We start from the raw sequence: 53,626 nt of genomic DNA, 5'->3' as shown, positions 1-53,626 counted from the left end.
CCGTCCGACGCCCCGAAGTCCTTCACGACGTTGTGGACCAACGACCTCTGCCGCCGGCTGACGCGGGGCGGCTACGCCGGACGCCCGCTCCGCGTCCTGTTCGGCGGTCCGCACCAGTCCCTGCCCAGCTTCCGGCTCGCGGGCGTACGGCCGGGCGACCGCGTCTTCCCGCTGCGCGTGCACCGGACCAGGCTCCATGTGCTGGGCCGCCTGGAGGTGGCGCGGATCGTCCCGTACGAGGAGGCCGCGGACGAGCTGGCGAAGCTGCCCGACTGGACGCCGCTGGAGGGCGGTTGCGTGTCCGAGGTGCTGGTCGGCCCGCCCGGCACCCCGCTCGACTTCGGCACCACCGTCCCCGGCGAGCTGCTGGAACGGCTCACCTACCGCTCGCGCCGCGCCGAACGCCGGCTGCGGTTCGTCGAGGACGGCGCTCTGACGCGGTCGGTCGGCCTCCAGGGCGTCTACCGGCTCGCACCCGGGTCGGCCGCCGAACTCGACCGCCTCGTGGACGCGGCCGCCGCACCCGCCGCCGGTCCCGCCGCCGGCCTGGCCGAGGCGGCCGTCAGCCCCGGATGACCCCCGCCGCCCGCGCCGCCGCCAGCCACTGCGGGAACTCCTCCATCAGCGCCGCGTACAGCTCGGCGTCCGACGCCGCCGCGGGCTCCTCCCCGGCGGCGTGGAAACCGGCGTTGTCCACCACCCGCTTGGCGGGCACCGGGAGTTCGTCCAGCTTGCGCAGGAAGTCGAAGTCCTTGCCCGCCGGGTCCCCGAAGCCGACGAACTGCCAGAAGAGCGGCAACCCGGCCGCGGAGCAGAGCAGCCGCTCGGCGGCCGTGCGTGAGGAAGGGCCGCCGTCCGTCTGGAAGATGACGAACGCGGGCTGCGTCGCGCCGGACGCCCGGTAGTGGTCGATCACCGCCTGCATCGCCAGGTGGTAGTTGGTGCGGCCCATGTGGCCGTAGCTGTCGTGGAGCGCGTTGATCCGCCCCTCGTAGCCGTCGAGGCCGATCTCGGCGACGCCGTCCACCTCGGTGGAGAAGAAGACCACCGGCACGACCCCGTCGTCGTCGAGGTTCGCCGCGAGCCCCAGGGCCTGCTCGGCCAGCCGCTGCACCGTGCCGTCCCGGTAGTGCCGCCGCATGCTGCCGGACCGGTCCAGCACCAGGTACACCGCGGCCCGTTCCCCCGCGACCCCGGCCTTCTCCAGCGACACCCGGGCGCCCTTGTACAGGCTCACCAGCCCGGGCGCCGCCGCCTGTACCTTCTCCAGACTGATGGCCATCGTGCCCCGCCCCCTCACGCTCGCGCTTCCGCCCCGATCGTGCCACCTCCACCCGCCCGGGGTCACCGGTCAGGTGACGCTCCACAGCCGCCGGTAGAAGGCGGTCCGTTCCGGGTCGGGGGCGATGCCGTACGCGTCCAGTAGCGTGCCCTCCCAGCCGGGGCCGTAGTTCCACTCGGTGCTCCAGGTGGCGACGGCCAGATCGGCCCAGCGGTCGGCCACCCCGAGGGCGCCCATGTCGACGTGGCCCGACCAGGTGCCGTCGTCCCCCAGCAGCGTGTTGGGCGCGCAGGGGTCGCCGTGGCACACCACGAGCCGCTCGACGGGCGGCGCCGGCGGCAGGTCCCCCGGCACGTCCCTGCCCGACCGCCGGGCGCGTTCCAGCCGGGTGCCGACGGACCAGTCGTACGGGCAGCGGTCCACGGGCAGCCGCTCGTGCAGCGCGCGCAGCCCGGCGCCCAGCGCGCGCACCGCGGTGGCGGGATCCGCCGTCCAGCGCGGGCTGACGGCACTCTCCCCGGGCAGCCCGCGCGTCACCAGCCAGGCCCCGTCCCCGTCCGCCCCGTGCTCCAGGACGGGCGGCACGGGCGTGAAGCGGCCCGCCCACTCCAGGCGCTCCGCCTCGGCCCGCAGATCCAGCCCCGAGCCCGCCGGCGCCCACTTGGCGAACCGCCGGTCCTCCCCCGCCCCCAGCCGGAACGTCACCCCGCCCGCCTCGTTCCGCCACACGGGCAGCGGCGTCCGCTCCCCCGCCAGCGCCCCGATCGGCGCGGGCACCTCCACCTCGCCGTCCGGCGGCCCCGAAATCCCCACCGCCGCATGCTCCCCCCGAACCCCTCCGAAGGCCAGCCCATTTCCCGCGGCCGGGCGTCCGGCAGGAGTGCCCTACGCGGCCCGGCGCGTGGTCGTGGGTCTCGACGAGGTGGCCAGTGCCGCCAGGCAGGCGGCCACCACCGGCACCGCGACGAGCAAGGCGGCCAGCAGCCCCCAGGGGACCACGATGAGCACGTGCTCGGTGATCCGGGGCGCGGTGCCCTCGTCGAGCTGCCGTTGGTGGAAGGCGAGCGTGATGCGCCGGTCGACCAGGCGGAGGCCGATGGCCGGGACGATCCCGGTCACGGCGCCCAGCACCACGCCTGTGGCGGCCACGACGGCGCATTGGAAGGCGCTGAGCAGTCGGCGGATCCCGGGCGGCGCGCCGACCGCGGCGAGCGTGGCCAGGTCGGTCTCGGCATCGGCGCGTGCCAGGCCGGTCGCGGTTCCGGCGGCGCCGAGTGTGATGACCGCGGCGAAGATGCCCAGCGCCAGCGGCACGACGTCGGCCGGCTCGTCGGGGCCCTCCTCCAGATGGAACCGGACGTCGGCTCCGGTGTCGTCGAGGGCCTGCTGCGTCGTCTGCCGCTGCGTGTCGGTCGGCGGGTGCGTGGTGGTGAAGTAGGCGCCGAACGGCACCGTCCCGACATGCGCCGACCTGGCCGCCGCCCGGGGTACGACCACGTCCACGCCGTAGTTGCGCGGGCTGCCGGGAACTTGGTGGACGGGGAACTCGACGACCCTGCCCGGCGGCTCCTTCCCCCGTGCTTCGGCGGCGTTCGCCGCCAGGTCGTCGGTGACCAGCCGGACGGCGACCCGGCCGTGGGCGTCGACGTTGCGGCGGTCGAGGGAGACGGCCCGCCCGTGCGCCAGGGCCGCCACGGCCCCGGGGTCGTCGACGCCGAGCACCGTCAGCAGTTTCGCGTCGCCGACCAGGACACCGCTGGAAGTCGTCATGCCCACGCTGTTGTACGTGCAGCGCCAGTCATAGGCCAGCGCCCTGAGCCGGGCACGGGGCAGGGAGGACAACGGGTTCGAGGGGCCCATGTCGTACAGCGGGCACTCCTTGGCGGGAGGCCTCAGGACGTCCACGTAACCGCACATCCCGTCCTCGTCGCAGCCGGCACGGCCGGTGAACAACTGGTCCACGTCCGCCTCGACGCCGACGGGCAGGTGCCGGGCGACGGCGCTCCTGGCAGCCGGGGCGGCGCGTCCGCGGTCCTCGTCCACCATCACCGAGACGGCTCCGGTGGGCAGCCAGGCCTCGTACTCCGCGCGCTCCTGGGCGGCCGTGCTGCCGGTGTAGGCCGCGACGGTCACGGTGCCGGCGACGGCGGCGAGCACAGCCGCGACGGCGGGGGCGGTGCGCCCGCGATTGCGTGCGGCGTCCCGCAGCGCCAGGCGCGGCGACAGGCCCCATCGGCGCCCGAGCCGGCCGGCGACGCCCATGAACGTCGGGGTCATCGCGACGACGCCGGTCTCGGCGATGACGCTGCCCACCGCGACGACGACCTTCCACTCGGTCTTCATCGCCCCGAACAGCGCGATCGCGGTCCCGAACAGGAACGCGGCCAGTCCCGCGACGAGGAGCCGCCGTCCGGAGCGCCGTACCCCCTTGCGACCGGTGAGCGCGGCCAGGACCGGCTGCCGCGCCGCCGCGGCCGCGGGCACGGCCGCGGCCACCAGACCCGCCAGCACGGCCAGGAGCGCGATGCCGAGCAGGTCGAGCGGGCGCAAGCCGAGACCTCCGAACCGCGCGCCGCTCCACTCCTCGAGCACGGGGCGCAGGGCCGCGGCCAGGCCGAGACCGAGGACGCTTCCCACCGCGGCCGCGACCACCCCGGCGACCAGACCGCCGCCGAGGACGACGGCCCTGATGTCCCTGGCCTCGCCGCCGCCCGCGCCGACGAGACCGAACTGCCGGCGTGAACGCTGGGCGCCGACGGCGAACGCGGCCCCGGTGAGCAGGCAGACCTCCGCGAGCGCCAGAGCGACGGCGGTCGCCGCCTGGGTGGCCCGCGGGGACACCGGCCGGGGCCTGGGCAGCTCCGGGTGCTCCCGGTACAGCGGCACGTCGGCGCGGGCCGGCGGATGCAGGGTGACGTCCCGCGAGAGCACCGTCACGCCCCGGGTGTTCGCCTCCTTCACCATGGCCCAGCCGTACCCGCCGGGCACCGCCACCAGGAGGGTCCCGGTCGGCGGTTCGAGCGGCGGCGTGCCGGCCGCCGCGAGCACCCGGCCGTAGGGCGCGAGCAGCGTTCCTGGCAGGGCGTTGACCTCGTCCGCGGTCAGGTCCCCGGGACGTTCGTAGGCGCCGACGATGCGGTAGGGGCGGGTGAGGTCCCGCACGGTGAGCCGTGAACCCACCCGCAGGCCGCTCACCTCCAGCAAGTGGGCGGTCACCGCGACCTCGTCGGGGCGGACCGGGTGGCGGCCCTGCTTCAGCGTGATGATGCCGCGGGTCATCGGGTCGGCGGTCCTGAGCTCGAGGACGTCCGCGTTCAACACGCCGTGCCCCGTCCGCACCTTGGCGACGCCGGTGATCTCTTCGAGCGTACGGGCGTGCGGCGGCACGGCCCGCGCGAGGACGGGCGCGGCGGCGGCCGGGGACGGTGAGCCGGCCGGCTCGTCGGCCGCGCCGCCCGCCACCCCCTCGACGGGCGTGCGGTCCACAGCGACGTCGCCGGGGTCGGGCCCTTGGAGGACGGGGCCGAAGCGCGGGTAGCGGAGTTCGGCGTCCGCCTGTCCGAGGGTGCGGTCCAGTTGCTGCTCCGGCGAGAGCTGCGAGCCGCGCAGCGTCACGTCGGCGGCGGACGCCCCCAGGACGGGCACGGCGAGCATGACGACGACGAGCAGGGTGCGGCCCGGGGACCGCCGGGCGTCCCGGCCGGCGATCCGCAGCGCCGCCCGCCAGGCGTGGACTCGGGCGGTCACCGGCCTGCCGTCCCCTCCGTGAGCAGCGCCTCCGCATGCGTCCTCCTGGTCTCGTCGACGACGGTGCCGTCCCGCAGGAAGACCATCCGGTCCGCCCAGGCGGCGAGCCGCGGCTCGTGGGTCACCAGCACGCCGGCCGCTCCGGCGTCGCACCTCCTGCGGAGCAGGGCGAGCACGGAGTCGCCCGTCTCCGAGTCCAGCGCGCCCGTCGGCTCGTCGGCGAGCAGCAGACGGCGCTCCCCGACGAGCGCCCGGGCGATGGCGACGCGCTGCTGCTGGCCGCCGGACATCTCGTCCGGGAAGCGGTCCGCCAGGTGCTCCAGCCCGACGTCGCGCAAGGCGGCGACGGCCTCCTTGCGCGCCCGGCGCACCGGGACGCCGTCCAGTTCGCGGGGGAGGGCGATGTTCTCGGCGGCCGTGAGGGCGGGGATGAGGTTGTAGTCCTGGAAGACGTAGCCGATACGGCGTCGGCGCAGTGCAGCGAGCTCCCTGGGGCCTGCGGTGGTGAGCTCGGTGTCCTCCACCGTCACGCTGCCGGACGTCGGTGCGTCCAGACCGCCCGCGATCGCGAGCAGGGTGGACTTGCCGGAGCCGGACGGTCCCATGACGGCGACGAGTTCGCCCGCGTGGACGTCGAGGTCGACGCCGCGCAGGGCGTGCACCTCGGTGGCTCCGCTGCCGTGCGTCCGTGTCAGGTCGCGTATGCGCAGGAGGGGTTCGGTGGCGAGCAGGGACAAGGCGGTCCTCTTCGAAGGGCGTACGGGGGCCTCGGCAGGCCGTGGGGGGCACATCCGGGGCGCGGTGGTCGGCGGCGGGGCTAGGGACGCGATGCGCGGCGGCGGCCGCCCCGGGGGGTGCCGCCGTCCGCGGCCTCCCGCCCGGGATCCGCATCCGCCTGCCGGGCCCGGGCGGCCGCCGCCACCCTGACCAGCCGCGCCTCGCAGTGGTCGAGCCAGCGCGCCTCGGCCTCGGTCTGGAAGATGAGCTGCTCCAGGACGAGCGCCCAGGCCACTTCCTCCGGCCGGTCCGACGGCGGCTCCGGGGTCCGGGCCTTGAGCCGGGTGTAGTCCTGCATCGCCCGCAGGGTGTGGTGCCTCTGCAGCTGGATGACGTCCCGGACGTCGACCCCCGGCGCGCTCACCGCCATGGCGAGTTTGATCGCGAGTTCGTCGCGGGGCGGGTTGCTGCGGTCGACGGGGCTGCGGTACCAGGAGCCGAGCTCCGCGTGTCCCGCGTCGGTGATGCGGTAGAGCGCGTGGCCCGAGCCGTCCTCACCGTCCTGCGCGACCAGCCCGTCGCGCTCCAGCCGGTTCAGGGTCGTGTAGACCTGGCCGACGTTGAGGGACCAGGTCGCACCGGTGCGACTCTCGAACTCGGCGCGCAGCCGGGCCCCGTAGCGAGGCCCGTGCTCCAGCAGGGCGAGCAGCCCGTGGCGAATCGACATACCGAGTATATATACCAAGTATGTCGGCCCCGCCAACGCCCGTCGCGAGCGCCTGGCCCTGCGAAGGCGCGCTCCATGAAAGGCCGTTCGGGACCCTCGGCCCGGGCTCCTCACCGCCGGAAACCACACGGCGCGCGAAGACACCTGCGCCGACGCAGGCGTATTCGCTGGCGGAGGCAGCGCATCATCGGGTAAGCAAGGAGCGGCGGCCCGGAATCGAGGGTCCGCCGGCGCGCCCCGGGCGCGCCGCAGCAGCAGCATGCGAAGGACGAACACCGTGGCATCTGGCGTCGTGAAGTGGTTCAACGCGGAGAAGGGCTTCGGCTTCATCGAACAGGACGGGGGAGGGCCGGACGTGTTCGCCCACTACTCGAACATCGCCGGCAACGGCTACCGCGAGCTCGCGGAGGGTGAGCACGTCACCTTCGACGTGACGCAGGGGCAGAAGGGCCCGCAGGCGGAGAACATCGTCCGCGGCTGACGGGCTCCCGCCCCGCGCACTGAGTCACGCCGCCCGCGGTGGTGCTGACGTCAGGCGCGGCGGCCCGGCAGACCGCGCGCGGTCTGCCGGGCCGTGTCCCGCGGCCGGGCTGCTGGTCGAGCGGGAAACCCCCACGCTGTCCGCGGCCCGAACGCCGAGATCCCGACCCGACGGTGACCGTCGGATCGGGATCTCGTGTGTTGTGGACCTGAGGGGATTCGAACCCCTGACCCCCTCGATGCGAACGAGGTGCGCTACCGGACTGCGCCACAGGCCCTTGCAACGAGGAAAACTCTAGCATCCCGGCGGGGGTGCTCCGCGCCCCCGGCGCCGGGAGGTCATTCGTTGGCGGCGCGGGGGCGGTCGCGGTCGGCGTGCTGGTCGAACAGGGGGGTGCGGGAGCGGTCGCGGGAGCGGCGCGGGGTGACCGGGGCGGTGGAGAAGGTCGGCCGCGGGGCCGGGACTTCCCAGGTGTCCTCGGTGGGGACGCGCTGCTGGTCGACCCACTCGGCGTGGTCGGTCTGCTCCACGAGGGCGCGCCGGTCGGCCGTCGCGGGCTCCTCGGCGGGCGGTGCGGGCTCGACCACCTCGTGCGCGTCGAGGGGGGCGGGCTCGCGGGTCGTACGGGCCTCACGCAGCCGCTTGGCGGCGTCGGCGGCGCGGCGCTGGTCGAGCTTGACCACGAAGCGGCGGCGTTCCTGGGCGCGCAGGTAGGCGATGTAGAACGTGAGCAGCACGGCGGGCGCGGCCGGGGCCCAGAGGAAGGCGACGCCGCCGACGGCGGCGACGATCATGCACGCGGTGAAGCCCAGGAAGAGCAGCGTGATGGTGCGGCGGCGGGCGGCCAGCACCTTGGCCCGCGGATTGGGCTTCTTGGACTTCCCGGGCTTCGCCTGACCGCCCTGCTTCGCCGGCTTCCCCGACACGCCCGCCTGCCCGCTCTGCCGGGCCTTCGGCTTCACTTCCGTCGCGGGCACGGCAAGGGCCCGGACGTCGACCGCGGGCTCCGCCTCGGCCTCCGATTCCGGGTCCTCCGTCTTGGCGTACCTGCGCTCCAGCGCCGCACGTCCGGACAACAGCCGGATGGCGGTGCTGAAGCGTTCCGTCGGGCGCGCTTCGTTGAGCTCGTCCTGCCTACGGAGCCACATCGGCACCAAGTAGGCAGCCCAGGCCCCGACGATGACTGCGTAGATGAGGCCGCTGCTGCTCACGCATCACACGGTAGGGGGGTTCGCGACAGGGCATACGCAATTTGGCGCGGTGTGTCGCACGATCTGGCTGATACTCCGAAATTTTTTTCTGATTGCGTTCAAGTCGGAGTCGGATCCGGGGCTATTTTCGAACAGATATTTTATTTGTGAGCCGTGCCAGGTCGGGCCTGGTGCCAGCGGTGGAGCATTCCCTCCGGCACCTCCTCCGCCGTCAACGCGAAGACCAGATGGTCACGCCAGGCTCCGTCGATATGGAGATAGCGGGGACGCAGTCCTTCTTCGCGGAAGCCGAGTTTCTCCACCACCCGCCGGCTCGGCATGTTCTCCGGCCGGATGCAGACCTCGACGCGGTGCAGTCCCACCGCGCGGAAGCAGTGGTCGACGGCGAGCGCGACCGCGGTGGGCATGACCCCGCGGCCGGCCACGGCCTCGTCGACCCAGTAGCCGACGTGGGCGCTGCACATGGAGCCCCAGGTGATGCCGGCGACGGTGAGCTGTCCGGCGAGCCGTCCCTGGTACTCGATGACGAACGGCATCATGCGGCCCGCGGCGGCCTCGTGGCGCAGATGGCGGACCATCTGCCGGTAGGTGGGCCGCTGGGTGAGGTGGCCGGGAGGCGCCGGGGGCACGGTGGCCTCCCATGGGCGCAGCCATTCGCGGTTGCGCCGGTTCACCTCGCGCCAGGCCCGCTGGTCGCGCATCCTTATCGGGCGGAGGAGGACGTCCCCGTCCGCCAGCTCGGCCGGCCAGGACCCGTTCAGCTCGGTCTCCCAGACGTAGGGTGGTCGCCGCCGTGGATCTGCTCGACGGCATGGACGAGGATCGGGGCCAGGACGGCCAGGCCGTCCTTGACGCCACCGGTCGACCCGGGGAGGTTCACCACCAGGGTGCGCCCGGCGACACCGCAGACGCCACGGGACAGGGCGGCGGTGGGCACCTTCTCGCGGCCCGCGGCCCGGATCGCCTCGGCGACGCCGGGGACCTCGTAGTCCAGGACGGCGCGGGTGACCTCCGGGGTGCGGTCGGTGGGCGAGATGCCGGTGCCGCCGGTGGTGACGACGACGTCGTACCCCCCGGCCACGGCTTCCCGCAGCGCGCTGCCGACCGGCTCGCCGTCCGGGACGACGCGCGGGCCGTCGACCGTGAAGCCCATGTCCCGCAGCCCGGCGACGATCAGCGGGCCGCCCCGGTCCTCGTAGACCCCGGCTGCCGCGCGGTTGGACGCGGTGATCGCGAGCGCCCTCATCGGCTGCGGCTCCAGTCCCCGGACTTGCCGCCGGTCTTCTCCTCGACCCGTACGTCCGTGATGACCGCGGCCTTGTCGACGGCCTTGACCATGTCGACGACCGTGAGCGCGGCGACGCTCACCGCCGTGAGGGCCTCCATCTCGACACCCGTGCGGTCGGTCGTCCTCACGGTGGCCGTGATGTCCACGGAGGAGTCGCCCACGACCAGGTCGACCTTCACCCCGGAGACCGCCAGCGGGTGGCAGAGCGGGATGAGGTCGGGGGTGCGCTTGGCGCCCATGATCCCGGCGATGCGCGCGGTGGCGAGGGCGTCGCCCTTGGGCACCCCCTCGCCGCGCAGCAGCTCGATGACGCGAGGCGACACCAGGACCCGGCCGGTGGCGCGGGCGGTACGCGCGGTGACGTCCTTCTCCGAGACGTCGACCATGCGGGCCGCCCCCGCCTCGTCGATGTGCGTCAGATGCTGCTGTTCTGTCATCGGTACGGCACTCCCACTGCTCGCCGCGTGCTCGCGTGGGCAGTAACGGTACCCGCTCAGTCGAGCAGCACGACCTCGACCTCCGAGCCCGCCGCGACCTCCGTCGTGTCCTCGGGCACCACGATCAGCGCGTTCGCGTGGGCGAGCGCCTTGACCAGGTGCGATCCGGCCCCGCCCACAGGGGTGACCCGGCCTGTGGAGGGGTGGTAGCGGCCGCGCAGGAACTGCCGCCGTCCCTTGGGCGAGGAGGTCAGTCCGCCCTCGCAGACGGCCTGCACGGTCGTCCGGAAGACCGGCTCCACGCCCATGAGGGTGCGGATCGCGGGCCGGACGAACAGCTCGAAGGAGACGTAGGCGCTGACCGGGTTGCCGGGCAGGGCGAGCAGCGGGGTGCGCTCGGGCTCCGGCGGCGCGGCGTCCGCGTCCCCACCGCCGCCCTCCGCCTCGCTGCGCGCGCCGACGTCGATGAAGCCGAAGCCCTGCGGCTTGCCGGGCTGCATCGCCAGCTTGCGGAACTCGATCTCCTCGCCGAGGGCCTCCTTCACCACGTCGTACGCGCCGACGCTGACGCCTCCGCTGGTGACCACGAGGTCCGCCCGGATCAGCTGGTCCTCGACGGTGGCCCGGAAGGTCTCGGCGTCGTCCGCCACCGCGCCCACGCGGTACGACTGGGCGCCGGCCTCGCGGGCGGCGGCCGTGAGCATGTAGCTGTTGGAGTCGTGGATACGGCCCGGGCCGAGCTCCTCGCCGGGCGGGACCAGCTCACTGCCGGTGGAGACCACGACCACCCGCGGCCGGGGCCGCACCCGTACGGTGGCCCGGCCGACGGCGGCGAGCAGGGCGATCTGCGGCGGGCCCAGCACCGTGCCGGCGCTCAGCGCCAGCTCACCCGCGGCGACGTCGCTGCCCCGGGCGCGGACGTGGTCGCCCGGCCCCACCGGCCGGTAGACCCTGACCTCGCCGCCCACGGCGTCGGGGCTCCGGCTCGCGGCCGGCATGCCGAGGACCGGGGCACCGCCGGTGCCGCCGTCGGTCCACTCGACGGGGACGACGGCCTCGGCACCGGGGGGCAGCGGGGCGCCGGTCATGATCCGGGCGGTCTGCCCGGGCCCCACCGTGGGCAGTTCGCCGCTGCCGGCCGCCACGTCACCGATGACGGTGAGCACGGCCGGATGGGATGCGTCGGCGCCCTGGGTGTCGGTGGTGCGGACCGCGTAGCCGTCCATCGAGCTGTTCGCGAAGGGCGGCAACGCGACCGGCACCATCACGTCCTCGACGAGGACGCACCCCTGTGCGTCGAGGAGTTGCAGCTCGATGGGTTCCAGCGGCTTCAGCTGCCGCAGGATGTTGTCGAGGTGCTCCGAGACGGACCAGACGCGGTCGGCCGTGCCACTGCTCAAGCTTGCATCTCCTCGCTGACATACGTGCGCAGCCAGGACCGGAAGTCCGGGCCCAGGTCATCACGTTCGCATGCCAGTCGGACAATCGCACGCAGGTAGTCGCCACGGTCTCCGGTGTCGTAGCGCCGGCCGGTGAAGATGACACCGTGCACGGGGCCGTCCGGGCCGTCCTGCTGGGCCAGTTCGCGCAGCGCGTCGGTCAGCTGGATCTCGCCGCCGCGGCCCGGCTGGGTCTTGCCGAGCACCGCGAAGACCGACGGGTCCAGCACGTAGCGCCCGATGACGGCGTAGGCGGAGGGGGCCTCGCCCGGCGCGGGCTTCTCGACGAGGTCGGTCACGCGGACCACGTCGTCGTCAGCGGTGGGGACTATGGCGGCGGAGCCGTAGAGGTGGATCTGGCTCGGGTCGACCTCCATCAGCGCGACGACGCTGCCGCCGTACTGCTCCTGCACCTCGATCATGCGGCCGAGCAGCGGGTCGCGGGGGTCGATCAGGTCGTCGCCGAGCAGCACCGCGAAGGGCTGGTCGCCGACGTGCGGCTCGGCGCAGAGCACGGCGTGGCCGAGGCCGCGCGGGTCACCCTGGCGGACGTAGTGCATGGTGGCGAGGTCGCTGGACTCCTGGACCCTCGCCAGGCGGGCCTCGTCGCCCTTGGCGGTCAGCGCCGACTCGAGCTCGTAGTTGCGGTCGAAGTGGTCCTCGAGCGGCCGCTTGTTCCGGCCTGTGATCATGAGGACGTCGGAGAGGTTCGCGGCGACGGCCTCCTCCACGACGTACTGGATGGCGGGCTTGTCGACCACCGGCAGCATTTCCTTGGGAGTCGCCTTCGTGGCGGGCAGGAAACGGGTGCCGAGGCCGGCGGCGGGGATCACAGCCTTGCTGATCCGGGTACGTGCGTGCGTCATGAGGCAACGATAACCGCTGTATATGAGGTGAAGATGAAGTTCCGGTTGCTTGATGGGGATAGGCGGCGGTTGCGCGTCAAATGAGTGACAAAAACGTTAACAAGAGGGAGTTGCGGGAGCACCTCCTCCAGGTGAGGCGCAGGTTGACGGCTCATGACCGCGCGGTGGCCGAGCGGGCGATCGCGCAACACGCCCTGGATCTGAACGAATTGTCCGGTGCCCGAACGGTGGCGGCCTACGTGTCGATGGGCGGCGAGCCCGGCACCCGCGCGCTGCTCGACGTGCTGCGCGAGCGCGGGGAGCGGGTGCTGCTACCGGTCCTGCTGCCGGACAACGACCTCGACTGGGCCCCGTACGAGGGCTCCGGCGGCCTGGTGCGGACCGCCCGCGGCCTGTACGAGCCCACCGGCCCCCGGCTCGGCCCGGCAGCGGTGACCGGGGCGGACGCGGTCCTGCTCCCGGGGCTGGCCGTCGACGGCCGGGGCCTGCGGCTGGGCCGCGGCGGGGGCTCGTACGACCGGGTCCTGGCCCGGCTGGACACGGCGGGGGTGACGCCCGCTCTGGTGGTGCTGCTGTACGCGCACGAGGTGCTGGACCGGGTGCCCGACGAGCCGCACGACCGGCCGGTCGACGCGGTGGTCACCCCGGAGGGCGTACGGCGCTTCGGGGACGGCTGAGGGGGGCGGGCCCGACGGCCCGCCCCCCTCTCGTGCTCTGTCGTCGCACGCCGCCCGTGCGGGCTACGGGGTCAGCGCGAGGGTGTCCTCCGTGGCCCCGTCGACCGGCTGCTTGGTGAAGACCCACGGCAGCAGCTCGCCCTTGGCCCACTTGGTGGTCTGGTCGGTGTAGTGCGAGCTGTAGGCGTGGCCCGAGGCTCCGGTCAGGTTGATCCACCGGGACTTGTCGAAGTCGTCGAGCGAGACCACCATCCGCATCGACGGCACCCAGACGACCTCGTAGCCGCCGGCCGCGTTCCAGCCGGTCGCGTTGACCGCGGCCTCACCGCCGCCGAGCTGCCACGGGCCGCGGTTGAGCAGCCACCGGACGACCGCGGGACCGCCGGTGCCCAGGGTCTGGTTGCGCAGGTCCAGCGTGTGGAGGCGGCCCCAGCTCCAGGTGTCGATGTTCTTGCCGAGCTTCGCGGTCAGCTCGTAGCGGGCGTCCTTCATGGCCTGGGCGAGCAGCTCGTCGCGGGTGGTGCGGGTCCGGCCGCTGTCCTTGTCGTAGAAGGCCGTGGGGGAGGTCGTCCACCACGGGTTGTCCTCGTCGTCCAGGATCGAGCGCACGACCTCGAACCAGCGGTCGCCGCCGTCCGGCTGCGCCTGGTCCGCGGCGCGCCGGCCGCACTCGCGCACCAGCTTGGACGTGCCGTCGAGGTCGTCGACCGGGCCTGAGCGGTCGGCGGCCGGGACGGTCAGGCACTGGCCCTCGGGGCGCAGCTCCTTGGGCAGCTTGTTGCCGAAGGCCAGCTTGAGGACGTTGCGCCAGACGGCGTTGAAGTAGGCCGCGGGGGCGGAGTCGGAGTCCTGGTTGTAGTCCCAGCCCTCCAGCAGCTTCTGGGCGTTGCGGACGTAGTCGTCCTTGTCGTCCTTGATGTCGATCTTCAGCAGGTACGGCACCAGGAGCTTGGCGATCTCGCTGCTGTTGTCGCCCTGCATCTCCTGCATGTCGTCCATGGAGACCAGGCCGCCGTCCTTGATCTTGGACTGGACCAGGTCGTTTATCCGCTGGCTGCGGGTGCCGTAGCCCCAGTCCCGGGTGAGCAGGTAGGGGTACTCGTCCTGGTCGACCACGGCTTGGTTGGCGGTGACGATGTAGCCGCGCTCCGGGTCGTGCTCGTACGGCATCGCGGAGAAGGGGATCCACTTCTTCCACTGGTACCGCGGGTCCCAGCCCGGGGCCGGGTAGGTGCCGTCGTAGCCCGCGGCGCGGACCGGGATCCGGCCGGGGGCCTGGTAGCCGATGTGGCCCTTGGCGCCCTTGTTGTCGGCGTAGATCAGGTTCTGGGACGGGACGGCGAAGTCGCGGGCGGCGGCCCGGAACTGGTCCCAGTCGGTCGCGGTGTCGAGCTCGAAGACCGCGTCCATGGTGTTGGACGGGTCCAGCGCGGTCCACCGCAGGGAGACCGCGTAACCCTCGCCGCGGTCGGGTGCGGAGTTCGGCACCGGTGCGCGGTTGCCGACGGTCCGCAGCTCGGCGCTGCGGTCGGAGATCACCGGGCCGTTCCTGGTGCTGCGCACCGTGATCGTGCGGTCGTCACCGCCGGCGACCTTGATGGTCTCCTTGCGGGTCGTGAAGGACTCCTGCTTGCCGTCGTAGAGGTACGTGTCGGCGGTGACCTTCTCCAGGTAGAGGTCGGTCACGTCGGCACCGAGGTTGGTCATGCCCCAGGCGATCGACTGGTTGTGGCCGATGATCACACCGGGCATGCCGGAGAACGTGTAGCCGGCCACGTCGAAGGGGCAGGCCTTGCCGACACTGTTGCAGTGCAGGCCCATCTGGTACCAGAGCGAGGGCATCTGCGGGGCCAGGTGGGGATCGTTGGCCAGCAGCGGTTTGCCGGTGGTGGTGTGGTAGCCGGAGACCACCCAGGAGTTGGAGCCGATGCCGTTGCCGTTGGGGCCCAGCAGCGCGGGGATCTGGTCGAGGGTGTCGGAGAGCGAGGCCAGCTGGGACGTGACGTTCTGCGTCGCGTCGGAGGTGGAGGCGGCGTCGGTGCCGGTGCCGTCGCCTGAACCCGTGCCGTCGCCCGAACCCGTGCCGTTGCCGGTGCCGGTGCCGGTTTCCGTACCGGTTCCGGAGTTCGTGCCCGATTCCGTGGTGGTTACGGGCGGTTCGTACTCGTCCGTGAGGTCGTTGACCTTCCCGCCCTCGACGATCGGCTTGTTCCGCTCGTACGGGTAGTCGGGGTAGAGCTGTTCGATCTGCTTGCGGCTCAGCCGGCTCGACAGCAGCGAGCGGTCGATCTCGTCCTGCATGTTGCCGCGCAGGTCCCAGGCCATCGCCTTGAGCCAGGCGACCGAGTCGACCGGGGTCCACTTCTGCGGCACGTAGTCGTTGCTGAACTCCAGCGCCGCGTACTCGACGGACAGGTCGGCGCCGGAGTGGCCGTCCAAGTAGGCGTTGACCCCGTCGGAGTACGCCTGGAGGTACGTCTTCGTGGTGGCCGACAATTTCTTGTCGTACTCCTGCTGCGCGACCCGGCGCCAGCCGAGCGTGCGCAGGAAGGCGTCGGTCTCGACCTGGCCGCTGCCGAACATCTCCGACAGCCGGCCGGCGGTCAGGTGCCGGCGCACGTCCATCTCGTAGAAGCGGTCCTGGGCCTGGACGTAGCCCTGGGCGCGGAACAGGTCCTCGGCCGTGTCGGCGTAGATCTGCGGGATGCCATTGCCGTCCCGCTTCACTTGGACGGCGCCGGTCAGGCCCTTGAGCTGCAGGGTTCCGGTGGTCTGCGGGAGGGAGGCGCGGACGGTCGCGACACTCCAGTACGACCCGTAGACGATGCCCGCCACGAGCACGAGCACGACCCCGATCACGATGAGGCGCGTGCGGCGGGACTTCTTCTTGGCGGGCATCGATGTCCTTCGAACGGCAGGGTGGACCGATTGCTAGGGGCCACCTTAGGCGTACCGGCCCGTAGCTCCCCAGGCGGTGTCCTTACCTGTGGACGGAGATCGCCACAACGCCAAGCACAGGTAAAATATTAGGTAAGGCAATGAACTTCGTTGGAAGGACCGGCTCCTGACTGTCGACCGCCTCAATGAACTCCTGCTGGTGTGCGCCCTCGTGCTGCTCATAGCGGTGGTTGCCGTGCGCCTCTCCTCGCGCAGCGGCCTGCCCAGCCTGCTCCTCTACCTGGGCATTGGGGTCGCGATAGGACAGGACGGACTGGGAGTCGCCTTCGACAACGCCGAATTGACGCAAGTGTTGGGATATGCCGCACTTGTGGTGATTCTGGCCGAGGGTGGTCTCGGCACCCAGTGGCGGGAGATCAAACCGGCGGTCCCGGCGGCGGCGGTCCTGGCGACCTTCGGCATCGCGGTCAGCGTCGGCATCACGGCCTCGGCGGGGCACTACCTCGTCGGGTTGGACTGGCGGCATGCGCTCCTCATCGGCGCGGTCGTCTCGTCCACCGACGCGGCGGCCGTCTTCTCGGTGCTGCGCAGGGTGCCGCTGCCGAGCCGGGTGACCGGCGTGCTCGAGGCGGAGTCCGGTTTCAACGACGCCCCGGTGGTCATCTTGGTGGTCGCCTTCTCCGAGCACTGGCCGGTGCACAACTGGGGACTGCTGCTGGGCGAGATCACCCTGGAACTGGCGATCGGCGCCGCGGTCGGCCTGGCCGTCGGCATGCTCGGCGCGTTCGCGATGCGCCACGTCGCGCTGCCCGCCTCCGGCCTCTACCCGATCGCGGTCCTGGCGATCGCCGTCCTCGCCTACGCGGGCGGGGCGCTCGCGCACGGCTCGGGCTTCCTCGCCGTGTACGTCGCCTCCGTCGTGCTGGGCAACGCCAAGCTCCCGCACCGCCCGGCCACCCGGGGCTTCGCGGAGGGGCTGGCCTGGCTGGCGCAGATCGGCCTGTTCGTGCTGCTGGGCCTGCTGGTGACCCCGCACGAACTCGGCGACGACATCGTGCCGGCGCTGGTGGTCGGCCTGGTCCTGACGGTGGTGGCGCGGCCGGTGTCGGTGACGGCGAGCCTGCTGCCGTTCCGCACGCCCTTCCGCGACCAGGTGCTGCTGTCCTGGGCCGGGCTGCGCGGGGCGGTGCCCATCGTCCTGGCGACGATCCCGATGGTGGCGGGCGTCCGGCAGAGCGAGCGCATCTTCAACATCGTCTTCGTCCTGGTGATCGTCTACACCCTCGTGCAGGGTCCGACCCTGCCGTGGGTCGCCCGCAGGCTCCGGCTCGGGGACCCGGGGGCCGCGGAGGACCTGGGGATCGAGTCGGCGCCCCTGGAGCGGCTGCGCGGACACCTGCTGTCGGTGCGGATCCCGGAGCACTCGCGCATGCACGGCGTGGAGGTCAGCGAACTGCGGCTGCCCCCGGGCGCGGCGGTCACCCTGGTCGTCCGCGAGGACAGGAGCTTCGTCCCGCTGCCGACGACGGTGCTGCGGCATGGTGACGAACTTCTCGTCGTCGCCACCGACCCGGTGCGGGACAAGGCGGAGGCCCGGCTGCGGGCGGTGGGACGCGGCGGCAAGCTGGCCGGATGGCTGGAATCGGGCGGTGGGCCCGGCCGTTAACATGGCTGTCGACAGTCACCACCAACTCTGCCTGACGCAGAGCTGGCGCGACCGCCCGGCGGCCGGAGAGACCCGGTATCTACCTCGGTCATGCGCGAGAGGACAGCTCTCGGCGCACAGGAACGCGACCAGGCGTCCAGGGTGCGCTACCAGGCGGCGGAAAGGCCCGGCCGTGGCATCCACGGTCACTCGTACGTCCCGTTCGTCCCGATCGTCCCGTCCTTCGGGTTCCTCCCATCCGTCGGGCTCTTCCCGTCCTTCCCGTACCGCGGCGCGCCCGGGATACGGGCAGCTGCTGCGCACGCCGGGTGCGTGGGCCTTCCTGCTGCCCGGGTTCGCCGCGCGCCAGCCCTTCGCGATGCTCACCATCGGCATCGTGCTGCTGGTGCAGCACACCACCGGCTCCTACGGCACCGCCGGTGCGGTCTCGGCCGTCACCGGCGTCGCCATGGCGCTGTTCGCCCCGCTGAGCGGCAAGTTCTCCGACCGCTTCGGCCAGGGAGCCGTGCTGCTGCCCGGGGTGCTCGTCCACGCGGCGTCCGGGACGCTGCTCGCCGTGCTCGCGCTGGCGCACGCGCCGCTGTGGGCGCTGCTGGCGGTTGCGGTGCCCACCGGCGCCTCGGTGCCGCAGGTCGGCCCCATGGTGCGGGCCCGCTGGGCGGCCACGCTGCCGGCCGGGTCGCCGCTGCTGCAGACGGCGGCGGCCTTCGAGTCGGTCACGGACGAGTTCACCTTCGTCATCGGGCCGGTGCTGGCCACGGCGCTGGCCACCGGGGTGCACCCGGCGGCCGGGCTGCTGTCCGAGGCCGTGCTGACGCTGGCCGGCGGACTGCTCTTCGCCGCGCAGCGGCGGACCGCGCCCGCACCGTCCCGGTCCGTCCCCGGGGCCCGGAAGCGGGAGGCCTCGGCGCTGACCGTTCCCGGTGTGCGGGTGCTGGCCGTGGCCTTCCTCGGGATCGGCGCCGTCTTCGGCGGCATGCAGGTCTCCATGACGGCTTTCACCGAGGAGATCGGGCGGCCCGGCATCAACGGCCTGCTCTACGGGACGTTCGCGGCCGGCAACATGCTCGCGGGCATCGCGTGCGGCGCCGTCGCCTGGAAGTCCGGACCCAAGCGGCGCATGGTGGCCGGCTACACGGCACTGACCCTGGCCACCTCGATGCTGTGGGCGGCGCACGCCGTGCCGCTGCTGGGCGGGCTCGGGCTGCTGGTCGGGCTCACCATCGCCCCGGCCCTGATCACCGGCTACACCCTGGTCGACGCGCTGGTGCCGGCGGGGATCCGTACGGAGGCCTTCACCTGGCTGACCGGCGCGGTGGCGCTGGGCCAGGCGGCGGCCGCCACCGCCGCCGGACGGCTGGCCGACGGGCTCGGGGCGAGCGCCGGGTTCACCGTGCCGCTGGTGGGCACCGGCCTGGCCCTCGTCACGCTGCTCGTACTGCGTGACCGGCTCGCGCCGAGGCAGTCCGAAGTGGTCGCGGCACGCGGCGCCGGAACCGGCCACGGCAGTGGCATCGGTCACCGAGACCCGGTCACGGTGGACTGAGGCCGCGGAATGCTGCACTATTGACCGTCGTTAGCACTCAATGAGTCAGAGTGCCAGGAGGAGCAAGTGCCGACGTACCAGTACCAGTGCACCGCCTGCGGCGAGGGCCTCGAGGCGGTGCAGAAGTTCACCGACGACCCGCTGACCGAGTGCCCGGCGTGCAACGGCCGGCTGCGCAAGGTCTTCTCCGCGGTCGGCGTCGTCTTCAAGGGATCCGGCTTCTACCGGACCGACAGCCGCGGATCGTCGTCCAGCAGCACGCCGGCCGCCAAGAGCAGCGGCTCGGAGTCGAAGTCCTCTTCGGACTCCAAGAGCAGCGGCTCGGCCGGCTCCACCGGCTCTTCCAGCGGCTCCACCAGCTCGGCGAGCACCTCGGCCGCCTGAGCGGAGTCCACGGCACCCTCGCCTGGTGAAGGCCCCCGTCGCGGGCGACGGGGGCCTTCGGCGTGCCCGCACGAGCGCTTTCGTGCTGCAGCGCCGAGGCCTCCGGTCGCAGACTGGAGACATGCTGAGTGGTTGGGTCGTCGACCGGCCCGGGCCCATGGTCACGGAGCCGCTGGTACGCGTCGGACGCCCCAAGCCGGTGCCCGGACCGCGTGAACTGCTGCTGCGCGTGGAGGCGTGCGGCGTGTGCCGCACCGACCTGCACCTGGCGGAGGGGGACCTGCCGCCGCACCGCCGGGAGACCGTCCCCGGACACGAGGTGGTGGGGCGGGTCATCGGCACCGGCGAGTCGGCCGGCCGCTTCGCCGAGGGCGACCGGGTGGGTGTCGCCTGGCTCCGCGGCACGTGCGGGAACTGCGCCTACTGCCTGACCGGCCGCGAGAACCTGTGCCCGTACTCGCTCTACACCGGCTGGGACGCCGACGGCGGCTTCGCCGACTTCACCACCGTGCCCGAGGACTACGCCTACGCGCTGCCCGAGGACGCCGACGGCCGTGACGCCGTGCACCTGGCGCCCCTGCTGTGCGCGGGCATCATCGGCTACCGCGCCCTGCGCCGCAGCGACCTGCCGGCCGGCGGGCGGCTGGGCATCTACGGCTTCGGCGCGTCCGCGCACATCGCCGCCCAGGTCGCGCTGGCCGAGGGGGCGACCGTGCACGTACTGACCCGCTCGGAGCGGGCGCGGGAGCTCGCGCTGGAGCTCGGTGCCGCTTCCGCGGGGGCGGCGGCGGACCGGCCGCCGGAGCCGTTGGACGCGGCCATCCTCTTCGCCCCGGTCGGCGACCTGGTGCCGACCGCCCTGGAGGCCCTGGACCGGGGCGGCACGCTGGCGATCGCGGGCATCCACCTCAGCGACATCCCGGCACTGAACTACCAGCGGCATCTGTTCCAGGAACGCGGTCTGCGCAGTGTCACCTCCAACACACGACAGGACGGACAGGAGTTCCTGGCCCTGGCCGCCAGGATCGGGATCCGGGTGACCGCCACTCCCTATTCCCTGGACCACGCGGACCGGGCGCTGTCCGACCTGGCCGCCGACCGCGTCAACGGTGCGGCGGTCCTGGTGCCGGGCTGAGAGGTGGGCCGGCCCGTGGGCGGCGCCGTGGGCAGCGCCGAACGGGATGAGTGGGGGACGGGACGGGACAGGACGGGGTGGGGACGGAGCCGAGCGACAGCGAGAAGGAGGCACCGCCATGGACACCACCCACGGACCGGTCGTGGTCGGCACGGACGGCTCGCCCCGCGCCACCGCTGCGGTGATGTGGGCCGCCGGTGAGGCCGTGCTGCGCGATCGCCCGCTGCACATCCTGCACGCGGCCGGCATCGCGACCCGTTCCGGCAGGAACCTGTCCCCCGAGACCGCACAGCTGGTCCTCGACGGCGGCCGCGCCCTGCTGGACGAAGCGGCGGCTTCGGCCACCGGCCGCTATCCGGACCTGGCGGTCTCCACCTCACTCGGCAAGGGCAAGCCCGCCGACAGTCTGCTGGCCCAGTCCCTGGCGGAGGGCCTGACCGTCGTCGGCTGCCGTGGACGCGGTGGCTTCCACGCGCTGCTGCTGGGCTCGGTCGGGCTACGGGTGGCGACCCAGGCGCGCGGGCCCGTGGTCGTCGTGCGGGGCACCGAGCAGCCGTCCACCGGTGTCGTCCTGGTCGGGATCCGGGACGACACCGATCTGGCCACCGTGCGCTTCGCCGCCGACGAGGCCCGGCTGCGGAAGGCCACCCTGCGCCTCCTGACCGCGTGGAGCCTGCTCGGGGCCGTGGGCGAGATGGTGCCGGGGCTGGACGACGCCACCTCGGTCGGTGACCGGGAGGCAGCAGCGGAGCAGCATGTCGCCGACACGATCCGCGAGGAGTATCCGGACCTCACCGTGACCGTGGACCTGGTCAAGGCCTCCTCCGCGAGCGGTGCCCTGGTGGATGCCTCGGCCCATGCCGATCTGCTCGTCGCGGGTGCCCGGCGGCATCAGCGCTCCAGCGGCCGGCTGGCCCATGTGACCCACGCCGTGCTGCACCACGCACACTGCCCCGTGGCCGTCTTCCACCACGCCTGACCCCGATCCCCCGCGAGCCGCAAAGGCCCTCTCCGCGCGCTACACGGTGCGTATGAGGCTGCCCGTGATGTGGGTGGGGACGATGCGTATCCACAGATCGTCCTCACCCCCGGACCACGGGCCGGGGTGGGCCTCCAGGACGCGAGCGTCCTCAGGATCGACGACGTGCTCGGCGACCCCCAGGACGAGCACGCTCCATCCCGCGCTGAGGCAGGCGTCGAGCTGATCGACCTCGAAGGCGACCTCGCTGCCCCGGGCGAGGGACGGGGGTGCGCCAGCGGCCGTGCGGTAGACGATGGCCCCGTCGACGACCACGTAGTTCACCGGGACGACCGCGGGGTGGCCGCCGGTGGTGAGAGCGATCCTGCCGACGTCATGGCCGGACAGCCGGGTCCAGCACTCCTGCGACAGCAGTTCCTCCATCACCGGCGGGCCGGCGGCCTCGGTCTCCCCGGGGACCTGCTCGGCGTCGCCCCCCAGGAGGTGGCTGGCGGTGGTCCGCAGCGCCCCCGCGAGCCGGAGCAGGGCGTTGGTCCCGATGGTGTGATGGCACTGCTCCTCCACGTACCGCACGTAGCTCGGCGTCATGCCGGCCTTGGCGGCCACTTCCTCGCGGCTGAGCCCCAGTTGTTCCCGCCGCTGCGCGACGCGACGGCTGACGTCCCCCGGATGGGCTCTCGACCTCTCGGACGGGCCGTCGCGCAATGACTGCCTGGGCACGTCGACCACCTCCCGCTCTCGGGCTCGGACGCTTCGGTTCGCTACCAGCAAGCACACCACCGCGGGCGCCGCGCCGCCAGACCCGCCCGGCCCATCCCCTCGAACGGGTGACCGAGTTATCCACAACCGGCCGGTACTCCACAGGCCGCCGGGGGGGGCCGCGCCGCGATGCGTCATGGTGGTCCTGCCAGGCCGGATGCGCCGGTGGACGAGGGCCCGATGACGGGGGTGGTCGAGATGGTGGACAGCGGTGGATGCGCGCTGTGGAGGGACGGCGGTGACGTGCCGGTGCCGCCGGCGGGCGCGGGAGCGGGCGCGCCCGCCCCGTGCGTGGTTCCGTTGTTCGCACCGATCAGGGCGGGTGGCGGGCGGCACCGGTTGCGGCGTGCGCTGCGCCGACGGCGGCGGATGGTGGCCGCGGGCCTGGCGATGACCGCGGCCGCGCTGGCCGCCGCGGCGCCCCGTACGGATCCGCAGCCCGGCCGGGCAGGGCGGGAGGGCCCCGCTCCGGCGCCCGCCCCGGCGGCACGGGACATGGTGCGGGCGCCGGTGCGCATCGCGGACGCGGCGGCGGCCGGGCTGGTGCGGCCCGGTGACCGGGTGGACATCCTCGCGGCCGCGCGCGTGGTGGCCCGCGGGGCGCCCGTGGTGGCCGTGCCCTCCCCCGCCGACGGCGCCCCGGGTGGCGGGGCGACCGGCGTGGACGGGGGCGGGTTCGGGGGCGGTGCGCTCATCGTGCTGTCGGTCCCGCGCCGGACGGCGGCCGCGCTGTCTGGTGCCGGAGCCACCTCGCCCCTGGCGGTGGCGCTGCGCTAGCCGCACTCCGTGAGAAAGGCAACCGGCGGGGAGGCGCGCGGCGCCACCCCTTACCCTCGGAGGCCGAACCGCTCACCCACCTCCGTCACCGCCGGCCCCCACGCCGGCGGCGCCCGGCGGACACCACCAGGCCCCACGGGTCCCCCGGGCCGAACTGCACGGTCGTTCTTCGAAAGGAAATCGTCCCTTGAAGGGCTTCAAAGCCTTCCTGCTGCGTGGCAACGTCGTCGAGCTCGCTGTGGCGGTCGTCGTCGGCGCCGCGTTCAGCAAGATCGTCGACGCGTTCGTGAAGGGCCTCATCAATCCGGTGATCGGTGCCATCGGCACCAAGAACCTCGACGGCTACACCCTCTGCATCGAGCCGCCCTGCACCGTCGTCAACGGCGAGCTCACGAAGGGCGTGGGCCTCCTCTGGGGCGCGGTCGCCGGCGCGGCGCTGACGTTCCTCATCACGGCCGCGGTCGTGTACTTCCTGCTGATCCTGCCGATGAACAAGCTCAACGAGCGGCGCAAGGAGGGCAAGGAAACGGCGGTGGCCGGCCCGACGGAGCTGGAGCTGCTGACCGAGATACGCGACCTGCTCGCCCGCCAGCAGCAGGGCCACGGCGGCGCTCCCGGCATCCCCTCCCCCTACGGCCACAGCGGTACCAACCGGACGTATCCGTAGCGGCCGTCCGCCTCAGATGTGGTGCGGGGGCTTCTCGTCGAGGAAGCGCGCGAGATCTCCCGCACCACCCTGGCCGGGGCGCTCGCCCCACCCTGTGTCGGTGTCGTCGGACGACTGCCGGTCCAGCGGGTCGTCGAAGACCAGCGCCGGCACGTGCTCGCGCGGCGCTTGCGGGGCCGGGGCCGCGGCGGGCCCCGTAGCGGGGTCGGGGGTGCTGCTCATGCCGTCCAGGGTACGGGGCCGTCCACCCGCCCGGCCGCGACGAAGGCCCGGCCGTACGCACGCGGGCGACGCACGACCGGGCCGGCCGGGGAAAGGGTCGAACCCCGGTACAGGGGGGTGGCACCGGGGCTCGAGTCTGTGGTGGCGCGGGCGCCTGCAGCGGCGCCCGCCTGACGTCAGGCCGCCTCGATGGACAGCCCGGTTGCGCGCGCCATGCGCTTGAGGTCCGCCAGCGCGTGCTTCTCGATCTGCCGGATCCGCTCACGCGTCAGCCCGTGCTGCTTGCCGACCTCGGTCAGCGTGCGCTCGCGGCCGTCCACGATCCCGTACCGCGCCCGGATGATGGACGCCGTCCGGTCGTCGAGCCGGTCGATCAGATCCTCCAGTTCCTCACGCCGCAGCATGACGAGTACGGAGTCCTCCGGCGAGGCCGCCGACGTGTCCTCGACGAGATCGCCGAACTGGGTCTCGCCCTCGTCATCAACCGACATGTTCAGGCTCACGGGGTCGCGCGCCCAGTCCAGGACGTCGGAGATCCGTTCCGGGGTGGAGCCGAGCTCGGCCGCGATCTCCGCGGGCTCCGGGTCGCGCCCGTGCTCGCGGTTGAACTCGCGCTGCACCCGGCGCACCCGTCCCAGCTCCTCCACCAGGTGGACGGGGAGCCGGATGGTGCGCGACTGGTCCGCGATGGACCGGGTGATCGCCTGACGGATCCACCACGTCGCGTACGTGGAGAACTTGAAGCCCTTGGTGTAGTCGAACTTCTCGACGGCGCGTACCAGGCCTGCGTTGCCCTCCTGGATGAGGTCGAGCAGCGGCAGGCCGCTGCGCGGATAGCGTCGCGCGACGGCGACGACCAGGCGCAGGTTGGAACGGATGAAGACGTCCTTGGCCCGCGCACCCGCGGCGGCTATCGTCTCCAGTTCCTCTCGGCCGGCGTCCGCTCCCTGACCCAGCTCCTCGCCCGCGAGGAGCTGCTCGGCGTAGACGCCGGCCTCGATCGCCCTGGAAAGCTCGACTTCCTGCGCGGCGTCGAGCAGCGGCGTGCGCGCGATCTCGTCGAGGTACATGCCGACGAGGTCGCGGTCGGCCATCTCGCCGTGGCCTGCGCGAGCGCTGCTGTTCCCGCCGGTGGTGCTGCGGGCGACGGCACGGGTTGCCATGCGTGCTCCCTTGCGAAGGTTCGGTCGGGTGTCGGATCGAGTGAGCTGCCCCTCCAGCAGCTTCACGCGTGCCTTTCGGCTGCCCACTCGAAAAGAGATAACGACTGGAATCCGGACACAATTCCCAAGCGCCGCCCCGTTTTTTACGATCTTGCAGTACCCTGTCCGGCCACAGCCGGAGGTGGATCATTGCCCGAGTCCGTCGAAGTGCAGGTCAGGCCGGGTGGGGAAGAGGACCTGCAGGCCCTCACCGACCTCTACAACCACTACGTCCGTGAGACACCGGTCACATTCGACCTGGAGCCCTTCTCCCCGGAACAGCGCCGCCCTTGGCTGCTCTCCCACCCGGAAGACGGACCGCACCGCCTTTTGGTTGCCCACGGGACGGAACAGGACGGCACGAACGGCCTGCTCGGATACGCCACGAGCAGCCCGTTCCGCCCGAAGGCCGCGTACTCCACCTCCGTGGAGACCTCCGTGTACTGCGCCCCGGAGGCCGCGGGCCGCGGCGTCGGCACCCTGCTCTACACGGCGCTCTTCGAGGCCCTGCGGGGCGAGGACCTGCACCGCGCGTACGCCGGGATCGCACAGCCCAACGAGGCGTCCGTCCGCCTGCACACCCGTTTCGGCTTCCGCCCGCTGGGCGTCTACCGCGAGGTCGGCCGGAAGTTCGGCCGCTACTGGGACGTCGCCTGGTACGAGAAGGACCTGACCTGAACCGGCGCGCGCTCAGCGCAGCCAGGGAAGGTCCACCGCTCCGTTCTGCGGCTGCAGCCCCTCGGCGATGACCCGGCAGATCTCGCCGAGCTGGCGCACCTGCTCCTCCGAGAGCCGGTCGAAGATCGCCCCGCGCACCGCCTCCACGTGGCCGGGAGCGGCCGCGGCGAGCGCGGCGAAGCCCTCGTCGGTGAGGACCGCGAGCTGGCCCCGCCGGTCGGAGGGGCAGTTCTCGCGACGGACCCAGCCGTTCTCCTCCAGGCGGGAGATGGCGTGGGAGAGCCGGCTGCGCGTAATCTTCGAGCGTTCGGCCAGCTCCGTCATGCGCATCCGGCGGTCGGGGGTCTCCGAGAGCCACACCAGCAGCGAGTAGTACGCGTGGGGCATCCGCGCGTCGCGCTGGAGCTGCCGGTCGAGTGCGTCCGAGATCAACTGGGTGGACGCCATGTACGCGCGCCAGGCGCGCTGCTCCTCCTCGCTCAACCAACGGGGTTCGGGGGCTCTCGTCGTCATCCTCCCACTCTACGAATTCGACCTTGAACTTTCAAGCAATCGCCGGTACGTTCCCCCTTGCCAGCTTGAAACTTCAAGGAACTCTTCAGGCGAGGGAGCCGTATGACGACCCCGACCGCACCGGACGCAGCCCCCGCCCCATCGCGCGCGGCCATCCGCACCCGGGTGCGGATCCCCCTGCGCTTCCCCGACGGATGGACGACCCCGGCCGACGTCTTCACCTTCACCGGCCTCACCGACGGCAAGGAGCACATCGCGCTCGGCCTCGGCCCTCACGAGGGCGCGACGTCCCCGCTGGTCCGCCCGCACTCCGAGTGCCTGACGGGCGACGTCTTCGGCTCCGCGCGCTGCGACTGCGGCCCCCAGCTGCGCGAGGCCGTGCAGCGCATCGCCGAGACCGGCGGCTACCTGCTCTACCTGCGCCAGGAAGGCCGCGGCATCGGCCTGTACGCCAAGCTCGACGCGTACGCCCTCCAGGACGAGGGCCTGGACACCTACGCCGCCAACCGCGCCCTCGGGCGCCTGGACGACGAGCGCGACTACACCGCCGCCGCCCAGATGCTCGGCGCCCTCGGCGTCGACGCCGTCCGCCTGCTCAGCAACAACCCCGACAAGGCGGCGCAGCTGTGCGCGCTGGGCGTCGCGATCACCGAGCGGGTGCCGACCGGGGTCCACCTGTCCGAGGACAACGTGCGCTACCTGCGCGCCAAGGCCGAGCACACCCACCACACCCTCGACCTCCCGGCCTGAGGAGGCCCCATGCGCATGCCCGCCCTCTACCTCTCGCACGGCGCCCCGCCGCTCGCCGACGACCCGGTGTGGCCCGGCGAACTGGCCGACTGGTCCGCCGGGCTCCCCCGCCCCACGGCGGTCCTCATGGTCTCCGCGCACTGGGAGGAGGCCCCGCTCGCCCTGGGCGCCACCACCACGGTCCCGCTCGTGTACGACTTCTGGGGCTTCCCCCGCCACTACTACGAGGTGCGGTACGCGGCCCCGGGCGCGCCCGCGCTGGCCGACTCCGTGCGCAAGCTGCTGCGCGGCGCGGGCACTCCCGTCCAGGACGTCCCGGACCGGGGCCTGGACCACGGGGCGTACGTCCCGCTCGTGGAGATGTACCCGGACGCCGACGTCCCCGTGCTGCAGGTCTCGATGCCCACCCTCGACCCGCAGGAGCTCATGGACATCGGGCGCAGGCTCGCCCCGCTGCGCGACGAGGGCGTGCTGATCGTCGGCAGCGGCTTCTTCACCCACAACCTGGCCGCGCTGCGGCACGCCGGCGCAGTGCCGGGCTGGTCGGCGGAGTTCGACGACTGGGGGCACCGCGCGCTGGACGGGCAGGACGTGGACGCCCTGCTGGACTTCGAGCACAAGTCCCCCGCCGGGCGGCTCGCCCACCCCAGGACCGAGCACTTCGCGCCGCTCTTCGTCACGATGGGCGCGGCCGGGGACGACCTCGGCGCCCAGCGCAGCGTCATCGACGGCTTCTGGATGGGCCTGGCCAAACGGTCCGTGCAGTTCGGCCGGTAGTCTCCGCAACGCGAAGGGCCCCGCTTCCTCCCATGAAGCGGGGCCCTTCGCCGTACTCGCCGTCTCCGGCGCGCCGTCGTCGTCGACGCGTCCGTCAGTGGGCGATCACCGGGACGGCGACCTCCTCGGCCCCCTCGGCGTCCTTGGTGCCGGACGCCGCCACCACACCGCCGCCACCGCTGGTGGTGATGAAGGTGAAGGCGATGATCGCGGACAGGGCCAGGATGCCGACCGCCCACCAGATGGCGGTGGAGTAGCCGTGCACGGCCGCGGCGTTGACGAAGCCCTGCTTGCCGAGCGTACGGGCCTCGGCAGCGTGTGCGGCGACCCACGTGGTGGTGGCGCTGGCCGCGATGGTGTTCAGCAGCGCCGTGCCGATGGCACCGCCGACCTGCTGCGAGGTGTTGACCATGGCGGAGGCGACACCCGCGTCACGCGGCTCGACACCGTGCGTGGCCAGGCTCATGGCCGGCATGAAGGCCGTACCCATGCCGAGGCCGAGCAGGATCTCGGCCGGCAGGACCAGGCCCGCGTACGAGCTGTCGACCGACAGCTGGGTCAGCAGCAGCATGCCCAGACCCGCGACCAGGAAGCCCGGGGTCATCAGCAGGCGCGGACGGACGCGGGTCATCAGACGCGCGCCGATCTGCGTGGAACCGGCGATCATGCCCGCGATCATCGGGAGGAAGGCGAAGCCGGTCTTCAGCGCGGAGTAGCCCTGGACGACCTGCAGGTAGTAGGTGAGGAAGAGGAACAGGCCGAACATCGCGATGATGGCCAGGCCCAGCGAGAGGTAGACACCACCGCGGTTGCGGTCGGTCACCACGCGCAGCGGCAGCAGCGGGGCCTTCACACGGGCCTCGACGACCACGAACGTGACCAGCAGCACGACCGAGGCCACGAACAGGCCGATCGTGGTGCCCTCGCTCCAGCCGTGGGTCTCGGCGCGGGTGAAGCCGTAGACCAGGGCGACCAGACCGGTGGTGGCCAGCACGACGCCGGGGATGTCCAGGCCGCTGCTGTTGCGGCTGCCGGCGGGCTCGTGGACGAAGCGCATGGCACCGAACGCGGCGACGGCGGCGAAGGGGATGTTGACGAAGAACGTCCAGCGCCAGTCCAGGTACTCGGTGAGCACACCACCGAGGATCAGGCCGACGGCACCGCCACCGCCGGCGATGGCGCCGTAGATGCCGAACGCCTTGGCGCGCTCCTTGGCCTCGGTGAACATCACCGCGAGGAGCGACAGGGCGGCCGGCGCGAGCAGCGCGCCGAAGGCACCCTGCAGCGCGCGGGCGCCGAAGAGCACCCCCTCGTTGGCCGCGGCGCCGCCGATCGCGGAGGCCGCGGCGAAGCCGATCAGGCCGGTGACGAAGGTGCGGCGGCGGCCCCACAGGTCGGCGATGCGTCCGCCGAAGAGCAGCAGGCCGCCGAAGACCAGCGCGTAGGCCGTGATGACCCACTGCTTGTTGGCGTCGGAGATGCCCAGGTCGGTCTGGGCGGAGGGCAGGGCGATGTTCACGATGGTGCCGTCGAGGACGACCATCAGCTGGGCTATCGCGATGAAGGCCAGCGCCTTCCAGCGCTGGGCGTGTGCCAAATCAGGCATGGATGAACTCACTAACGGTACGAAGAGATGACGACATTGAAGACGAAGAGGACATACGGTACGTAACAGAAATGTTGTGGGCGAGTGAATTACGCGGGGGCGCCCGTTCGGCAGGCGGAGCTCAGCGACATTGCCGAAGGTCCTCGAAAGTGGCGGAGTCACCCGGGAGTTCGGAGCGCGCCGGCGCCTCCAGGCCGTCCACGAACAACTGCAGATGACGGCGGATGAAGCGCTCCATGCTGCCGCAGTGCTTCCCGGGCAGCGGCCGCGTCAGCTGGCTGACGGCCACCATCACGTCGCCGACGTCGATGTCGGCGCGGAGCCGTCCGGACCGCCGCCCGGCGGCCATCAGCTCCTCGATCGCGTGCTCCAAGCGTATGCGGCTCTCCTCGAGCCGCGGGTCCCCCTTGCCGAATCCTGTGGAGAGCATCGGGCACAGCGCGCCCACGCGCTCGTCGGCCGCCTCGTGCACGAAGCGGCGCAGCGCGTCGAAGGCGTCCGGCTCCTGCGCCAGTGCCTCCTCGGCCCGCTGGGTGATCCTGTCCGTCACCGACAGGGCCACCTGGAGCGCGAGCTCCTGGCGGTCGGCGAAGTGCCGGTAGACGGTGGCGTTGCCCACACCCGCCCGCTTGGCTATCTCGTCGAGCGGGGCGTCGGTACCGTGCTCGAGGAGCACCTCGCGGGCGGCGACGATGATCCGCTCGCGGTTGCGCGTGGCGTCCGCGCGGAGCTTCGCGGCGACGACTGCCATGACGGGCACTCCTCTCTGTCTCTCGGTGGCGCTCGGTTCCGGGGAGCGAGTCCCCGTTTGTGCGACGTAGGTGTAAACGGGGAGCCGTTCCCCGGATATTTCAGGGCCGCTTGTGAGCTGAGTCACAATCAACGCGGGCGACTCCGGCAGCGCTTGAGGGGCCTCCCGGACCGGCCCCGCACGCACGGGAAGGGCCCCGGACGCTACCGCGCGCCCGGGGCCCTTCCGCTCCTGCCGATGCCTGCTCCGGTTACTCCACGACGAGCTCGACCGGGATGTTGCCCCGGGTCGCCTTGGAGTAGGGGCAGACCTGGTGGGCCTGCTCGATCAGGGTGCGGCCGGTCTCGTTCTCCAGCTCCGACGGCAGCTCGGCGCGGAGCACGACGGCCAGACCGAAGCTCGTGTCGTCCTTGCCGATGGTCACCTCGGCGGTCACGGAGATCTCGCTGGTGTCCACCTTCGCCTGCCGCCCGACCAGGGCGAGGGCGCTGGCGAAGCACGCGGCGTAACCGGCGGCGAAGAGCTGCTCGGGGTTGGTGCCCTGTCCGTTGCCGCCGAGCGCCGGCGGCATGGCCAGCGCCAGGTCGAGCTGGCCGTCGGAGCTGACGGCGCGCCCGTCGCGGCCGTTGGCGGTGGCGACAGCGGTGTACAGCGCGTCCATGGAACGTCCTCTTTCGATCGGTTGCGATCCCGTTGACGACAAGTAGAGCACACAACTGAGTTGTGCACAACTAAAACGTGGACGGTCGGGCTACCCTGGACCCATGACCGCCACCGCGCCCGCCCGTGCCGGGGACCACCTCCGGCTCGAGAACCAGATCTGCTTCTCCCTGCACGCCGCCTCGCGCGCCTTCGGCGGCGTCTACCGCGTCGTGCTCAAGGACCTCGGCCTCACCTACCCCCAGTACCTGGTGATGCTCGTGCTCTGGGAACACGGCGCCCTGCCGGTCAAGAAGATCGGCGAGCACCTGCGCCTCGACTCCGGCACCCTCTCCCCTCTCCTCAAGCGCCTCGAGGCCACCGGCCTCGTACGCCGCGAGCGCTCCACCGACGACGAGCGCTCCGTCACCGTCCACCTCACCGACGCCGGCACCGCGCTGCACGCCAAGGCCCTCCAGATCCCGCGCCGCATCTCCGCCGCCACCGGCCTCGCCCTGGAGGAGATCAACGACCTCCGCGCCCGCGTCGACCGCCTCACCGCCGCCCTCACCGCCGCCGACCTCGACGACGGCCCACCCTGCGGCTGACGCCCCTCGCGCAGCGCCACACACCCCCGGCACCCGGCGCAATCGCCGGCACACCCCTGACCCTCATCCGCTAGGCTGTCCCACGCCTCCGCCTCAGTAGCTCAGGGGATAGAGCACCGCTCTCCTAAAGCGGGTGTCGCAGGTTCGAATCCTGCCTGGGGCACAAGGGAAAAGGCCCCGGACCGATCAAGGTCCGGGGCCTTTGACATCCACTTTCAACGTCACCGGCGACGGTCAGCCGTGGTCGGCAGGCCGGGTCTGCCCGAGTCGCCGCAAGCTTGCGGTCCCCCGGTCCCTCGCCCCGAGACAACTCCAGGCCAAAGCCGCGACACCGAACTCGCGGTACGGTGCAGGAGTGACCCGGCACCCGAACAGCTGACAGTTGTTCAGTCGGCTTTCCAGCGGGGGCGTCAAGTAGCCAGTTCGTGGATCCCTTCCACGATGGACACCAAGACAGCAATTAGTCCGAGTGCCGCAAACACAGCGCCGACAAGCGTGCTGACTGCACGCCGGTTGCGGCCATGCATCCCAGTGGCCAGGCCATGGAAGTCGACCACGAGAGCCAGCCCGAAAAGCACGAAACAGAGCCCCGTAGCGAATGGTTCGAGAAGCCTCCACCCCGTGATCGGCTCGCCCGTACCCGTACGAATCGCAGCGATGTTGATCCACTCGCTCACGTGACGAGTGTAGGTGGTGCCTTGCTGAGCCCACCAGGGTCTGCGCGACGGCAGTCAGACCCTCGGCTACTTGCTCCTGCATCAGTCTTCGAACGGCGAGGTCTGGGTGGCCTGGCGCAAACGCGGGAAGAGCGGTACTGACCAGCCGATCATTCTTCAGGAGCCGGTGGCCGCACGTCGGGAGCGCCAGCAGCAGAATGCCGCCCAGGCCCGAATGGGGTTCACCGCGGCTGTGGATCTCGGCACCGAGTCCTACTGGCTGCGCCCCCACGACACCGCCCTGCTCCAGTTCCTCATCGGGAACGGCGCGTCAGTTACTTCTGAAGTCTCCATGTGACGCCGACAATGGCTCCGCGGCTGTCAGGGGCGGTTCAGGCGATCGCGCAAGGGCCGACCAAGCCGCGGCACATTCGCGGATCGGAACCTGGGCGAAAGGCCATCGTTCGTCTCTGGTCAGCGCATACGCCGGAAAGCGCAACGGCCCCCGCAGCCGTGTCTGATCGGCGATGGCTGACATCCACGGCTGACATCAACGTCGTCGGACGCACTGGACGATCTCCCGGGACGAGATCACCAGCAACGTCGTCCGCGCGGTTCACGAGCTGCTCCAGAAGCGTTCATCGTCAGCTCCAAGGGGCTGAGCTTGCATGGCAAGGAGACCCCGAACTGCGCCCGAAGAGGTCGCAGAGCGCATGTCCGGAGTCTTCGCGGTCCGACTCCTGGACGCTCTGGACGGTTCCGGCCCACAGGTGTGCAGCCACGACGGCAAGCGCCTGGCCTCACCTGAGTGAAGATCAATCACGGCCAGAGAATGAGCCGACGAGACGGCACCCATGGCGTACAAGCCCGTCGCCCTGAGGCCGAATTCATCGACTAACGGCCCACAACGAAGGCATGTCACCGTCCTCGGCGTCGCACCCACCAAGGTCGACGCCTCTGATTCATCCTGACCGACGCATGTCCCCCAGCGCCATGGACAGCCCAACAGCTCCAACTGACAGCCGAGTCAGGACACAGACGATCACCCGGGGGCGCGGCAAGGGAACCTGATGCGGGGTGCCGACGTCGAAGTTCGGAACACGAGAGCCTCACCACGTGCACGGTCTCACTTCCGTGCTGAGCGATGGCGGGGTCACTCGGCAAAGAGGAGGTACTCCGCCTCTTTGCCGCATCTACTGAGGGGGGACACGCATGAGCTGGACCGGGCGATCCGCTGGCTTGCTGGTGGCGACGGCCATGGTGATGTCAGTAGCCGCGTGCACGGCAGACAGCAATGGCGGTGGGGAGGAATCGGCTTCCTGCGCCAATCAGTACACCTTCCAGGACCGGTCGTATCGAGACGTGGCGAACGTGAAATTCACACTCGGGAAGAAGCTCGGCTCCGCCACCCAACCACCCTGCGAAGACACCGGCGGCCAGGACAAGGGCGAAGAGCCCGTTACGACGGATACTGCCTACGAAGTGGACGGCATCTCTCCCGAGGTCGCCATCGCCATTGGGGACACACCGAAGACAGCGACGTTCTTCGCCGTTTACTCCGGCTCAGAGCTCCCGCCCGAGGTACAGAAACTGATCGACGGCTCCTGATCTGAAACGCGGGGCTCGGTGTGGTCCCAAAACCGACGCCACACCGAACCCCGCCCAGGTCACCGGCCCCGTCCCGAACCGGTCCCGTGTCCGACCGGCGCAACCCCACCGGCCCACCGCGGCGCAGTGCGCGATGCAGATACACGGCAGGGAGGGGGAGTTCGGCTTCCGGGGCCCTGGCGCGTCATCCTTCGCCGAGTGGCTGTGGCAACCCAACGGCCGTCGCGGCGCCCTGGGGTGGGCGGGAGAGATCGAGCACGAGGCGCAAGTCGGGGCGGCGCTCACCCTCGCCAGATGAGGAATTCGTGCGCTATCGCGACCAGGGCACGTGCTGCGGCACTGGGCGTGCGTTCGGACGGGGCGGCCAGGGAAAACGGCCAGTCCAGGTTGGCGTCGTCGATGGTCAGCGTGGCGACGTCCTCCGCCTTGGCGAGGGCGGGCCGTGGCAGTAGCGCCACGCCCAGGCCGTTGCGGACGTAGGCGACACCGGTGGGGAGGTCGGTGATCTCGAGGGCGACGCGACGGGTCACGGAGGCGGCGGCGAAGGCCTGATCGGCGACGGTCCGGATGCCGTAGCTCACGGGGAAGTCGACGAAGTCCAGGCCGGCCAGTTCGGTGATCGGCACGGTGCGGCGTTCCGCGAGCGGATGGTCGGCCGGCACGACGAGGTCGAGTACCGAGGTGACGAGGTCGGTCAGCGTGATGCCGGTCGGGTGCGGTCCGGGCAGGGAGACGAAGGCGAGGTCGAGCCGCCGTTCGAGGAGGGCGTCGATCAGACCTTGGGAGCCGGATGCGGCGGCGCTGGTCTGCAGGAGCACGCCGGGATGACGCCGGTGGAATTCGCCGAGGAGCGCGGGAAGGTCGATGAGGCCCACCGTGGTCATCGTGCCCAGCCGCAGGGTGCCGCGCAGTCCTCCGCGGACCTCGGCCACCGCGTCCACGGCCTCCCGGGCGGCGTTGAGAGCGGCATGGGCGCGCGGGAGCAGGGCGGCACCGGCATCGGTGAGCAGCACGCGTTTGGAGGTGCGTTCCAGCAGCGGCGTGCCGAGTTCTCGCTCGAGGTTCTTGATCGTGGTCGAGACCGCGGACTGGACGACGTGCAGCCGTGCGGCGGCACGGGTGAAGTTCGCTTCCTCGGCGACGGTGACGAAGTGCTCGAGTTGGCGCAGTTCCACACTCCCAATATCCCACAGAGAGCCCCGGGTATCTCTGAGCGAGATGGCTGCGGTCTCCGACTTTCGTTGGACAGCGACCATTGCTTCCGGCGACTCTGTTCATCAGAGGAAGTGCTCGAAATAGGAGACGGCTCACCACGGGAGGTTTGGAGATGGCTTACAAGACGCCCCCGACATATCTGGGCAGCGGCGACCCGGTGCGGCAGCGCAAGGATTATTATCCTCCTTGGCTGGACAATCTCGCCGATGACGTGACGCTGGAGGCCGGGGTCTTCAACGGGACCGTCCACGGAGCCAAGGACGTTCTCGCGATACTTTCCTACGCGCGCACTCTGTACGAATTCCAGGACTTCATCTACATCGGTAAGTACGGAGAGAACGGCTTCGTCGAGGACTACGCGGCAACGGTGGACGGTAGGCCCATCGCCAATATCGCCGTCGTCTACATGAACGACGAGGGGAAGACGCAGCATCTTGTGATGAACCACCGTCCGCTGCCGATGCTCCGGTACTTCTCCCGGAAGCTGGGCGAGCACTTCGCCGGAACGGAGTACGCGAAGTACTGCGCCGACCCGTCGGATGCCGAGCGCGACTGAACCCGGTCGCACCATGGAGAATGAACACCGTCTGCTGTTCACCGTGCACGACGGACTGATCGCCGAGGCCCGGCTGTACGCGGACACCGCGAAGGGGCGTGAATCGATCGACGGCCTGCGGGTGTACCCGTCGGGGCAGAAATTTACCGGGACACGATATGCCCGGTAATTCCTGCCCCCCGTCAAGCGATGCCACCCTCGACCGAAGGAGAATCCCATGCCACGATCCATGCGCGCGCTCGTAGCCGGAATGGTTGGCGAGCCGACCGATGTCCTGCGGCTGGAATCCCGGCCTGTTCCCACGCCTGGAGCCGGTCAGGCGTTGATCCGCGTGAAGGCGACTCCGATTCACGCCAGCGATCTGCACGTGCTGCGTGGCCGCTACGGTTTCTCACCCGAGTTTCCCACTGTCGGGGGTCACATGGAATGCGTGGGCCGTATTGAGGCCCTGGGCCCGGATGCCGCGGGGCTGAAGATCGGCGAGCGCGTGGTGACCGTTGCGGTCCCGGCGGTACCCGGGCCTCCCGTGGCCGGCACCTGGCAGGAATACCTTGTCGCCGATACGCGAAGGCTCCTGCCGGTCCCCGACCGGCTGAGCGACTCCGACGCCTGTCAACTCGCCGTCAACCCGCTGACCGCGCTGCTGCTGGTGACCCGCGAACTCGACGTACAGCCGGGGGAATGGCTGTTGCAGACGGCCGCGGGCTCCACCGTCGGCCGGCTCGTCATTCAGCTGGCAGGGCATCTGGGCATGCGCACGATCAATGTCGTGCGGCGGCGCGATGCGGTTGAGGAGATCAAGGCGCTCGGCGGCGACGAGGTCATCTGCACGGAGGACGAGGACCTGGTGCGCCGGGTGGCCGAGATCGCGGGGCCGGATGGCGTGCGCAAGGCCATCGACTGTGTCGCGGGCCATGTGGGTGCCCAGGTGTCCCAGGCCTTGGCTCCCGGAGGAGAGGTCGTGGTCTACGGCGCGCTCTCCACCCATCGGCAGACCGACCCGGCAGCGCTGACGATCCCGCTGTCGGCGCGTTCGGTCATCTACGAGACCAAAGCGGTCCGCGGCTTCTGGCTGAACCGCTGGTTCGGCAGTGCCTCACCTGAGGACGCGCTGCGCGCGCTGTCCCAGGTTCGCGATCTCGTCGCTGATGACGTGCTGAGCATCCCCGAAGGCCGGCCGTTCCCCCTTGAGCGTTTCGCTGAAGCGATCTCGCTCGCCGAAACGCCCGCACGTGGTGCCAAGCCGCTCTTCGTCTTCGAAGACGGCCGGGAGCAGCACGACGGGTAGGACGCCTTTGACCACGACTGGTCGGCAGCTCCTGACGGCCGAGGATGACGGCAACAGAGCGGCATGTGTGAGGACTTCGGCCGGAGCGGGCGGCCTGACCCCGGCCCTGGTCGTGCCTGGGGCACGGGGGAAGGTCCTCGGGCCTACCGGCCGGGGGTGGGGCCGGTGCCTCGTAGTACGTTTCCGCCGTGACAGCGTGGATCATGTTCGCTTGCGGGGGCCTCAGCGTGATTGCGGGGGCGCTCACCCTGAAGGGCCGGCGCACGGCGCAGTACCGGGATCCGCGCAAGGCGGGATGGGGTGGCGTGGCCATGGGCGGCGGGTTCGCGCTGGACGGGGCTTCACGGTTGGCGGGCTGGTCCAGCGGGGCGCAGTGGGCCGCGAGCGTCGTGGCACTCGGGCTCGTCCTGCTCGGCGCCGCCCTGCAAGTGCACGGCAGAACCGACCTGAAGGCCCGCCCTCACGACAGCGAGGCCTGGCGGCAACGGCATCCTCGCTGATCGGGCGACGGCCGCCCCGCGCCGGATGCGGCCCGTCAGCGGCGCACATACGCTGTGAGGGGACGCTCCTCTCTTTGTCGAGGTGAGACATCGTGCCGCTCTACATCGCACTGTTGAGCTGGACCGACCAGGGGATCCGCGCCTACGCCGACACGGCCGACCGGGCCGATGCCTTCGGCGACGCCCTGCGGGGTGCCGGGGGGCGGCTCGTGGACATCTACTGGACCGTCGGGCCCTACGACCTCGTGGCGATTCTCGAGGCGCCCGACGACGAGACCGCCGCCGCGGCGCTGCTGCGGCTCGGCGCGATCGGCAACATCCGCAGCACGACCCTGCGGGCCTTCGGGCGGGATGAGGTCGAGGGCATCATCGCCAAGGCCTCCGCTTGAGGAACGAGGGCTTCGCCGCAGCGACTTCGGTCAGCGTGCCCGTGTGAGCACGGCACGTCCGCGGCGACGGGTGGAAGCCGACTTCCCGGCCCCCGGGGCGGCTGCCGGTGTGCTCGCGCTCCTGGAGGGGTTCGTGGACGAACTCCGCGCCGGAGCCCGGGACGACGGCTGGGCGGACTGGGCGGAGCGCGTCCAGGCAGCGGTCGTACTGCTCGCCCGGAGCAGCGTCGGCCGGCTGGGGGACGCGATGTCCTCCGGGCTCGTCGACTGGCGCGATCTGCTCGTGGGCGTCGGAACTGGCCGACGGGGACCGGCCCGCGCGGCTCGACCGCGAGTGGGGACCGCGGCGGCCCGGGTGAGCGGGGTCAGCGGCCGTCGGCGGCCTGCTCGAAGAAGGAACCGCGCCTCAGCCGCTCGTAGGAGGGTTCCGCCCGCGCCATCCACGCGTCCACGTCCGCGGCCATGGACGGGAACCGCTCCTTGAGGGGTGCGGCCAGGGCGGCGATCTCCTCCCAGGAGTCGGCGAGATACGTCTCGTTCTCCAGGCCGATCGCCACGGCCGCGCGGAACGGGTCGTCGGACCGCAGCCACCGCTTCGCCACCTGGACGATGCGGGCCACGTGCTCCGCTTCGATGATCCACGACATGGAGAGGAGCTGTTCGGAGACGTAGCCGGGGACGACGCTGGGGGCCCGGTGGTCGACGAGGAAGTCCATGACCTGCTCGACGTCCATGGATCAGCCCCTTGGCTCGGCCGGTTCCCTTGACCGGCGGGGTCACATGCTAGATGTGGCGGCCGGGGCCGGGCGGGAACTTTTCGGCGGGGGCCTGAGTCCGTACCCCCCGGGAGGGGTTGCGTGTGGCGGGTGGCAAGGGGCGGGGACGGCGGCTCGGGGTGTCCCTGGGCGGTGCCGGGCTCGCGGCGGTGGCCGCAAGTGTCCTGTGCTGGCAGGCCGTTCCGGGGGCGCCGGAGGTCGATCCCCGGCTGGAGCGGGCGGTGCTGCCCGTGGTGGACCGTTATCTGACGACGGACCCGGCGGGCCCGCTCGGCGAGACCGAACTGCGTGGGGAGGACGGTTCCGTGCCGCACGGCTTCTGCACCGAGCGGGTGATCGAGATCCGCCGTGCCGGCGGCGGGCTGCGGGTGGGTCTGGCGGCCTGGTGCGGGCACTACGTACGGAAGGGCGACGGCGTGACCGCGCTGGACGGGGTCGTCACCCTGGGCGTGGTGACGGTGTCGCCGGCCTCGGCGCCCGCCCGGGTCGGCGACACCGCGTGGGAGCCGGACGGGGATGCCACCGCATGGACCCGGGCGAACTTCTCCGCCGGGGGTGCCGCCGAGGCCCGACGCCTCATGTCCGACGGCGGGTCGCAGCTGACCGACCCCGAGGCCGAGGCGCGGGCGGCGTTCGGGCTGCCGGGCTGACCGGGCCGGTTGTCAGTGGCGTCTGCTCCACTGGTCGTGGTGGTACCAGGAAACGGCAGGGGGGTGCGCGATGGGCGTGCGGTACGACTACTTCCACACCACCGACCGCGGCACGGCGATCGACTGGGCGGTCGGGCCGGACCGGCGCGGGTATCCCTGGTGGCGGCTCGACGAGGTCGGGGCCGACTGGTTCGAGATGAAGGGCCTGGATCCGGTCGTCGTGCTCGGGCAACTGGTCGCCTACGCGCGGGGAGCCGGGTTCGAGGCCGGGGACGACGGACCCGAGCCGGCGCGGCCCGAGCCGGTGTGGCCCGAGCCGGCGCGGTGGCACGCGGAGCCGGGGCTGTTGATCGAGGAGATACCGGGGGCCTGGCGGGACACGCTCGCGGCCGTCGGCGACGAGGCCCTGCCGGGGATCGCCGCGCGATGGGAGGGCATCGAGGAGGTCCGCTTCGGGGACCGCCGGGAGGCCGAGGAGTGCGCGCGGCTGTTCGTCGAACTCGCCCGGCGGGCGCGGGCGGCGGGCCACACCCTGTACTGCGTCGCCTGCCTCTGACCGGCTCCCGGAAGGGGATGTGCGAATAGGGCGATTCCTCGCTTTCCGCTCCGCCGTGCGGTCCGCCTGACTTCGGGCGGCCTGAGGGTGTTGACCTGCGTTGCGGATCATCACAAGATGGCCGCGTACGGCTCTCTGCCAAGCTCGCCGGCCGGGCCGTCCTCGACCGCTTCGCCCGTCGGTACGGGCAGGCCGGTGTGCGGTCCGGCGCGTCCGGAATCCTGGAAGGTCACGCGTACATGCAGAGCTACGCCTCGGCGCAATTGGCATCACCTGGCACTTACTTCCAGACGGCGGCGTTCTGCTGCCTCGTGGCGATCGTGCTCATACGGGCGGGCCGCGTGTGGCGCCGCGCGGCGCGGGGCCTGCTCGCCCCCGACGAGCCGGTGCGCGTGGAATCGGCTCCGGCTGCGCCCGGTCCGGCGTCCTCGCCGGCGCGGGGCGACCGGACAGTGGGGCGGGTCTACCTCTGCTTCGGCTGGTTCCTGGTGCTGGGAACGGTCGTCAACCTGGTCAACGGCGTCCGCTCGGTGTGGGGCTGAGGGTCCGCCGGGCCCGGCGCGGTCAGCGGCGGCGGCCTCCCTCCGGGGTCTCCGGGCGGACCGGCGGAGCCGTGACCTCGGGGGCGCCGGTGAGCCGGGCGCAGTAGGCGGGCACGGCGGCGGCGTCGCCGGCCGCGCGTTCCAGCCGGGCCAGGGTCGGGGCGTTGACGCTCTTGTGGTGCTCGGCGGCCTTGACGTACGTCTGGCACAGCCCCTTCAGCCCGGCGTCCGTAGGCGCGGCGAGCGGGGGCACCGAGGCGTGCGGGCCGCGTGACGGGACGGGCGGGGTCGTGAGCGGGGCCGTGGGCGCGGCGGTGGTGCCGCGCGGGGACGCGGTGCGCGTGCCGCCGCCCGGGCCCGCGGGAGCGGAGGACGGCGCGGGCGACACCGGCCGGGGTCCGGCCGTGCCCGGGTGGAAGGGGCCGGGGAGCGAGCCGGTCTGCGCGGCCACGGCCACTCCGCCGAGGGCGAAGGCCGCGGCGAGTCCGCCGAGCGCCGCCCTGGTGCGCCGGGCGGACCGGGCGCGGCGGGCCCGCCTCCGGCCGTGGCCATCACTCGTGGCGGATCGGGCCTCCCGGAAGGCCGCCAGCACGGCGCGCTCGCGCTCGGGGTCGCCCGGCAGCGGTGCCGCGGCGGCCGTGAGCAGGCGTGCGAGGGCGTCCGCCGGGTCGTCGCCGGCCGCGCTGCGGTCCGCGTCGAGGAGGCGCTCGGCCCGGGCCGCGTCCATCCGGTCGTCGTGTGCTCGGCTGTTCCTCATCCGTCAGTCCGTCACTTCTCCATGGCGCCGTCGAGGCGCTCCGCGAGGCGTTTCAGGCCCCGGTGGGCGGCGGTCCGCACCGCTCCCGGGCGCTTGCCGAGGACCTTGGCCGCGGCGGGGGCGTTGAGCCCGACCACGACCCGCAGCAGCACGGCCTCGGCCTGGTCCTGGGGCAGGGTCGCGATCAGTTCGAGCGCGCGCCGCGTGGACAGGTTCTCCAGGGCGGTGCCTCCTGCGTCCTCGAGGGTCGAGGGCTCGGCGGTGCGTTCCTCCAGGGGCGCGGTGCGCGGCCGGGCCCTGGTCCGGCGGAGGTGGTCCAGGGCCCGGTGCCGGGCGATGGTGGCGGCCCAGCCCCGGAAGGCCTGGCCGCCGCCGCGGAAGCCTCGCAGGTCCCGTACGACGTCGTGCCAGGTCTCGGAGGCCACGTCCTCGGCGTCGTCGCCGACCAGGCCGTGCAGGTAGCCCAGGAGCATCGGATGGACCTCCCGGTAGAGGGCGCCGAACGCGGTCTCGTCGCCGGCGCGGGCGCGCTGGACCGCGTCGCCCAGTTCCTCCTCGCCCATCCGGCCGCGCCGGCGGACCTCCGCCTTGCCCACTGCGTCCTCTTCGTGCTCGTCGACCCCGTGCCGCCGCCTGCCGCGCCGCGGCGCGGCGGGCGTCACCCCTCGGCCCGGCCCGCCACGGAGAGGCAGAAGAGGCGCAGGCTGTCCACCGGCCCGTTCTCGTAGCGCTTGACGGCCTTGCCCAGTGGGTTCCACACCCTTCCGTCGGGCGTCCGGATACCGAACGGCTGGCCGAATGTATCCCGCTGTTCCTCGTCGAAGTCCACCCAGGTCGCCCCTGCGGTGCGGACCAGCACCTCGCCCGTGTAGGCGCCGAAGCCGCGGAGCGTGGGGGTGACGGCCTCGAGGGGCGGCTGCTCGCCGCGGATCGCCTCGATGACGCGGTCGACCAGGCCGAGGCTGACCGGGGAGTAGTCGAGCCTGACACGGGAGCCCTCCCTGGCCATGGACACGACATCCGCGGCAAGACGAGGACCCAGAACCGTCGCCGGTGGATTGCTCACGCCCTGCTTCATCGTGCCCCTTCGCTCCGTCGTCCCCGTCCGCGTGTGACGCGTGTGGCTACTGAGTGGGGCGCGCCGCGCCGCGAAAGCGTTACACCGGGCGGCGGAGGCGACGGCGCCCCGTGGCGCGGACGCGCTTAGGCTGCGGACATGGCGAACGCGACCGTACGCGAGTGGTACGAGGAAGAGGGCTGGGGCGTGCTGGACTGCCCCGAGACGCCCGGGGGGTGCTTCGCCCACTACAGCGACATCGAGATGAACGGCTTCCGCACCCTGTCCGCCGGCCAGTCGGTGGCCCTGGAGTGGGAGGCGCCCGGATTCGCGCAGGACGGGTACGACTACCGCGCCCTGCGCGTCGTCCCTAAGGGCTGACCGGGCCCGCGGGTCAGCCCACGTCCCACAGGAAGCGGTGGGTGTGGATGCCGAAGTACGGGAAGGTGTCCACCCCCGCGACTCCTTCGACGGCCCTGACGACGTCGTTGACGAAGTCCAGCAGGTCGGACGGGCCCGGGCAGACGACCTCGGCGAAGAGGGCGTAGGGCCCGGCGGTGAGGACCGCGTAGACGACCTCGTCCCGGGCGGCGAGCGTGTCCGCGACCGCGCGCGGGTCGCCGTCCACGCGGACGCCGAGCAGCGCCATCGCCTGCCCGCCCATGGCCATGGGGTCGGTGACGCCCACGACCTGCACGACCTTGCCGTCGATGAGCCGCTGCAGTCGCTGGCGGGCGGCGGACGGGGAGAGCCCGACCTTCGGGCCGAGGTCCGCGTAGGGGATGCGGCCGTCGGTCTGGAGTTCGCGGAGGATGGCGCGGTCGATGTCGTCCACGGGGTTCAGCCTGCCAGTTCGGCCAGCGCACCGGCGAAGAGGGCGGTGTGGGTGTCGACGTCGCCTTCGGTGGTGGCCGGGCACATCAGGGCCATGTTGTGGAACGGCGTCATGAGGATGCCGCGGTTGGCCAGCCACAGGTGCAGGAAGTCCTCCAGGTCAGGGTCGGATACGGCCGCCGACTCGGTGCCGTCGCGTGGCGCGGGCGCGGCGAAGCGGTATTCCGTACGGGCGCCGAGGCGGCTGACGGACCAGGGCAGGCCGTGCGCGGCGACGGCGTCGGCGACGCCCCGCTCGAAGCGGGCGGCGAGGGCGGACATGCCGGTGAAGGCCTCGTCGGTGAGGACGTGTTCGAGGGTGGCGCGCATGGCGGCCACGGACAGGGCGTTGCCCGCGAGGGTGCCGCCGACGCCGCCCATGTCGACCAGGTCGAGGTCGCCGCGGGACAGGAGACGGTCGGCGAGGTCGGCGGAGAGGCCGTAGGCACCGGCCGGTACGCCGCCGGCGATGGCCTTGCCGATGGTCAGGATGTCGGGGTCGAGGTTCCAGGCGGCGGTGGCGCCGCCCGGCCCCGCGGAGAAGGTGTGGGTCTCGTCGTTGATCAGCAGGACGCCGTGCCGGCGGGTGATCTCGCGGACGCCCTCCAGGTAGCCGGGCTCGGGCAGCACGATCCCGATGTTGGTGAGGGCGGGCTCCATCAGGACGGCGGCCACGTCCCCGTGGGCGAGCTCCCGTTCCAGGCCCTCCAGGTCGTTGAACTCCGCGACGCGGCTGGTCAGCGTGACGTCGCAGGGCGCTCCGACGTTGCCGGGGCGGCTCGCCCCGCCGCGGCCGCCGGGGCCGGTGACGATCAGGGACTCGTCGACGCTGCCGTGGTAGCAGTAGCTGTTGAAGAGGATCTTCTGCCGTCCGGTGACGGCCCGGGCGAGCCGGATCGCCCAGCGGTTGGCGTCGGTGGCCGTCAGCGAGTACGACCAGCGGGGCAGCCCGAAGCGGCGGGCCAGTTCGGCGCCGACCCACTCGGCGTCCTCGGTGGGCAGCATCGCCGTGGCGCCGCCCTGCTCGCGGTAGCGGCGCTCGATCGCCGCGGCGACGGGCTCCGGGGAGTGCCCGGCCATGGCGCCGGTGTCGCCGAGGCAGAAGTCGACGTACTCGTGGCCGTCGATGTCGGTCACACGGGCGCCGCGGGCGCCGGCGAGGTAGCGGGGGAAGGCTCCCGCGTTCTTGTTCATCCAGGTCATCGGCACCCGGCCGAACAGGTGGTCGGCCGCCTCGTACGCGGCCCGTGACTTCGGGTTGCGGGCGGCGGCCTCGGCGGTCTCCCGGGCGAGCAGTTCCTTCAGACGGGTGCGATCGACGGACATGGGGCCTCCTCGGCGACGGACGGCTCCGACCATACGCGTGATTCCATCGCTGATCCATCCCCTGACACGTGATTCGATCGCGCGAGCTATCGAATCCCCATCCGATGGCCAGTGTGAGGGCCACCCAGACCTGCCGGGCGGAGCCGGCGGCCCGGCCGGCGATCCGTCACGGCCGCAGCGGGTGCGCCCGCCGGGGACCGGTGCCAGGGTGGCTGGTGTCGGTCGGTGGACGGACGGCAGGGAAAGGCGGCGATGGCCATGGCGGGACACCCGCACGCCATGCTGGTCCACAAGGTGTACGCGGCGCTGACCCGGGGCGACATGGACGCGCTGGCCGGGCTGCTGGCCGGGGACGCGGCCCACCACTCCCCCGGCGACCATCCGCTCGCCGGTCACTACAAGGGCCGGGACGAGATCATCGGCTACTACCGCAGGCTCGCCGAGGAGACCGACGGCAGCATGCGGGTCCAGTTGCGGCAGGTGCTCGTCGACGGCCGGGGCCACGCGATGTCCCTCCACCACCTCACGGCCGAGCGCGGGGGCGGGTACCTCGACCAGCCGGGCGGCATCGTGTTCCGGATCGTCGGCGACCGGATCACGGACCTGGACGAGTGCGTGGGCGACCTCGACGCCGCCAACCGTTTCTGGTCCTGAGCGGGCAGGCGCCCCGGGGCCCGGTCTCACGCCGTGACGGTGAAGACCTTCACGCTGTTGCTCACCATCGACCGCAGCGGCTCCGGCTCTCCGGGCGCGGCGGCCGCCCGCAGGCCCGGGAACCGTTTCGAACAGCGTGGGCAGCGCAGTGCGGCCCGTACCCGAAGGCGAGGTGGTGGCCGGCGGGGCGGGTGACGTCGAAGCGGCCGGCGTCGGGGCCGTGCCGCTCCGGATCGCGTCCGGCCGCGGCGCAGGAGGCGGAGGAAGGCGTCGCCCCGGGGGATGACGGTGTCCCGACCGGGATGTCCTCGACGCTCGACGCGCGCGACCGGGCCGAGGGCGCGCAGGGCCGCGTTCTCCCCGTGCTGGTCACGGCCGAGCGGGTCAAGGCGCAGCGGCGCGGGCCGAGTTGTCATGGACGGCATCGTGACGTGCGCCCGCGGGAGGGCGGAACCCCGCGCCACACCACCCCCCACTCCCCCACCCTCCCCTTCCCCGATACCCCTAGGGGGTATAGTTTGGTGGTGGGTGGACGGCACGGCGCCCGACGCCGTACACCGGAACACGCACAGAACGCACGAGGAGAACCCATGTCTGTCAGCTACAGCGTCTCCGGGATGAGCTGCGGTCACTGCGAGTCCGCGGTCAGCAAGGAGGTCTCGACCCTCGCCGGTGTGACCGGCATCACGGTGGACGCCAAGACCGGCCTGCTCACCATCGACTCCGACGCCCCCCTGGACGAGGAGGCCGTCCGCGCCGCCGTGGACGAGGCGGGCTACGAACTGGTCGGCCGGGCATGACCCTCCCGGATCAGCAGCAGGTCACCCCGCGGATCGCCGCGCAGGCCGCCCCTGCGGGCGTCACCGAGCTCGAACTCGCGATCGGCGGGATGACCTGCGCCTCGTGCGCGGCCCGGATCGAGAAGAAGCTCAACCGGATGGACGGCGTCACGGCCACCGTCAACTACGCCACCGAGAAGGCCAAGGTGGCGTTCGGGGACGGGATCGGCGTCGGCGACGTGATCGCCATCGTCGAGGCCACCGGTTACACCGCCGCGCTCCCCGCCCCGCCGGTCACCGACGCGTCGCGGGAGGAGCCGGAGTCCGCGCCCGGCGAGCTCACGGCGCTGCGGCAGCGGCTGCTGACCGCCGTCGTGCTCGCCGTGCCCGTCATCGCGATGGCCATGGTCCCGGCCCTGCAGTTCCGCAACTGGCAGTGGCTGTCGCTCACCCTGGCCGCGCCGGTCGTGGCGTACGCGGCATGGCCCTTCCACCGTGCGGCGTGGACCAACCTGCGGCACGGCGCCACCACCATGGACACGCTGATCTCCATGGGCACGCTGGCCTCCTTCGGCTGGTCGGTGTGGGCGCTCTTCTTCGGCGACGCGGGCGTGCCCGGCCTGACGCACCCCTTCGAGCTGACCGTCGCCCAGGGGCACGGCTCCGCCAACCTGTACCTGGAGGTCGCCTCCGGCGTCACCGCCTTCATCCTGGCCGGGCGCTACTTCGAGGCCCGTTCCAAGCGCCGGGCGGGCGCCGCGCTGCGCGCCCTGATGGAACTGGGCGCCAAGGACGTCGGCGTGCTGCGCGGCGGGCGCGAGGTACGCGTCCCCACGGCCGAACTGGCCGTCGGCGACCTGTTCGTGGTGCGGCCGGGCGAGAAGGTGGCCACCGACGGCGTCGTACGGGAGGGCACCTCGGCGGTCGACGCCTCGATGCTCACCGGCGAGTCCGTACCGGTCGAGGTGGGGCCGGGCCGGGCCGTCACCGGAGCCACGGTGAACGCCGGCGGCCGGCTGGTCGTGGAGGCCACCCGGGTCGGCGCCGACACCCAACTGGCCCGTATGGCCCGCCTGGTGGAGGACGCCCAGAACGGCAAGGCGGCGGCGCAGCGCCTCGCCGACCGGATCTCCGCGGTGTTCGTCCCCGTCGTCATCGGGCTCGCGCTCGCGACCCTCGGCTTCTGGCTCGGCAACGGCTCGGGCCCGACCGCCGCCTTCACCGCGGCCGTCGCCGTGCTGATCATCGCCTGCCCGTGCGCGCTCGGACTGGCCACGCCCACGGCGCTGATGGTCGGCACCGGACGGGGCGCGCAGCTCGGCATCCTCATCAAGGGGCCCGAGGTCCTGGAGACCACCCGGCGGGTCGACACCATCGTGCTGGACAAGACCGGCACGGTCACCACCGGCGCCATGACGCTGACCGGCGTCCACCTGGCCGAGGGCGAGCGGGAGGACGAGGTGCTGCGCCTGGCCGGCGCCCTGGAGCACGCCGCCGAGCACCCCATCGCCCGTGCGGTCGCCCGGGCGGCGGAAGAGCGCACCGGCCCGCTGCCCGGCGTCACGGACTTCCGCGCGCTCCCGGGACTCGGCGTCCAGGGCACCGTCGACGGCCACGAGGTCACGGTGGGCCGCCAGGAACTGCCCGAGCCGCTCCCGGCAGGGCTCGCCCGCGCGAAGGCGGAGGCCGAGGCCCGCGGCAGCACGGTGGTCACGGCCGCCTGGGACGGCCGGGCCCGCGCCGTGCTCGTCGTCGCCGACGCCGTGAAGCCGACCAGCGCCGACGCCGTCCGCATGCTGCGCGGACTGGGCCTCACCCCGGTGCTGCTCACCGGCGACCACGAGGCGGTGGCCCTGGCCGTCGCCGCCGAGGTCGGCATCGACGCCGCCGACGTGATCGCGGACGTCATGCCGGAGGACAAGGTCGCCGTCGTGGCCCGGCTCCAGCGGGAGGGCAGGTCCGTCGCCATGGTCGGCGACGGGATCAACGACGCCGCCGCGCTGGCCCGCGCCGACCTCGGACTCGCCATGGGCACGGGCACGGACGCCGCCATCGAGGCGAGCGACCTGACCCTGGTCCGGGGCGACCTGCGGGTGGCCGCGGACGCCATCCGGCTGTCCCGGCGCACCCTGGGCACGATCCGGGGCAACCTCTTCTGGGCCTTCGGCTACAACGTGGCGGCCCTGCCGCTCGCCGCCGCCGGGCTGCTCAACCCGATGATCGCGGGCGCCGCGATGGCCTTCTCCTCGGTCTTCGTGGTCGGCAACTCGCTGCGCCTGCGCGGGTTCCGGCCGCTCGCGCGCTGACCCCCACGGCCGCCCCGGGCCGTGGGGGCGGCCGCCGGCCGTGGGGCGGTCACTCGCCGTGGGGGCGGTCACTCGCCGTCGGCGTCCAGCAAGGCGGCGATGACGGCGTCCATGTCCAGGTGGCGCAGTTCCTGCCCGGGCGGCACGGCCTCGTACACCCGGGCCAGGAAGCTCCGCAGACCGGAGGTGCGCACCTCCACGAGGGCGGTGCCCTCGTCGGTGCGGAACTCGATCGCGGTGTGCTCCGGCCCGTTCGGCCGGATGTGCACGTCGCCCTCCCCGGCGGGCTCGTACAGGCCCGTGGTGAGCAGCCCGCGGGCGAAGACCCAGGTCACCTCGGCGCCGTCGAGGGAGACCTCCGCGGGGAAGGTGATCCGGGCGGCGAGCGGGTCGTCGCGGCGGTAGCGCAGGGTCGCGGTGATCTCCCGGCCCCGGGGCCCCGAGCGCGGGGTGCGCAGACGGGCCCTGACGATGTGGTCGATGTCGGTCAGCATGGCCTTCCTCGGCAGGCGGGCGGTGCGCTCCGGATGCGTTCCGGTCCACCGGGAGAGCGCGGACGGCCGCTGTCCTTACGCGACTTCCGGCTCCGATTGTGTGATGTACGTCACAGGTGGCCGGAGTCGCTGTCGGTGGGCCGTGCCACGATGAGCCATGGACGCACGACGGACGGTGGGGGCGGACGAGCGGCGGCGCCGCATGGCGGTGCGGCACCGGCTGACGCCGGAACGGCGGGCAGCGACCCCCGAGGAGGTCACCGAATCGCTGGTGGCGCTGCACGGCACGGACCCGGCGACGGTCTACGTGTCGGCCGCCGCCAGGATGCGCGAGCCCGGCGCCGCGGCCCTGGACCGGGCGCTGTACGAGGACCGGAGCCTGACCCGGCTGCTCGCGATGCGGCGGACGATGTTCGTGGTCACCACCGCCTCGGCGCCGGTGGTGCTCTCCGCGGCGGCCCTGGCGATCGCCGCGCAGGAGCGGCGGAAACTGCTCAAGCACCTGGCCGACGGCGGCGGCTGGGACGAGCGGTGGCTGACCGAGCTGGAGGAGTCCGTCCTCGCCGCCCTGACCGGACGCGGCGAGGCGACGGCCGCGCAGCTCGCCTCCGACGTGCCCCGGCTGCGCGAACAGGTCGTGGTGGCACGCGGCAAGCCGTACGAGGCCACCCAGGCGGTGTCGACACGCGTCCTGCGGGTGCTGGCGGCGGAGGGCCGCATCGTCCGCAGACGGCCGGTGGGCGGCTGGACGAGCAGTCAGTACCGCTGGGCCCCGGGCACGGTGGCCCAGGCGCCTCCCACCCCGCAGGCACGCGTCGAGCTGGTGCGCCGCTGGCTGGCCGCGTACGGGCCGGGCACGGAGGCCGACCTGAAGTGGTGGACGGGCTGGACGCTGACCGAGGTCCGCAAGGCCCTGGCGGCGCTCGGCACGGAAGAGGTCCTGCTCGACGGGGAGACCGGCCACGTGCTGCCGGGCGACGGAGGCCCGGTCCCGCCGACGCCACCGTGGGCGGCGCTGCTGCCCGCGCTGGACCCGACGCCGATGGGCTGGCAGCGGCGCGACTGGTACCTGCCGCAGGACGAACGCGAGCGGGCGGCGCTGTTCGACCGCTCGGGCAACATCGGCCCGACCGTGTGGTGGAACGGGCAGGTCGTCGGCGGCTGGGCGCAGCGCGCCGACGGCGAGGTCGTCCACCGGCTCTTCACCGACCCGGGCCGCGAGGCCGTCGCCGCGATCGAGGCCGAGGCCGCGCGGCTGCGGGGCTGGCTGGACGGCGTCCGCGTCACGCCCCGCTTCCGCACCCCGCTGGAACGCGAGTTGTCGGCCCAGGCGGCCTCGGCGGCTTCATCGGCCTCGACGGCTTCACCGGCCTGAAACACCGTCACCGCGGGTATGCCGCTCATGACGCCCGGTGACCGGCCGGGCGCGGACCGGGCGGAGGTGGACCGATGGAACAGGTGGCCGTGTTCTGCGGCAACTGCGACTGCGGCTGTCCCACGCTGTACGTGGACGAGACGGCGCCGGCCGACCAGCGGGTCGTGCTGACCGACGACTTCGGGCAGCGGGTGCGGATGAGCGCCGAGCAGTTCCGCTCGCTGGTCGAGGAGGCGAAGGCGGGCCGGCTGGACCACGTGTAGCGGTCCGGCCGGCCCGTCCTCCCGATCGCCCGCGCACCGCGGGCGGGGCCGACCCGGGTCAGGCGACCCGGGTCAGCTTCGAGCCGAAGGAGGGCTCGACGAGGGCCGACTCCAGCACGACCGGGACCCGGATCACGCTGTCGCCCTTGCCGACGACGAGTTCACCGACCTGGTCACCTGCCTGCGCCGCGTGCGGCAGACCCCCCTTGCCGGTCTCCACCGAGATGTCGACCTTGAGGCCCGTCCAGCCGATCGCGGTGACGTCCTTCCCGGCCACCACCGGGGTACGCCCGCCGAGGCCGTCGTCGACGTAGCCGACGACGTCGCCCTTCTTGATGATCGCGGCCGAGGCGAGCGCGTCCCGCGTGCCGTCGATCAGGGTGCGGCTGCGGCTGAGGACCGTGTCGATGATCGGCGCCTTCTGCTGGTCGAGCATCGCGCCGACGATCAGCTGCTTGGTGCCGCCGATCGTGCGGTAGGCGGCGAAGAGCAGGTTGCCGCCGGCCTTGGTGCTGGTGCCGGTCTTGATGCCGACGATGTCGTGGTAGCCGGCCAGCTGGTTGTAGTTCTTCTGGTCGGCGCCGTTGATGTCCGTGTACTGGATCTTGGTGGCGATCTCCGCGAAGACCTCGTCCTGCATCGCCGCGTGCCCCAGTTTGACCTGGTCGCTCGCGGTGCTGACGGTGGTCGCCTCCAGGCCGCTCGGGTCGGTGTACGTCGTGTCGTCCATCCCGAGCTCCTTGGCGGCGGCGTTCATCTTCTTCACGAACGCCTCCTCCGACCCCGCGTCCCAACGGGCCAGCAGGCGGGCGATGTTGTTGGCCGAGGGCAGCATGACGGCCTCCAGCGCCTCGTACTCGCTGAGCTTCTGCCCGGCGGTGACGGGGACGACGGACTCCGACTCCTGCATGCCGCTGTGGTACTGGTCCTCGGCCTTCTGGTCGACCTCGACGGTCTCGCCCTTGCCGCCCTTCTTGATCGGGTGGTCGCGCAGGATGACGTAGGTCGTCATCACCTTGGCGACGCTCGCGATCGGCGTCGGCACCTGCTCGCCGAACTCGCCCATGCGGCCCAGGCCCTCGGCCTCGACGACGGCCTGGCCCTCGCTGGGCCACGGGAGCGCGAGTTCGTCGCCCTTGAAGGTGTACGAGGTCTCGGCGGTCAGGTCCAGCTCCGGCTCGGGCAGCGGGCGCAGCGCCTGAGCCACGCAGAAGGCCACGATCAGCAGCAGGACCAGCGGGGTCCAGATCTTGATCCGCCGCACGGTCGTGCGCAGCGGCGTCTGCGGCGGCGGCGGCGTGTTCGTCAGTTCCGCCAGCAGCCGCAACGGCTCGTCGGGGTCGGGCGGCAGCGGCATCTGCTTCGTCCGCGAACCGCCGCCGGGCTCCGTGGTCCGCGCGGTCTCCACGGGCGCCGGAGCCTGCGGGACCACGGCCGGGCGGTCGTCGGTCCGCAGCGGGACAAACGTTCCGCTCGGCCGGGAAGGCGTCGCGACGGGCGCGGACGCGGAGGGCGCGCGCAGGGTCAGGGTGCGGTCCCTGACCGGCGTGCCGCCGCCCTCGGTGCGGGGCGCGCGCAGCGTGAGCGTGCCCTCCCCGGCCCTGGGGCCGCCGTGTCCGCCCCCGGACGCATCGCGCGCCCCGGGTCCGACCTTGACGTCTCCGGGGCCCTGTGAGGGGCCCTCACCGCCGTCGTCCCCGTGGCCGTCCGACGGCGTGGCGTCCCGGGACTCCCCGGGAGCGTCCTCCGCGGAGTCGTCCGGGGCCTCCTCGCCCGCGTCGCCGGCGCCGTCGTCCCCGGACTCCGCTTCGGCGTCCGCCCCGGTCCGCTCGTCCGTCCCCGCGGAAGGCCCCTCGCCGCGGCCGGTCTCCCCGGCGGCGGAAGGTTCCTCCGCCTCGGCCCCGGAGTCCGCGGACTCCTCGGAGTCCTCCGGCTCCACGGCGTCCTCGGCGTCCACCGCGTCCTCGGGCTCCTTTACGGGCGTCCCGCCGGCGGAGGGTTCCGCGGCGCCGTCCCCGGAGGCCTCGTCCTCGGCGCCGTCCCCGGAGGCCTCGTCCTCGGTGCGGTCCTCCTCGGTGCCGTCCTCCTCGGTGAGGTCCTGCGGGCCGTCCTCGGTGCCGACTTCGGCCTCCGCCTCGTCCCCGGCCCCGTCCTCGTCCCCGTCCGTACCGGATTCCCCCGTGCCCGCCTCCTCGGCGACTGCGTCGTCGGTACGGGATTCCGCATCGTCCCCCGCGCCGTCGGCCGGAGGGGCGTCCTCCGCGTCCGGCGTAGCGTCCTGCGGCCCGCCGTCCACGTCCGCTCCGTCATCCGGCGTAGCCGAAGCACTCCGATCCGGCTCCGGCACGCCCTCCGCTTCGGGCGGCTCCGGCGCGAACTCCGGGTCCCCGGTGGCCGGTTCCGATGCGCCCCGGGGCGCTCCCACGACCCCGCGGAAGACCGACAGCCTCGGATCCACCGCCCCGCCTCCGGTCGCCTCCCCCGACAACTCCTGCTGCTCCGCCCTGCCGGGGGACTCGCCCGCCACCGGACCTCCTCCACACTTCGCGCGGTGCGCCGCCGCGGCGCCCCGCTCACCCTTACACCAGTTTCCAGGCCCCTGCTGTGAAGCCGCCGCGGGACCCGCCGTGGGACGCCGACGGCCCCCCGCGAGCCACCGCCGCCCTCGGTGCTAGACGAGAACGACATATGAGTCGGTTCCCGCACGAACGGGCAAGGCGCTCTCGACAGGCCGGTGTGAGAGGCGTCACCCTGTCATTCATCCACGCGGGGAGGCATGGATGGGCAGGAGCCGCAGAACACTTCCGGAGGAGCTACTGCTTCTCGCCTTGGACCCGGCCACGGGTACCACGGCGCAGCCGCAGTCGCTCGACCTCGGTCTTGCAGGAGCACAGCTAGTGGAGCTGGCCCTCGCAGGACGGATAGCCCCTGACGGGGATCGTATCGCCGTGGTGCACCCACGGCCGACAGGAGATCCGACCCTGGACTCCGCGCTCGAACTGCTGCGCCGTCGTGGCAGCCCCGTGCGCGCCGTCCACTGGATCGGCGGGCCCCGCCTGGGGCTGCGCCAGACGTATCTCACGCATCTGGAACGGTGCGGCATGGTGCACGCCGTGCCGGGGCAGATGTGCGGGGTGCTGCCGACCACGCGCTATCAGGCGACCGACAGCGAGGTCAGCCGGGAGATCAGGGCCCGGCTGGACAGTGCGATCCGCACCGGGGTGCCACCGGACCCGCGGACCGCCGCACTCGCCGCGATCGCCCATGCCGTGGGGCTCGGCAAGCACCTGTACCCGGGCAACGAAGGCCGGTCGTCCCGATCGCGGCTCCGTGACCTGATCAGGTACGACCCCATGGGCGGCCTCGTCGCGCACGCCGTGATGGACGTGCAGAACGGTGCCGCCGCGCAGCCGAAACGCGCCCCCGCCCAGGGGCGTCCGGCGGCGGCCAGGGCGACGGGCCACGGCATGGTCCGCGCCGGCGTCCGCTGACCCGGGGTGTCCGGCGGCAGGGCCCGGACACCGTGACGACCGCGATCCCACCGCAACCGCCGCGCGCGGGGCGGCGACCGGCACCG

60 protein-coding genes and 2 tRNA genes (1 of these 62 cut by a window edge) are annotated in these 53,626 nt (G+C 72.5%); 32 read left to right on the top strand and 30 right to left on the bottom strand.

Features of this window, described 5'->3' with window-relative positions; all coding sequences use genetic code 11:
- On the top strand, positions 1-576 hold the 3' portion of the coding sequence (locus ACFV3E_RS16935) for a hypothetical protein (RefSeq protein ID WP_500535350.1). It extends 9 nt beyond the left edge of the window; the window shows 576 of its 585 coding nt (coding positions 10-585); its start codon lies beyond the left edge, outside the window; the stop codon is at positions 574-576.
- On the opposite strand, the gene ACFV3E_RS16930 is transcribed toward ACFV3E_RS16935, so the two are convergent.
- The 5 genes from ACFV3E_RS16930 to ACFV3E_RS16910 all read right to left on the bottom strand — a co-directional run bounded on the left by ACFV3E_RS16930 (position 563) and on the right by ACFV3E_RS16910 (position 6,473).
- The gene (locus ACFV3E_RS16930) at positions 563-1,282 is read right to left on the bottom strand and encodes a vWA domain-containing protein (RefSeq protein ID WP_500368839.1); all 720 of its coding nucleotides are present in this window, start codon (positions 1,280-1,282) and stop codon (positions 563-565) included. The genes ACFV3E_RS16935 and ACFV3E_RS16930 overlap by 14 nt on opposite strands.
- A gap of 69 nt (positions 1,283-1,351) precedes the next feature.
- Complete coding sequence (locus ACFV3E_RS16925) at positions 1,352-2,095, bottom strand: aminoglycoside 3'-phosphotransferase (RefSeq protein WP_500535349.1); 744 nt, start codon at positions 2,093-2,095, stop codon at positions 1,352-1,354.
- 72 nt (positions 2,096-2,167) lie between these two features.
- A complete protein-coding gene (locus ACFV3E_RS16920) occupies positions 2,168-5,029 on the bottom strand; it encodes an FtsX-like permease family protein (RefSeq protein ID WP_500535348.1) in 2,862 nt (953 codons plus the stop codon).
- The gene (locus ACFV3E_RS16915) at positions 5,026-5,766 is read right to left on the bottom strand and encodes an ABC transporter ATP-binding protein (protein WP_500535347.1); all 741 of its coding nucleotides are present in this window, start codon (positions 5,764-5,766) and stop codon (positions 5,026-5,028) included. The genes ACFV3E_RS16920 and ACFV3E_RS16915 overlap by 4 nt, the downstream gene beginning before the upstream one ends.
- A gap of 80 nt (positions 5,767-5,846) precedes the next feature.
- The gene (locus tag ACFV3E_RS16910) at positions 5,847-6,473 is read right to left on the bottom strand and encodes a PadR family transcriptional regulator (RefSeq protein ID WP_500535346.1); all 627 of its coding nucleotides are present in this window, start codon (positions 6,471-6,473) and stop codon (positions 5,847-5,849) included.
- Between the two features lie 277 nt (positions 6,474-6,750).
- On the opposite strand from ACFV3E_RS16910, the gene ACFV3E_RS16905 reads away from it, so the two are divergent.
- Positions 6,751-6,954: a cold-shock protein gene (locus tag ACFV3E_RS16905; RefSeq protein WP_500368829.1), complete on the top strand. Its 204-nt coding sequence runs from the start codon at positions 6,751-6,753 to the stop codon at positions 6,952-6,954.
- Between the two features lie 203 nt (positions 6,955-7,157).
- On the opposite strand, the gene ACFV3E_RS16900 is transcribed toward ACFV3E_RS16905, so the two are convergent.
- The 7 genes from ACFV3E_RS16900 to ACFV3E_RS16870 all read right to left on the bottom strand — a co-directional run bounded on the left by ACFV3E_RS16900 (position 7,158) and on the right by ACFV3E_RS16870 (position 12,195).
- Positions 7,158-7,231, bottom strand: a tRNA-Ala gene (locus ACFV3E_RS16900).
- A gap of 61 nt (positions 7,232-7,292) precedes the next feature.
- Positions 7,293-8,165, bottom strand: a complete 873-nt coding sequence (gene sepX, locus ACFV3E_RS16895; protein WP_500535345.1) for a divisome protein SepX/GlpR — start codon at positions 8,163-8,165, stop codon at positions 7,293-7,295.
- 140 nt (positions 8,166-8,305) lie between these two features.
- Positions 8,306-8,926 (bottom strand): GNAT family N-acetyltransferase, encoded by a 621-nt coding sequence (locus ACFV3E_RS16890; protein ID WP_500372723.1) that lies wholly within the window; start codon positions 8,924-8,926, stop codon positions 8,306-8,308.
- Positions 8,923-9,411, bottom strand: a complete 489-nt coding sequence (locus tag ACFV3E_RS16885) for a MogA/MoaB family molybdenum cofactor biosynthesis protein (RefSeq protein ID WP_499512326.1) — start codon at positions 9,409-9,411, stop codon at positions 8,923-8,925. Before ACFV3E_RS16885 ends, ACFV3E_RS16890 begins: the two co-directional genes overlap by 4 nt.
- Positions 9,408-9,890 carry a cyclic pyranopterin monophosphate synthase MoaC gene (moaC, locus tag ACFV3E_RS16880; protein ID WP_500328923.1) on the bottom strand — a complete coding sequence of 161 codons (483 nt, stop codon included), beginning with the start codon at positions 9,888-9,890 and terminating at the stop codon, positions 9,408-9,410. Before moaC ends, ACFV3E_RS16885 begins: the two co-directional genes overlap by 4 nt.
- A 56-nt stretch (positions 9,891-9,946) precedes the next feature.
- On the bottom strand, positions 9,947-11,290 hold the full coding sequence (locus tag ACFV3E_RS16875; protein ID WP_500535344.1) for a molybdopterin molybdotransferase MoeA: 1,344 nt from the start codon (positions 11,288-11,290) through the stop codon (positions 9,947-9,949).
- Positions 11,287-12,195 carry a UTP--glucose-1-phosphate uridylyltransferase gene (locus tag ACFV3E_RS16870; protein ID WP_500368822.1) on the bottom strand — a complete coding sequence of 303 codons (909 nt, stop codon included), beginning with the start codon at positions 12,193-12,195 and terminating at the stop codon, positions 11,287-11,289. Before ACFV3E_RS16870 ends, ACFV3E_RS16875 begins: the two co-directional genes overlap by 4 nt.
- A gap of 80 nt (positions 12,196-12,275) precedes the next feature.
- Between ACFV3E_RS16870 and ACFV3E_RS16865 the strand changes: the two genes are divergently transcribed.
- A complete protein-coding gene (locus ACFV3E_RS16865) occupies positions 12,276-12,872 on the top strand; it encodes a 5-formyltetrahydrofolate cyclo-ligase (RefSeq protein WP_500535343.1) in 597 nt (198 codons plus the stop codon).
- Between the two features lie 63 nt (positions 12,873-12,935).
- On the opposite strand, the gene ACFV3E_RS16860 is transcribed toward ACFV3E_RS16865, so the two are convergent.
- A complete protein-coding gene (locus ACFV3E_RS16860) occupies positions 12,936-15,770 on the bottom strand; it encodes a penicillin acylase family protein (RefSeq protein WP_500535342.1) in 2,835 nt (944 codons plus the stop codon).
- Between the two features lie 166 nt (positions 15,771-15,936).
- On the opposite strand from ACFV3E_RS16860, the gene ACFV3E_RS16855 reads away from it, so the two are divergent.
- From ACFV3E_RS16855 to ACFV3E_RS16835, 5 genes are all read left to right on the top strand, one after another.
- Complete coding sequence (locus ACFV3E_RS16855) at positions 15,937-17,436, top strand: potassium/proton antiporter (RefSeq protein WP_500535449.1); 1,500 nt, start codon at positions 15,937-15,939, stop codon at positions 17,434-17,436.
- A gap of 358 nt (positions 17,437-17,794) precedes the next feature.
- Positions 17,795-18,982, top strand: coding sequence for an MFS transporter (locus tag ACFV3E_RS16850; protein ID WP_500535341.1), 1,188 nt, complete (start codon positions 17,795-17,797; stop codon positions 18,980-18,982).
- A 66-nt stretch (positions 18,983-19,048) separates the two neighbouring features.
- Positions 19,049-19,366: an FmdB family zinc ribbon protein gene (locus ACFV3E_RS16845; protein WP_500328918.1), complete on the top strand. Its 318-nt coding sequence runs from the start codon at positions 19,049-19,051 to the stop codon at positions 19,364-19,366.
- A gap of 124 nt (positions 19,367-19,490) precedes the next feature.
- The gene (locus ACFV3E_RS16840; protein ID WP_500535448.1) at positions 19,491-20,501 is read left to right on the top strand and encodes a zinc-dependent alcohol dehydrogenase family protein; all 1,011 of its coding nucleotides are present in this window, start codon (positions 19,491-19,493) and stop codon (positions 20,499-20,501) included.
- A 118-nt stretch (positions 20,502-20,619) separates the two neighbouring features.
- Positions 20,620-21,480: a universal stress protein gene (locus tag ACFV3E_RS16835; protein ID WP_500535340.1), complete on the top strand. Its 861-nt coding sequence runs from the start codon at positions 20,620-20,622 to the stop codon at positions 21,478-21,480.
- 39 nt (positions 21,481-21,519) lie between these two features.
- Here ACFV3E_RS16835 and ACFV3E_RS16830 read toward each other — a convergent pair whose 3' ends face one another.
- Positions 21,520-22,200 (bottom strand): helix-turn-helix domain-containing protein, encoded by a 681-nt coding sequence (locus ACFV3E_RS16830; protein ID WP_500535339.1) that lies wholly within the window; start codon positions 22,198-22,200, stop codon positions 21,520-21,522.
- 219 nt (positions 22,201-22,419) lie between these two features.
- Between ACFV3E_RS16830 and ACFV3E_RS16825 the strand changes: the two genes are divergently transcribed.
- Both ACFV3E_RS16825 and mscL read left to right on the top strand, forming a co-directional pair.
- A complete protein-coding gene (locus ACFV3E_RS16825) occupies positions 22,420-23,016 on the top strand; it encodes a hypothetical protein (RefSeq protein WP_500535338.1) in 597 nt (198 codons plus the stop codon).
- Positions 23,017-23,203: 187 nt separating this feature from the next.
- Positions 23,204-23,683 (top strand): large conductance mechanosensitive channel protein MscL, encoded by a 480-nt coding sequence (gene mscL / locus ACFV3E_RS16820; RefSeq protein ID WP_500535337.1) that lies wholly within the window; start codon positions 23,204-23,206, stop codon positions 23,681-23,683.
- Positions 23,684-23,695: 12 nt separating this feature from the next.
- Here the strand turns inward: mscL and ACFV3E_RS16815 are convergent, their stop codons facing one another.
- Both ACFV3E_RS16815 and ACFV3E_RS16810 read right to left on the bottom strand, forming a co-directional pair.
- Positions 23,696-23,905 carry a hypothetical protein gene (locus ACFV3E_RS16815; RefSeq protein WP_499512339.1) on the bottom strand — a complete coding sequence of 70 codons (210 nt, stop codon included), beginning with the start codon at positions 23,903-23,905 and terminating at the stop codon, positions 23,696-23,698.
- A 176-nt stretch (positions 23,906-24,081) separates the two neighbouring features.
- Positions 24,082-25,068 (bottom strand): sigma-70 family RNA polymerase sigma factor, encoded by a 987-nt coding sequence (locus ACFV3E_RS16810; protein ID WP_500535336.1) that lies wholly within the window; start codon positions 25,066-25,068, stop codon positions 24,082-24,084.
- Positions 25,069-25,257: 189 nt separating this feature from the next.
- On the opposite strand from ACFV3E_RS16810, the gene ACFV3E_RS16805 reads away from it, so the two are divergent.
- On the top strand, positions 25,258-25,785 hold the full coding sequence (locus ACFV3E_RS16805; RefSeq protein WP_500535335.1) for a GNAT family N-acetyltransferase: 528 nt from the start codon (positions 25,258-25,260) through the stop codon (positions 25,783-25,785).
- A 12-nt stretch (positions 25,786-25,797) separates the two neighbouring features.
- Here ACFV3E_RS16805 and ACFV3E_RS16800 read toward each other — a convergent pair whose 3' ends face one another.
- On the bottom strand, positions 25,798-26,298 hold the full coding sequence (locus ACFV3E_RS16800; RefSeq protein ID WP_499512342.1) for a MarR family winged helix-turn-helix transcriptional regulator: 501 nt from the start codon (positions 26,296-26,298) through the stop codon (positions 25,798-25,800).
- A gap of 102 nt (positions 26,299-26,400) precedes the next feature.
- Between ACFV3E_RS16800 and ACFV3E_RS16795 the strand changes: the two genes are divergently transcribed.
- Positions 26,401-27,048 carry a GTP cyclohydrolase II gene (locus ACFV3E_RS16795; RefSeq protein WP_500535334.1) on the top strand — a complete coding sequence of 216 codons (648 nt, stop codon included), beginning with the start codon at positions 26,401-26,403 and terminating at the stop codon, positions 27,046-27,048.
- Positions 27,049-27,057: 9 nt separating this feature from the next.
- Positions 27,058-27,825, top strand: a complete 768-nt coding sequence (locus ACFV3E_RS16790) for a dioxygenase family protein (protein WP_500535333.1) — start codon at positions 27,058-27,060, stop codon at positions 27,823-27,825.
- A gap of 94 nt (positions 27,826-27,919) precedes the next feature.
- On the opposite strand, the gene ACFV3E_RS16785 is transcribed toward ACFV3E_RS16790, so the two are convergent.
- The 3 genes from ACFV3E_RS16785 to ACFV3E_RS16775 all read right to left on the bottom strand — a co-directional run bounded on the left by ACFV3E_RS16785 (position 27,920) and on the right by ACFV3E_RS16775 (position 30,843).
- Positions 27,920-29,431, bottom strand: a complete 1,512-nt coding sequence (locus ACFV3E_RS16785) for an MFS transporter (RefSeq protein ID WP_500535332.1) — start codon at positions 29,429-29,431, stop codon at positions 27,920-27,922.
- A gap of 121 nt (positions 29,432-29,552) precedes the next feature.
- Complete coding sequence (locus ACFV3E_RS16780) at positions 29,553-30,182, bottom strand: TetR/AcrR family transcriptional regulator (RefSeq protein ID WP_500535331.1); 630 nt, start codon at positions 30,180-30,182, stop codon at positions 29,553-29,555.
- A 250-nt stretch (positions 30,183-30,432) separates the two neighbouring features.
- The gene (locus ACFV3E_RS16775; protein WP_499512347.1) at positions 30,433-30,843 is read right to left on the bottom strand and encodes an organic hydroperoxide resistance protein; all 411 of its coding nucleotides are present in this window, start codon (positions 30,841-30,843) and stop codon (positions 30,433-30,435) included.
- A gap of 103 nt (positions 30,844-30,946) precedes the next feature.
- Between ACFV3E_RS16775 and ACFV3E_RS16770 the strand changes: the two genes are divergently transcribed.
- Together ACFV3E_RS16770 and ACFV3E_RS16765 are read left to right on the top strand one after the other, a co-directional pair.
- A complete protein-coding gene (locus tag ACFV3E_RS16770) occupies positions 30,947-31,429 on the top strand; it encodes a MarR family winged helix-turn-helix transcriptional regulator (RefSeq protein WP_500535330.1) in 483 nt (160 codons plus the stop codon).
- 90 nt (positions 31,430-31,519) lie between these two features.
- A tRNA-Arg gene (locus tag ACFV3E_RS16765) sits at positions 31,520-31,592 on the top strand.
- Between the two features lie 247 nt (positions 31,593-31,839).
- Here ACFV3E_RS16765 and ACFV3E_RS16760 read toward each other — a convergent pair.
- Entirely contained in the window at positions 31,840-32,106 is a 267-nt protein-coding gene (locus ACFV3E_RS16760; protein ID WP_500535329.1) for a hypothetical protein, read from the bottom strand.
- Positions 32,107-32,176: 70 nt separating this feature from the next.
- Between ACFV3E_RS16760 and ACFV3E_RS16755 the strand changes: the two genes are divergently transcribed.
- Both ACFV3E_RS16755 and ACFV3E_RS16750 read left to right on the top strand, forming a co-directional pair.
- Positions 32,177-32,443 carry a hypothetical protein gene (locus ACFV3E_RS16755; RefSeq protein ID WP_500535328.1) on the top strand — a complete coding sequence of 89 codons (267 nt, stop codon included), beginning with the start codon at positions 32,177-32,179 and terminating at the stop codon, positions 32,441-32,443.
- 854 nt (positions 32,444-33,297) lie between these two features.
- Positions 33,298-33,693 carry a DUF6281 family protein gene (locus ACFV3E_RS16750; protein WP_500535327.1) on the top strand — a complete coding sequence of 132 codons (396 nt, stop codon included), beginning with the start codon at positions 33,298-33,300 and terminating at the stop codon, positions 33,691-33,693.
- A 281-nt stretch (positions 33,694-33,974) separates the two neighbouring features.
- On the opposite strand, the gene ACFV3E_RS16745 is transcribed toward ACFV3E_RS16750, so the two are convergent.
- Positions 33,975-34,868, bottom strand: coding sequence for a LysR family transcriptional regulator (locus ACFV3E_RS16745; protein WP_500535326.1), 894 nt, complete (start codon positions 34,866-34,868; stop codon positions 33,975-33,977).
- A 152-nt stretch (positions 34,869-35,020) separates the two neighbouring features.
- Here ACFV3E_RS16745 and ACFV3E_RS16740 point away from each other — a divergent pair, with 152 nt between their 5' ends.
- The 5 genes from ACFV3E_RS16740 (at position 35,021) to ACFV3E_RS16720 (ending at position 37,641) form a co-directional block, all read left to right on the top strand.
- Positions 35,021-35,464 carry a hypothetical protein gene (locus ACFV3E_RS16740; protein WP_500535325.1) on the top strand — a complete coding sequence of 148 codons (444 nt, stop codon included), beginning with the start codon at positions 35,021-35,023 and terminating at the stop codon, positions 35,462-35,464.
- 13 nt (positions 35,465-35,477) lie between these two features.
- Positions 35,478-35,633, top strand: a complete 156-nt coding sequence (locus ACFV3E_RS16735; RefSeq protein WP_500535324.1) for a hypothetical protein — start codon at positions 35,478-35,480, stop codon at positions 35,631-35,633.
- Positions 35,634-35,681: 48 nt separating this feature from the next.
- On the top strand, positions 35,682-36,752 hold the full coding sequence (locus ACFV3E_RS16730; protein WP_500535323.1) for a zinc-dependent alcohol dehydrogenase family protein: 1,071 nt from the start codon (positions 35,682-35,684) through the stop codon (positions 36,750-36,752).
- Between the two features lie 188 nt (positions 36,753-36,940).
- On the top strand, positions 36,941-37,252 hold the full coding sequence (locus ACFV3E_RS16725; protein WP_500535322.1) for a hypothetical protein: 312 nt from the start codon (positions 36,941-36,943) through the stop codon (positions 37,250-37,252).
- A gap of 92 nt (positions 37,253-37,344) precedes the next feature.
- Positions 37,345-37,641, top strand: a complete 297-nt coding sequence (locus ACFV3E_RS16720) for a GYD domain-containing protein (RefSeq protein WP_500368782.1) — start codon at positions 37,345-37,347, stop codon at positions 37,639-37,641.
- 365 nt (positions 37,642-38,006) lie between these two features.
- Here the strand turns inward: ACFV3E_RS16720 and ACFV3E_RS16715 are convergent, their stop codons facing one another.
- Positions 38,007-38,375, bottom strand: coding sequence for a hypothetical protein (locus tag ACFV3E_RS16715; protein ID WP_500535321.1), 369 nt, complete (start codon positions 38,373-38,375; stop codon positions 38,007-38,009).
- Between the two features lie 125 nt (positions 38,376-38,500).
- Here ACFV3E_RS16715 and ACFV3E_RS16710 point away from each other — a divergent pair, with 125 nt between their 5' ends.
- The 3 genes from ACFV3E_RS16710 (at position 38,501) to ACFV3E_RS16700 (ending at position 40,165) form a co-directional block, all read left to right on the top strand.
- Positions 38,501-39,067, top strand: a complete 567-nt coding sequence (locus ACFV3E_RS16710) for a hypothetical protein (protein WP_500535320.1) — start codon at positions 38,501-38,503, stop codon at positions 39,065-39,067.
- A 70-nt stretch (positions 39,068-39,137) separates the two neighbouring features.
- On the top strand, positions 39,138-39,623 hold the full coding sequence (locus ACFV3E_RS16705) for a hypothetical protein (protein WP_500535319.1): 486 nt from the start codon (positions 39,138-39,140) through the stop codon (positions 39,621-39,623).
- A 239-nt stretch (positions 39,624-39,862) separates the two neighbouring features.
- Complete coding sequence (locus tag ACFV3E_RS16700) at positions 39,863-40,165, top strand: hypothetical protein (protein ID WP_500535318.1); 303 nt, start codon at positions 39,863-39,865, stop codon at positions 40,163-40,165.
- 22 nt (positions 40,166-40,187) lie between these two features.
- Here ACFV3E_RS16700 and ACFV3E_RS16695 read toward each other — a convergent pair whose 3' ends face one another.
- The 3 genes from ACFV3E_RS16695 to ACFV3E_RS16685 form a co-directional block, all read right to left on the bottom strand.
- The gene (locus ACFV3E_RS16695) at positions 40,188-40,922 is read right to left on the bottom strand and encodes a hypothetical protein (protein WP_500535317.1); all 735 of its coding nucleotides are present in this window, start codon (positions 40,920-40,922) and stop codon (positions 40,188-40,190) included.
- An 11-nt stretch (positions 40,923-40,933) separates the two neighbouring features.
- Complete coding sequence (locus ACFV3E_RS16690; protein WP_500368768.1) at positions 40,934-41,518, bottom strand: RNA polymerase sigma factor; 585 nt, start codon at positions 41,516-41,518, stop codon at positions 40,934-40,936.
- 62 nt (positions 41,519-41,580) lie between these two features.
- Positions 41,581-41,931 carry a hypothetical protein gene (locus ACFV3E_RS16685; protein ID WP_500535447.1) on the bottom strand — a complete coding sequence of 117 codons (351 nt, stop codon included), beginning with the start codon at positions 41,929-41,931 and terminating at the stop codon, positions 41,581-41,583.
- Positions 41,932-42,138: 207 nt separating this feature from the next.
- Between ACFV3E_RS16685 and ACFV3E_RS16680 the strand changes: the two genes are divergently transcribed.
- A complete protein-coding gene (locus ACFV3E_RS16680; RefSeq protein ID WP_499512378.1) occupies positions 42,139-42,360 on the top strand; it encodes a S1 domain-containing protein in 222 nt (73 codons plus the stop codon).
- 13 nt (positions 42,361-42,373) lie between these two features.
- Here ACFV3E_RS16680 and ACFV3E_RS16675 read toward each other — a convergent pair whose 3' ends face one another.
- Together ACFV3E_RS16675 and ACFV3E_RS16670 are read right to left on the bottom strand one after the other, a co-directional pair.
- On the bottom strand, positions 42,374-42,814 hold the full coding sequence (locus ACFV3E_RS16675) for an Lrp/AsnC family transcriptional regulator (RefSeq protein ID WP_500331560.1): 441 nt from the start codon (positions 42,812-42,814) through the stop codon (positions 42,374-42,376).
- A gap of 5 nt (positions 42,815-42,819) precedes the next feature.
- Entirely contained in the window at positions 42,820-44,178 is a 1,359-nt protein-coding gene (locus tag ACFV3E_RS16670; RefSeq protein WP_500535316.1) for a transaminase, read from the bottom strand.
- Between the two features lie 258 nt (positions 44,179-44,436).
- On the opposite strand from ACFV3E_RS16670, the gene ACFV3E_RS16665 reads away from it, so the two are divergent.
- The 3 genes from ACFV3E_RS16665 (at position 44,437) to ACFV3E_RS16655 (ending at position 47,917) form a co-directional block, all read left to right on the top strand.
- Positions 44,437-44,832, top strand: coding sequence for a nuclear transport factor 2 family protein (locus ACFV3E_RS16665; RefSeq protein ID WP_500331577.1), 396 nt, complete (start codon positions 44,437-44,439; stop codon positions 44,830-44,832).
- A gap of 590 nt (positions 44,833-45,422) precedes the next feature.
- Entirely contained in the window at positions 45,423-45,632 is a 210-nt protein-coding gene (locus tag ACFV3E_RS16660) for a heavy-metal-associated domain-containing protein (protein WP_500535315.1), read from the top strand.
- The gene (locus ACFV3E_RS16655; protein ID WP_500535314.1) at positions 45,629-47,917 is read left to right on the top strand and encodes a heavy metal translocating P-type ATPase; all 2,289 of its coding nucleotides are present in this window, start codon (positions 45,629-45,631) and stop codon (positions 47,915-47,917) included. The genes ACFV3E_RS16660 and ACFV3E_RS16655 overlap by 4 nt, the downstream gene beginning before the upstream one ends.
- Positions 47,918-47,985: 68 nt before the next feature.
- On the opposite strand, the gene ACFV3E_RS16650 is transcribed toward ACFV3E_RS16655, so the two are convergent.
- Positions 47,986-48,411, bottom strand: a complete 426-nt coding sequence (locus ACFV3E_RS16650) for an SsgA family sporulation/cell division regulator (RefSeq protein WP_500368760.1) — start codon at positions 48,409-48,411, stop codon at positions 47,986-47,988.
- 157 nt (positions 48,412-48,568) lie between these two features.
- Between ACFV3E_RS16650 and ACFV3E_RS16645 the strand changes: the two genes are divergently transcribed.
- Positions 48,569-49,786, top strand: a complete 1,218-nt coding sequence (locus ACFV3E_RS16645; RefSeq protein ID WP_500535313.1) for a winged helix DNA-binding domain-containing protein — start codon at positions 48,569-48,571, stop codon at positions 49,784-49,786.
- Positions 49,787-49,860: 74 nt separating this feature from the next.
- On the top strand, positions 49,861-50,049 hold the full coding sequence (locus ACFV3E_RS16640) for a hypothetical protein (protein WP_499512385.1): 189 nt from the start codon (positions 49,861-49,863) through the stop codon (positions 50,047-50,049).
- A 58-nt stretch (positions 50,050-50,107) separates the two neighbouring features.
- On the opposite strand, the gene ACFV3E_RS16635 is transcribed toward ACFV3E_RS16640, so the two are convergent.
- The gene (locus ACFV3E_RS16635) at positions 50,108-52,576 is read right to left on the bottom strand and encodes a D-alanyl-D-alanine carboxypeptidase (protein ID WP_500535312.1); all 2,469 of its coding nucleotides are present in this window, start codon (positions 52,574-52,576) and stop codon (positions 50,108-50,110) included.
- Positions 52,577-52,829: 253 nt separating this feature from the next.
- Between ACFV3E_RS16635 and ACFV3E_RS16630 the strand changes: the two genes are divergently transcribed.
- A complete protein-coding gene (locus ACFV3E_RS16630) occupies positions 52,830-53,540 on the top strand; it encodes a GOLPH3/VPS74 family protein (protein ID WP_026251155.1) in 711 nt (236 codons plus the stop codon).
- Positions 53,541-53,626 lie beyond the last annotated feature (86 nt).

Source organism: Streptomyces sp. NPDC059718 (assembly GCF_042733315.1).
Taxonomy (GTDB): Bacteria; Actinomycetota; Actinomycetes; order Streptomycetales; family Streptomycetaceae; genus Actinacidiphila.
The sequence above is the reverse complement of the archived record's forward strand: the minus strand, read 5'-3'. Positions and strand labels throughout refer to the sequence as shown.

Excerpts from the sequence above, each read along its gene's own strand:
- ACFV3E_RS16930 (WP_500368839.1), bottom strand. The coding sequence starts at position 1,282 with ATGGCCATCAGTCTGGAGAAGGTACAGGCGGCGGCGCCCGGGCTGGTG.
- ACFV3E_RS16910 (WP_500535346.1), bottom strand. The coding sequence starts at position 6,473 with ATGTCGATTCGCCACGGGCTGCTCGCCCTGCTGGAGCACGGGCCTCGC.
- ACFV3E_RS16885 (WP_499512326.1), bottom strand. The coding sequence starts at position 9,411 with ATGAGGGCGCTCGCGATCACCGCGTCCAACCGCGCGGCAGCCGGGGTC.
- moaC (WP_500328923.1), bottom strand. The coding sequence starts at position 9,890 with ATGACAGAACAGCAGCATCTGACGCACATCGACGAGGCGGGGGCGGCC.
- ACFV3E_RS16870 (WP_500368822.1), bottom strand. The coding sequence starts at position 12,195 with ATGACGCACGCACGTACCCGGATCAGCAAGGCTGTGATCCCCGCCGCC.
- ACFV3E_RS16865 (WP_500535343.1), top strand. The coding sequence starts at position 12,276 with ATGAGTGACAAAAACGTTAACAAGAGGGAGTTGCGGGAGCACCTCCTC.
- ACFV3E_RS16860 (WP_500535342.1), bottom strand. The coding sequence starts at position 15,770 with ATGCCCGCCAAGAAGAAGTCCCGCCGCACGCGCCTCATCGTGATCGGG.
- ACFV3E_RS16850 (WP_500535341.1), top strand. The coding sequence starts at position 17,795 with ATGCTCACCATCGGCATCGTGCTGCTGGTGCAGCACACCACCGGCTCC.
- ACFV3E_RS16835 (WP_500535340.1), top strand. The coding sequence starts at position 20,620 with ATGGACACCACCCACGGACCGGTCGTGGTCGGCACGGACGGCTCGCCC.
- ACFV3E_RS16825 (WP_500535338.1), top strand. The coding sequence starts at position 22,420 with ATGACGGGGGTGGTCGAGATGGTGGACAGCGGTGGATGCGCGCTGTGG.
- ACFV3E_RS16815 (WP_499512339.1), bottom strand. The coding sequence starts at position 23,905 with ATGAGCAGCACCCCCGACCCCGCTACGGGGCCCGCCGCGGCCCCGGCC.
- ACFV3E_RS16810 (WP_500535336.1), bottom strand. The coding sequence starts at position 25,068 with ATGGCAACCCGTGCCGTCGCCCGCAGCACCACCGGCGGGAACAGCAGC.
- ACFV3E_RS16800 (WP_499512342.1), bottom strand. The coding sequence starts at position 26,298 with ATGACGACGAGAGCCCCCGAACCCCGTTGGTTGAGCGAGGAGGAGCAG.
- ACFV3E_RS16795 (WP_500535334.1), top strand. The coding sequence starts at position 26,401 with ATGACGACCCCGACCGCACCGGACGCAGCCCCCGCCCCATCGCGCGCG.
- ACFV3E_RS16790 (WP_500535333.1), top strand. The coding sequence starts at position 27,058 with ATGCGCATGCCCGCCCTCTACCTCTCGCACGGCGCCCCGCCGCTCGCC.
- ACFV3E_RS16785 (WP_500535332.1), bottom strand. The coding sequence starts at position 29,431 with ATGCCTGATTTGGCACACGCCCAGCGCTGGAAGGCGCTGGCCTTCATC.
- ACFV3E_RS16780 (WP_500535331.1), bottom strand. The coding sequence starts at position 30,182 with ATGGCAGTCGTCGCCGCGAAGCTCCGCGCGGACGCCACGCGCAACCGC.
- ACFV3E_RS16775 (WP_499512347.1), bottom strand. The coding sequence starts at position 30,843 with ATGGACGCGCTGTACACCGCTGTCGCCACCGCCAACGGCCGCGACGGG.
- ACFV3E_RS16770 (WP_500535330.1), top strand. The coding sequence starts at position 30,947 with ATGACCGCCACCGCGCCCGCCCGTGCCGGGGACCACCTCCGGCTCGAG.
- ACFV3E_RS16750 (WP_500535327.1), top strand. The coding sequence starts at position 33,298 with ATGAGCTGGACCGGGCGATCCGCTGGCTTGCTGGTGGCGACGGCCATG.
- ACFV3E_RS16740 (WP_500535325.1), top strand. The coding sequence starts at position 35,021 with ATGGCTTACAAGACGCCCCCGACATATCTGGGCAGCGGCGACCCGGTG.
- ACFV3E_RS16735 (WP_500535324.1), top strand. The coding sequence starts at position 35,478 with ATGGAGAATGAACACCGTCTGCTGTTCACCGTGCACGACGGACTGATC.
- ACFV3E_RS16730 (WP_500535323.1), top strand. The coding sequence starts at position 35,682 with ATGCCACGATCCATGCGCGCGCTCGTAGCCGGAATGGTTGGCGAGCCG.
- ACFV3E_RS16715 (WP_500535321.1), bottom strand. The coding sequence starts at position 38,375 with ATGGACGTCGAGCAGGTCATGGACTTCCTCGTCGACCACCGGGCCCCC.
- ACFV3E_RS16705 (WP_500535319.1), top strand. The coding sequence starts at position 39,138 with ATGGGCGTGCGGTACGACTACTTCCACACCACCGACCGCGGCACGGCG.
- ACFV3E_RS16700 (WP_500535318.1), top strand. The coding sequence starts at position 39,863 with ATGCAGAGCTACGCCTCGGCGCAATTGGCATCACCTGGCACTTACTTC.
- ACFV3E_RS16695 (WP_500535317.1), bottom strand. The coding sequence starts at position 40,922 with ATGAGGAACAGCCGAGCACACGACGACCGGATGGACGCGGCCCGGGCC.
- ACFV3E_RS16685 (WP_500535447.1), bottom strand. The coding sequence starts at position 41,931 with ATGGCCAGGGAGGGCTCCCGTGTCAGGCTCGACTACTCCCCGGTCAGC.
- ACFV3E_RS16680 (WP_499512378.1), top strand. The coding sequence starts at position 42,139 with ATGGCGAACGCGACCGTACGCGAGTGGTACGAGGAAGAGGGCTGGGGC.
- ACFV3E_RS16670 (WP_500535316.1), bottom strand. The coding sequence starts at position 44,178 with ATGTCCGTCGATCGCACCCGTCTGAAGGAACTGCTCGCCCGGGAGACC.
- ACFV3E_RS16665 (WP_500331577.1), top strand. The coding sequence starts at position 44,437 with ATGGCGGGACACCCGCACGCCATGCTGGTCCACAAGGTGTACGCGGCG.
- ACFV3E_RS16660 (WP_500535315.1), top strand. The coding sequence starts at position 45,423 with ATGTCTGTCAGCTACAGCGTCTCCGGGATGAGCTGCGGTCACTGCGAG.
- ACFV3E_RS16655 (WP_500535314.1), top strand. The coding sequence starts at position 45,629 with ATGACCCTCCCGGATCAGCAGCAGGTCACCCCGCGGATCGCCGCGCAG.
- ACFV3E_RS16650 (WP_500368760.1), bottom strand. The coding sequence starts at position 48,411 with ATGCTGACCGACATCGACCACATCGTCAGGGCCCGTCTGCGCACCCCG.
- ACFV3E_RS16645 (WP_500535313.1), top strand. The coding sequence starts at position 48,569 with ATGGACGCACGACGGACGGTGGGGGCGGACGAGCGGCGGCGCCGCATG.
- ACFV3E_RS16640 (WP_499512385.1), top strand. The coding sequence starts at position 49,861 with ATGGAACAGGTGGCCGTGTTCTGCGGCAACTGCGACTGCGGCTGTCCC.
- ACFV3E_RS16630 (WP_026251155.1), top strand. The coding sequence starts at position 52,830 with ATGGGCAGGAGCCGCAGAACACTTCCGGAGGAGCTACTGCTTCTCGCC.